Source organism: Spirosoma litoris (assembly GCF_054776755.1).
Map to the genome: position 1 here is coordinate 454979 of NZ_BAAHBI010000035.1, position 57671 is coordinate 512649.

Genomic DNA, 57671 nt, shown 5'->3' on the forward strand with positions numbered 1-57671 from the left:
CCGGGGATCATTATAAGCAATCATAGGTTAGTTTTTCACCAATTCACCAGAAGCCCGGATAGCAATTTCATCGCTAACTACGGCCGCTGGAGCAGAACCCAGGGTAAAATCACCCCGTTTTACTTCGCCAGTTACAGTAAAACCAGCTAAGGTTTTCTTGTTTTGTGGGTTCGTAACAGGTCCTTTGATAACAGCATCAAGCGTTACGGGTTTCGTTACACCGTGCATGGTCAGGTCGCCAGTCAATTTGTATTTGTTGCCAGATACTTTAGAAATCGACTTGCTTTTGAAAGACAGCGTTGGATATTTGGCAGCATCGAAAAAGTCAGCGCTTTTCAGGTGGCCATCACGTTTTTCCTGGTTAGTATTGATGCTGTTTACATCAGCCGTAAAGTCGATTTGAGCGTCAGTAAAGTCATCTTTCGCCGAAATCATTTTCACATCGAAATTCGTGAACTTACCATCAACTTCCGACAACATCATGTGTGTTACGGTGAAGTTGAGGTTCGAGTGCGCTTTGTCCAGCGTCCAGGTCTGAGCGAAAGCTCCTACTGATGAAAATAAAAGGGCAGCAATTAAAGTTGCTTTTTTCATTGGTATGTAACGATTTGTTTGGATTTTAAAAGTTAAGCACGAATACGGTCTAGCAATTGACTCAGGTAAATAGCTTCCTCTTCGGTCAATTTGCTTCGTTGTTTATCAGACCACTCCGTCTGATAAACATCTAATTGGTTGAGTAATGCCAGTCCTTTATCTGTAATGACCACATCGACCGCTCGTCGGTCGCTGGGGCATTCGGTGCGTAAGACAAGTTTCTTGGCCAATAGTTTATCCACCAACCTTGACGCATTCGACATTTTATCGAGCATGCGCTCGGTAATATCACTGACTTTAACCGGCTCGGGGTATTGGCCACGCAAAATTCGCAGCACGTTATACTGCTGCAATGTCAGCCCAAATGGCTTCAACATCTGCATCTGGCTAGCCGCCATCCAGTTGCTGGTAAAGATCAGATTCACCATCACCCGGTGGTAAGGTGTTTTGAATGGTGTGCTCTGTTTTATATCAGTTTCAATGGACATGGCACAAAGATAGTGTAATTGTATTTAATGTAGCAACACTAAATACAATTATTTTTTTTAGCGGTAAGGAATAATCTGAGGTGCAGATAAATCAAAATCGCGAAATTGTAGAGTTGGAACGCCTTCAAATGCCGTTCGGAACGGTATTGTATTGCCCGGAATGTTGGGATAATACGCCAGCCGAATCTGGAAACTGGTAAACGTCAGGTTTTCATTCCGCAGTCGGAACCCAATGCCATATCCCTGATAAAGAGGCCCTTTCAACAGCGTTCTGTCAGGAAAACTAATGAGTCCAAGATTAGCGAACGTTACAAACGCAACCCGGAATCCAATCAGGCTGAGCCGCGAAAAGAGGACGTTTTCGTAATTGATGAACCATCGGTTTGTGCCCCGCAAGGCGTCACTATTCAGGCCGATGCCGTCGGTATTGACACCGCTGCCTGTACTACTCAGCGAAATGTATTCATTATCAAATCGGTCAATACCAACCGTGTAGCGCGTATTGAAGAAGTGACGCATGTTGCCCCACCTGGTTTTCATGAGTGGACTAAAATAGTTTGACTCAAGCGAAAAAACGGCCTGTTCAATCTTATGATTCCGCACGTAGCCGCCAATATTCACCAATCCATAGAGATAGCCTAGATGGCGCATGTATTTCCCCTGCGAGAAATTCATGCCCGCATACATCCGCTGGCCTAATTCGGCATTATCGAAGCCGACGGTAGCGGCTATCGACTCGCCAATAGGAACGTCTTCTGTACGACCAAATCCGTAAATAAGTACATCGCGGGTGTATTTGCGACGGGAGAATCCAACACTGAACAAGGTAGTCCGACTGTCCTGATAAATCTGGTTCGTGTCAGCCGTAACATCCGGGCGTTTGAAATACTCATAGTTTGTGTTGCGTAAGGCCACAACCAGTCTCGAACGGCCTTTCTCCTCGGTATCTCGCTGTTTGTAAAACAACCGGAACGAGCGGCCTATCCAGATATCCGAATAGTTATAACTAACTGGCACCAGCAATACGCTGTCATTCCGTGTAATTAGCCGATTGTTAACCTGCGTATGGTTTAGTTCAATAGAGCCCGCATATTTGGTATCCGGTGTCAGGAAAGGCCGATAGAGCTTAACGGCCACTTGTTTCAGATCGCGCAGGTAGTATAGATCGGCCTCGGCAGTCAGAAAGGTTTTCCCGATGAACGGTACTTTATAACGGGTCTGGTATTCAGCTTTCTGACGCGGATCGGTTCCTGAATAGGCGAATTGTGCAAAAAGCTGATGGCCTAATCCGCGAAAATTAACCTGATCGAAGCCAACGCTGAAGTTCGTAAACCCACCAAATCCACCATTGGGTAATAACGACCAGACATCCTGCGTAATCACATACACATCAACAAACTGTCGACTGCCAGGTCGGGGAACTACTAAAATCCGGGCATCGTGAAAAATCGACGTCGTTCGCAACAGCCGTTCGTTATCCCGCAGGACAACCGGATTCAGTGCATCGCCCTGCCGAAACAGCAAATAAGAGTTCCGAATCACATGCTCGCGTGTGTTTGTATGCAACTTACTACCCACTCGCTCGACCCAGTTATTTGCTTTTCGAAGTGTATCGTAAACCGTTTGCCCAAATACACCCAGTCGGCGGATATAAATATCCCCGATAATCCGCCCTTCAAATATCTTAAACGGATTTACTTCGATCTGACTCACTTCGCCGGTTTGGATACGGCTATTATACACGTCGCGAAAAACAGCATCATAGAGTTGCCGGGTTAGCCGATGCTTATACATCGATGTTTTCAGACGACTGTAAAAAACACTATCTCGACGCATCAGAATACTATCTGTCTGGGCAGTTAAATGAGCAGCTGTCAGCGAATCGATTGGTCCAACGTCAATACCAATGTGCCGAAGTGTATCGACCTGAACATTTTCAAGCGGGTCTTTCCGAATTTGCCTGGTGGTATCGACCTGAGCAAACACCGACAGATTGCATCCGCACAGAACAATCAGCCACACCAGAAACTGATGAAACCTTGATTGACATTCGTTCGGATACAGTTGATACATTATGATCGTGAACAGATAGTAGTGATAAGCTGATGGACTGGTTTAAGTGAACAAAAGATAAACTGATTCTGACACAATTAGTAACGATTTTCGGATAAAGCTTTAATTATAAACTAATTAAAGTGTTAAAATAACAGGCAAAAATACCAACCTCCTAATTATCTAATTGTTTCTCAAGCCAGAAATCCCGCTGACGTTCGGTGCCAAACTGGAAATAATGAAACCCGAATTTTCTGAAACCGATTTTTTCATAAAAGCCCATTGCACGGGCATTCCGCTCCCAGACTCCTAACCATACGGATGTATATCCTTGATTTCGCGACCAGCCAAGACAATGTTGCATCAGCATACGGCCCTGCCCTTGGCCAATCTGATTTTGCAGAAGATAAATGCGCTGAATTTCGATAGCGTTTCGGTCGGCCATTTTCCGGGGAGGGGCGTGTTTGCGTAGTTTCGCGTAGCCAACAGGCTCTCCATCGCCTGATTCGAGCAGAAAAAAAGTAGACCGATGATCGGCTAATTCCGCTTCCATAATGGGAACGCTTATGGCCGATTGAACGTATTCTTCCACGAGTTCGGCGGGGTTGTGAGGTGGGCCAAAAGCCTCACGCATAGTGGTAATAGCCAGCTCCGTTATCGCGGCTGCATCAGAAAAAGTAGCGGGTCGAATGGTCATAGTTACAAATAAGCAATCAACCAAGATACGCAGAAACCTTCATTTTTAGGTTAATTTTGCCCTTCGTCTTTCTGCCTATATGCTCACATTACGCTATCCACTCGTGTTAGCTTCGGGATCGCCCCGGCGCAAACAACTGATGACCGACGCCGGTTTTTCGTTCACCATCGAAACTCGGCCTACCGATGAAATCTTCCCCGAAACGATGCCCGCGAATGAGGTTGCCGAATATCTGGCCCGTCAGAAAGCAGAGCAATTCATACCGGATTTGGGCAATCGGATTATTCTTTGCGCCGATACGGTTGTGATTCTGGGCGATCAAATTATGAACAAGCCCCAGGATGAAGCCGATGCCCAGCGAATGCTTCGGGCTTTGTCTGGGCAAACGCACCGCGTTCGAACGGGGGTCGCTATTCTTTCTCCCCGCGCTAACGGCGAACCTCAATTAGACTCGTTCACTGACGAAACAAGGGTACAATTTGCCTCGCTTACCAACAGCGAAATTGCCTATTACATTAAGGAATGTAAGCCATTCGATAAAGCTGGATCGTATGGTGCACAGGACTTTATCGGGCTGATGGGCATCGAACGACTGGAAGGTTCGTTTTATACCGTGATGGGCTTACCCACACACCGGGTTTATCAGGCCTTAAAACTATTTACTTGTTAAGCTAGTCTGTAAAGAATGACCGCTGCAAACTCTGCTCAAGCCAATACAACCTTAGCGCCTATCCAGTCCAGCTCAGTTCCCGTCGGACAAACAGGGGTTCACTACGAGATTTTCGTTCGTTCCTTTGCCGACTCCAATGGCGACGGTATTGGTGACCTCAACGGAATTACCAACAAGCTCGATTACTTAAGCGATCTTGGCATATCGGCCATTTGGCTCATGCCCATCAATCCATCGCCAAGTTATCATAAATACGATGTAACGGATTACTACGGCATCGATCCTGAATATGGCACGCTGGACGACTTCAAACGACTGATTGTTGAAGCGCATAACCGAGGTATTGCCGTCATCATCGACCTAGTCTTACACCATACCAGTCTTCAGCATAAGTGGTTTCAGGAAGCGTCGAAAGGGCCGGACAATCCCTACTGGAATTATTACAAATGGCTAACACCTGCTGAAATCAAAGCCCGAAAACTGGCCACTCGCGATATTACTGCCGATTCGGGCGAGCGGAATCCCTGGCATTCGGTTCGGGGAGCCAGCTATCCTGAGCAATATTATGGGATGTTCTGGAGCGGCATGCCCGATCTGAATTTTGATCACCAGCCCGTTCGAGACGAGTTTTTTACTATAGCTCGCTACTGGCTTAATGAGGTGGGAATAGATGGATTTCGACTGGATGCCGCCCGCCATCTCTATCGTGAAGCCGAAGAACCTAAAAATCACGAGTTTTGGCAGGAATTTGGAAAAGTCGTTGAAGCGGCCAAACCCGGAGCGTATACCGTTGGCGAGGTCTGGACGCGTCCTGAACGGATTGCGCCCTATTTCCGGGGATTGAAAGCCAACTTCAATTTCGACCTTCAGCTAGTGCTTGCCGAAATTGTGGCAAGAGAAAACGATACCGAGGATTTGATTGAGTTTCTACGCTACGTTCACAATACGTTCGGCAACGTAAATCCCAACTTTATTGATGCGTTGCTGCTATCCAATCATGACCAGAACCGCATCGGTAGTGTGCTAAAAGGCAACCTCGACCAGTTGAAAGTAGCGGCAAATCTCTTGCTCACACTTCCGGGCCTTCCTTATCTGTATTATGGCGAGGAAATTGGTATGCTCGGCATGAAGCCCGACGAATACATCCGGGAACCGTTTCTGTGGGATGTTCGCGCTCGAGATACACAGCGTACTCGTTGGCGTCGGGGAAAATACAGCACGAGTCAAACGGTTCGGCCATTGGCTCAGCAACTAGGTGATCCCGATTCGCTGGTCAATCATTACAAACGCCTGATTCAGTATCGAAACAGCCACCCAATTCTGAATAATAATGTCAGCAAGCTTTTACCCGCTGGCATTCGACAGAAGGGTATCGTTGCGTTTATTCGGCAGGATGCCAGTGGCGGCCCCTGCGTTTTGCTGGTTCACAACCTGACCAAAAAGCCTATTGAGGTGGTCTTTTCTCCGGGTGAGGAATGGTGCCGTTGCATCGTATTTGAGACAAAACCGGGTGGCTCGTTTCTGAATAGCCGAGTTACCGTGCCAGCTTATGGATGTGTTGTGGTTGAGTGAGATGACAAACTCATTGTCCAGTAAGCGTTTTGAATCGTATATTCGTCAAGTGATCACTTGACATGGAGATTAAAGAAATGGACACTCAATCCCAAAAATTAGAGTTAATTCAATGGATTGCCGGGCTTAACGATCTACGAGTGTTAAGTCAGGTTTCGGCCATTAGGCAACATGATGCAGGTAAGAGCAAGCTTACAAAACGGCATTTTGGGGGTGGAAAGCATATAATTATTCATGTAGATGACAATTTCAACGAGCCATTGGATGAGTTTAAAGACTACATGCCATGAGTAAGGCTTATCTTATTGATACACATGTGTTACTGTGGTATATTAAAGGGGAGAAACGGCTTTCCCAACCTGTAAAGAAACTTATTGATTCAGTCAATAACACCATTTATATCAGCAAAGCTAGTCTTTGGGAAATGGCGATAAAGTCCTCATTAGGCAAATTAACAATAGGATTAGCGTTAGACTCGCTTTAAGCTCTTTAAACCGCGATAAAGTCCTCATTAGGCAAATTAACAATAGGATTCCCTTAGATCATCTAGCCAACTATCTTGAGGAGGAAGGTTTTATTGTATTAGATTTTGACTTTGCAGACTTACTCCAACTACATCAGCTTCCCTTTCACCATGGCGATCCATTTGATCGCTTGATTATAGCTCAAGCCTTAGTTCACGGATTGACCGTTATTTCAGATGATCGTAATTTTGTCCACTATACGATCAATCTCTTGTCAGCATAGCTGACTTATGTTTGACCTTTTCCGCACCCAAAATCGCCTATTCATCCAGTCAATTTGGGGATTCAACTTGTTTTAATCCCCAACTAATAACCCACGGTGGCTTTTGTAATGTTATTGAGTATCCGATGAGGATACGAATAGATTATGAAAGCGTTTCGAAAGCATCCACAATACACTACGAATTGCCAATGGGTTATGTTTCTGTTGGCTGGAATCTGCCTAACAGCCTGTAGCAGTTCCGACAAGAAAAAAGGCGGTCAGACGGACTCGACCGCCTTAAAACAGCCTAAAACGTACTCAGTATTGACGCTCGCTCCTCGTAAAGAGGTTCTCTACGTCGATTTCCCCGCCATCATTCAGGGAGAACAGAATGTTGAAATTCGCCCCAAAGTGGATGGGTTTGTAGAGGCTATTTATGTGGATGAAGGCTCAACGGTCAAAAAAGGACAACGGCTGTTTCGCATCAATGCTCCTCAGTATGCCCAGGACGTACTGACTGCTCAGGCGGGTGTCCGAACAGCGCAGGCCGATGTTAGTTCCGCTTTGTTGGCCGTGAACAAAGTCCGGCCCCTGGTTGAGAAAGACATTATCAGTCCATACGAACTGGAAACGGCCCAGTATACGCTGGCTTCTAAAAAGGCTGCTCTAGCTCAGGCGCAGGCCGCTCTGGCCAATGCACAAACCAACCTGGGCTACACGAATCTGGTTAGCCCCGTTAGTGGCGTCGTTGGGTCGATACCGTACAAGATCGGGAGTCTGGTGACCAGCACGACCACCAATCCGCTGACAACGATTTCCGGTATCAGCGAAGTATACGCCTATTTTGCCCTGAACGAAAAACAGCTCCTTGATTTCACGCGCGATGTAAGCGGCAACACGCTTCAGGAAAAGCTGGCCAAGTTACCAGACGTTATACTGCTGCTAGCCGACGGATCGACGTACAATTACAAAGGCCGAATTAAAACTGCTATTGGTCAGATCGACACCCAAACAGGTTCCAGTAATTTCCGCGCTACATTCCCTAATCCGCAGGCTCTTCTGCGTAGTGGCAACAGCGGTACCGTCCGGGTACCCCGCACCATCGACTCGGCACTGGTAGTTCCACAAAGCGCCACGTCTGAGCTTCAGGATAAACGATTCCTGTTCGTCGTCGGTAAAAATAACATCGCCAAAACTACTGCCGTAACCGTAACCCCCACACCCGACGGACAATATTTCGTTGTCCAGAAGGGACTCAAAGCGGGAGACAAGGTCGTGCTTGACGGAGGTACCGGATTGAAAGACGGCGCATCGATTAAACCAAAGTCTGCTTCACCGAACAGCGTCTATAAAACGACTGCACCTAATACGACAACCGCTGCAACCGACGCCAATACGGACTTGTAAGTTATTCTCAAAAACCTGCCTTATGCTTCGCATATTCATAGAACGTCCGGTATTAAGTACTGTTATTTCAGCCCTGATTGTCTTGTTAGGCATTCTGGGTATGGTCAAGCTTCCCATTGCGCAATACCCCGATATTTCGCCACCAACCGTACAGGTTTCGGCCAGTTATAGCGGTGCCAACGCCGATGTCGTGCTAAAAAGCGTCATTGTACCGCTGGAAGAGCAAATTAACGGCGTAGAAGGCATGACCTATATGACCTCGTCGGCAACTAACGATGGAGCCGGGAGCATCAGCATTTACTTTGCCGTGGGTACCGACCCTAATCAGGCGGCAGTAGATGTGCAGAACCGGGTTTCGGCGGCTACGAGCCTGTTGCCGCAGGAAGTTACGCAGGCTGGTGTAACGGTTCGGAAACAGCAAAGCAGCAACTTGCTGATTATGTCGATCTATAGCGATAATGCGGCTTACGATCAGACATTTTTGCAAAATTACGCTGCCATCAACGTCATTCCGCAGCTTCAGCGGGTCAATGGCGTGGGGGCCGCCAACGTGTTCGGATCAGCCAAAACGTACTCCATGCGTATCTGGCTCAAGCCCGACGTCATGTCCATTTATGGAATTACCCCTGCCGATGTATCAACGGCTCTATCAGACCAAAATGTGGATGCGGCACCCGGTAAGTTCGGCGAAAATGACAACCAGACCTTCCAGTATGTTATCCGGTACAGTGGCCGATTGCAGTCTACCCAACAGTTTGGGGATATTATTATCAAAACAACCGGCAATGGGCAATTGCTGCGACTTCGGGATATTGCCCGGATTGAGCTTGGCTCGCAGACGTATACCAGCTTTACAAGTACCAACGGCAAGCAGTCGGTGGGTATTTCGGTAAGCCAGACGCCGGGTTCCAATGCTCGGGATGTGATCAACAACTCCAAGAAAGTCATCGAACTAGCTGCCAAATCTTTTCCGGCGGGCGTTCATTTTGTTTATCTGGTCGATATCAACCAGTTTCTGGATGCGTCGATCAGCAAAGTGTTACACACACTGCTGGAATGTTTCGCACTGGTTTTCCTGGTGATTTTCATCTTCCTACAGGATTTTCGCTCGACCATTATTCACGGTGTTTCGGTGCCAGTGGCCATTACGGGTACGTTTTTCTTTCTGTATCTGTTTGGCTTCAGCATTAACCTGCTTACGCTGTTTGCGTTGGTGCTGGCCATCGGTATTGTGGTAGATGATGCCATTGTGGTCGTCGAAGCCGTTCACTCGAAACTGGAGAGCGGCTATAAATCACCCCGTAAAGCGGCTATTGATGCCATGAGTGAAATCTCAGGCGCTATCATTTCGATTACGCTCGTGATGGCGTCGGTTTTTCTACCTGTAACGTTTATTACGGGTTCGGCGGGGGTGTTTTACAAGCAGTTCGGCATTACGCTGGCCGTTGCCATTATTATTTCGGCGGTCAATGCCTTAACGCTTTGCCCGGCGCTGGCGGCTCTCTTCCTGAAACCACCGCAACATACCGAAGGCGAAAAACCGAAAGGATTATTACAACGCTTTGGGGTTGCCTTTAATGCGGGTTATGATTCCCTAACGGCCAAATACACCAGGTCGGTCACATTTCTGTCGGCCCGGAAATGGTTGGCACTTATCGGTATCGGGTTGTTTGGCGGACTGTTTTACACGCTGTTCAAAACCACGCCTTCCAGCTTCGTGCCGAAAGAAGACATGGGCAGTATTTTCGTCAATATTACGCTTCCCCCCGCTTCGTCGGTCGAACGAACTACGGCGATGGCCGATCAGGTCGACTCCATCGTACATACAATTCCCGAAGTGCAAAACAGTATGCGTACGCTGGGGCAGAATTTTGTGGCGGGTAATGGGAGCGCCTATGGGTTGATTATTGTCCGATTAAAACCCTGGGATGAGCGTCCCGGAGTTAGCGATGACGACGTCATCAAGCTGATGAAACAGAAAACGGCCAACATTCGGGATGCGGAGCTGGTCTTTATTCAGCAGCCAACCATCACAGGATTTGGTACCAGTGGGGGCTTCACGTTTCAGTTACAGGACAAAGGCGGCCACACTACGGATGAGTTCTATAAGGTAACGCAGAACTTCCTGGCCACGCTAAACAAACGACCTGAAATCCAGTATGCTACTACCTCATTCAATCCCAACTTCCCACAATATCAGCTGGATGTAAATGTAGCTAAATGTAAAGAAGCAGGCATTACAGTGGGCGATGTGCTCAATGCGATGCAGGTCTTCTACGGCAGTTCGTACGTGTCGAACTTCAATGAGTTTGGCAAGCAATACCGCGTTATCATGCAGGCCGATACAAACTACCGGGCAAACCCCGCCGGACTAAATAAAATAGCGGTCCGAACGTCGGCGGGTACAATGGCTCCGATTACTGAGTTTATTACCCTGAAACGAATCTATGGGCCAGAAAGCGTTTCCCGTTTTAACCTGTTCTCGTCGATGTCAGTCAACGGTTCACCTAATCCAAACTACAGTACTGGGCAAGCCTTACTGGCGATTCAGGAAGTGGCTACCCAAACGCTTCCGGCAGGCTATGGTTTCGAGTATTCGGGCATTAGTCGGGAAGAACAGAACGTGGGTTCGCAAACACTGTATGTTTTTATTCTGTGTCTGGCCTTCGTCTATCTTCTATTAAGCGCACAATACGAAAGTTATTTACTGCCGTTTGCCGTATTATTTTCCTTACCGGTTGGCTTATCGGGCGTGTATGTTTTTGCCCGGCTTTTCGGGCTGGACAACAACATTTACATGCAAATCTCGCTCATCATGCTGATTGGTTTGCTGGCTAAGAACGCTATCCTGATTGTGCAGTTTGCCGTTGAGCGAAGACAGACCGGAATGGAACTATTGGAGTCGGCTATAGAAGGGGCCAAAGCCCGGTTACGACCAATTCTGATGACATCGTTTGCCTTCATTTTCGGTCTGCTACCCTTAATGTTTGCCAGCGGAGCCGGTGCTCAGGGGAACCGCTCAATTGGGACGGGTGCCATTGGTGGGATGCTCTTCGGGACGTTGCTTGGGGTGTTTTTTGTACCAACGTTGTTCGTCATTTTCCAGGGTTTGCAGGAAAAAATAAGTGGGCCGCCTAAAGAGCAGGCTATTGATGACGAGGACGATGAACCCGTGAAAATTGATGGTAAAAAAGCTCGTTCAGGAAAAGGGGCTAAAACACCCGTGAATACCTAGTGATTTTACCCCCTCCCCTTAATTCAAGGGGAGGGGGGATAAAAGCTCAATGAAGCCAAGCTAGAACCTCAAAGGGAATAACGTCAAAGGAGATGAAACACGCCGTCTCTCTCCCCTCTCCTGTTTTTCAGGGGAGGGGCCGGGGGTGGGGTAAACTAGTTACTCAATAACGAACACCATGAATACGACACATATAAAACTGGGAATAACACTGCTACTGGGGGCCATTCTGGCTTCCTGTAGCGTGACCAAACCCTATGAAAAACCGGGCCTGACAACCGATAAACTCTATCGGGGTCAACAGTCGACCGATTCGACCACGTTGGCGAGTTTACCCTGGCGACAGATGTTTCCGGACACCATTCTGCAAGGTTTAATTGAACGGGGGCTGGCCAATAATCTGGATCTCAAAATTGCGGTAGCCCGAATGCAGGCGGCCGAAGCCAATGTGCTGCAAAGTAAGCTGGCGTTTTTCCCAACGCTTAGTACCAATGCGGGTTTTACACTCTCCAAATCATCGTCGGCGCAGTTGCGGGCGTTGAACATCAGGAATGCCGAATCTGGGTCAAGTACAGTAAGCACCACGTCTATTCCGACGATCAAGCAGTATTCGCTGACTGCCAGCACAAGTTGGGAGGCCGATGTTTGGGGGAAACTGAGGAGTACAAAACGAGCTTATGTGGCGGCTTATCTGCAAAGTGAAGCTTATCGACGCGCTGTACAAACGCAATTGATCGCCAACATCGCCAACGGCTATTATGCATTGCAGGCCTATGACAGACAATTGCAAATCACGCTGGAAACGGTTGATAATCGAAAGACGGACGTCGAAACGATGAAAGAGCTGAAAAAAGGCGCAGTAGTCACAGGAGCCGATGTTGTGCAGAGCGAAGCCAACCGATATGCAGCCGAAGTGACACTACCTGATATCCGCCAGAATATTCGGCAAACCGAAAATACATTAAGTCTATTGTTAGCCATGCCATCCGACAGTATTCCACGAATGCAGTTGGATACGACATCAACAACACCATCCCTGCAAACGGGACTTCCGGCTCAATTGCTGAGTAACCGCCCTGATGTGCAGGAAGCGGAATATAGTTTCCGCAATACGTTCGAATTGACCAACGTAGCCCGAACCTACTTTTACCCAGCCCTCACGATTACGGGTACGGGCGGTTTTGCAACGGCGAATACATTAACTGGCTTCTTTGCTGGAACCTTCTACGGCAGTCTGATTAGCGGACTGACTCAACCTATTTTTAATCAGGGCATTAACCGACAGCGGCTTAACCGCGCTCAGGCTGCACAAGTTGAGGCTTATTATACCTACCAGTCAACGTTGCTAACGGCTGGTCAGGAGGTGTCGAATGCGTTGTATTCCTACCAGATGGCGGTCGATAAAGCCAATACACGTAAACAGCAACTTATCGCTTTACAAAAGGCGGTTTCCTACACAAAAGAACTGCTCAAATATACCGCCAATACAAACTACACCGATGTATTGACCGCTGAGCAAAACCTGCTGTCGACTCAATTAAATGGCGTTAACGACCGATTGCAACAGCTTCAGGCAACCGTAACGCTCTACCGGGCTTTGGGTGGCGGCTGGCGCTAATGCGACAAAAAAGCCGCATGCTTTAGCAACGTTTAGGACAAAACAGCGGTACATGAAGCTAGTCAATGGTGACGAATTGTCTTTAAATCAACGGAAATTATGAAAAACGCACTAATTGTGCTCGGCCTATTGGTCGGTATTGGGTTGTATCAACCCAGCCATGCACAGGTAAATGTCAGTGTAAATATTGGTAGTCAACCTCTCTGGGGACCAACTGGTTACGACTACGTAAACTATTATTACCTGCCCGATCTGGACATCTATTATTACGTCCCCTTGCAGCAATGGATTTATTTCGATGGTGGACGCTGGATTACGACTACCGTACTTCCACCTCGCTACAGTAACTACGATTTGTACCGGATGCATAAGGTAGTTATCAACGATAAGCAACCGTACCTGCGCAATGCTGTCTACCGCAAACAGTATGCGTCATTTAAAGGGCGGTATGATCAACAGCCCATTCGTGATAGCCGCGACTCGAAATACTATGTGATCAATAACCATCCCATGCACAACCAAATGGGTAATCAGGGTGGTGGACGTCCGGGAGGTAATCCAGGGCGTGTGAACGGTCAACAGCCAGGACGAGGTAATGGTCCGGGTAGAGATAATCAGCAACCAGATCGAAACAGAGGTCACCAGGGAGGGCATCCGAACCGACCACAGGGCGAAGGTCGTGGCCCGCGCTAGGGAATAAACTCACCGATTAACCCTAAACCTTCAAATGATACGAACTCATATTTGTATCATCTGAAGGTTTTGTTTTCAATAAAAGCTATTCATCGGAGGTGAAGCCAGTCAAAGCTATTTTCTGGATAGCTTTGTGCCCATACTGACTTATGTTGGTGTTATAATCTATTCATGAAAAAACAGTTTCTCTTTCTTCTCATTGTACTGACAAGTCCATTATTTGCTCAGGAACCTTCAGCAAAGCGTATTATAAAACACATTAATACACTCGCTTCCGACAAGATGCAGGGACGGGGAACGGGTAGTGCCGAAAATGCCAAAGCTGCTCGCTACATTGAAAAACACTTCAAAAAATATGGCCTAAAGCCACTGGGTACTGATGGTTATTATCAATCGTTCACGGCTAAAGTTCGGCGGGTAGTTGTGCCAGATAGCCTCCGAAAAGCAGCCAATGTGATCGGTTTTTTAGATAACGAAGCGCCTTATACGATTGTCGTAGGGGCCCATTACGACCACCTTGGATTAGGACGACAGGGGAGTTCGCTGGATTCGTTACCACAAGGCAAAATTCATAACGGGGCCGACGACAATGCATCAGGCGTAGCTGGCTTATTGGAGCTGGCTCAGTATTTTGCAAAAAACGGCGTTAAAGAACCTTATAACGTTCTGTTCATGGCCTTCGGAGCCGAAGAGTTGGGCTTACAAGGTTCCCGCTATTTCCTGAATAATCCGACACTGCCACTCGACAAGTTAAATTTCATGGTGTGTATGGACATGATTGGTCGCTACAATCCCGAACGAGGTGTTGGAATTGGGGGTTACGGCACCAGCGATACCTGGCCAATTGTATTTAAAGGCGCCGAAAGTTCCATCAAGTTCTTCACCGATCGGGCGGGCAACGGCGGGTCTGATAACGCGGCTTTTTATGCCAAACAAATTCCGGTCTTGTTTTTTCATACAGGGGGGCACCCCGACTATCACAGACCCTCCGATGACCCCGAAAAAATTGATGCAAACGCAGAAGAAGCGATTCTTAAATTGGAAATCAAGCTATTAGAAAAAGCTATGCAACAACCTAAAATGACTTTTACCGCAGTCAAGTAAGGCAAGCGGCAAATAGGCTTTTAGACAGTAGTAGGTGCCCTTTCTGCTTTACGGATACGTTATGAACAAACTTATTTTTCTTGTCATCAGCACACTTCTTGCCCTGTATAGCCAAGCACAAACACGTTCTGCCAATCGACCTAATATCGTCTTTATTCTGGCCGATGACCTCGGTTATGGGGACATAGGTATCAACGGGCAAAACCTGATTAAAACCCCAAATATCGACCGACTTGCTGCCGAGGGTATGCAATTCCCCCAGTTTTATGCAGGCACATCGGTATGTGCTCCATCGCGGGCTTCCTTGATGACGGGGTTACATACGGGTCATACGTACATTCGGGGCAATAAAGAGGTCAAACCCGAAGGCCAACAACCCATTGCCGATTCGGTTACGACGGTTGCTGAACTCCTGCAACGGGCCGGTTACACAACAGCGGCCTTCGGGAAGTGGGGGCTGGGACCCGTCGGCTCCGAAGGCGACCCGAATAAGCAGGGCTTTGATCAGTTCTATGGCTACAATTGTCAGGGATTGGCGCACCGATATTACCCTGATCACCTCTGGAACAATAGCCAGAAAGTTGTGCTGACAGCGAATGAGAATTTGCGCCAGATGAAGGAATACGCGCCAGACCTGATTCAGAAACAGGCCTTGGCCTTTCTGGATAATCGCAAGACCAGCCAGCCTTTTTTTCTATTCCTGCCCTATATTTTACCCCATGCAGAATTGGTTGTTCCCAATGACAGCATCTTTCAACATTACAAGGGGAAGTTTGCCGAAAAGCCCTATGTAGGAGCCGATTATGGTCCTGATGCGAAAACCGGTGGGTATGCCTCACAAGCGTATCCGCATGCTACGTTTGCCGCCATGGTTGCCCGTCTCGACCTCTACGTTGGTCAGGTGATGGCCAAACTGAAAGCGAAAGGATTGGATAAAAATACCCTCGTGATTTTTACCAGCGACAATGGCCCACACGTTGAAGGCGGAGCTGATCCAACATTCTTTAACAGTAGTGGCGGTTTTCGGGGTGTCAAGCGCGATTTGTACGAAGGAGGTATTCGGGAGCCTTTCATTGCTCGCTGGCCTGGTGTTGTCAAAGCTGGTAGTCGGAGCGATTTCGTCGGGGCTTTTTGGGATATACTCCCCACGTTTACTGAACTGGCTGGTGCGCAAACACCGGGCCGCGTGGATGGGCTTTCTTTTGTACCAGCGCTGACGAGTAAAGGGGCTCAGAAAAAACATGCCTATCTGTACTGGGAATTTCACGAAAACGGGGGCCGACAAGCCATCCGTCAGGGCGATTGGAAAGCCGTTCGATTACAGGTTTCCACCAACCCAACAGGCCCTGTTGAGTTATACGATCTCTCGAAAGACCCCGCCGAAAGTCACGACGTGGCAGCCAAGAATCCCGAAAAAGCAGAACAGCTCAGTAGGCTCATGAACGAATCACATGTTGAATCATCGCTGTTTCCGCTTATCCGATTGCGAGAATAATGTATTGCCCGACTGCTATCTTTAACTGACTAGGCCTATCTTTGCCCAATTTATAGTTATACTAGTCTTATGGCCCAATCCCTCAGTGTCCGCCATTTGGTGGGTATCAAAGACCTGACAGAGTCTGACATTCAGCTTATTCTGGAAACGGCCAGTCAGTTTAAAGAAGTCATTAACCGGCCCATCAAGAAAGTCCCTTCGTTACGAGATGTGACGATTGCCAACGTTTTTTTTGAAAATTCGACCCGAACACGGCTATCTTTTGAGTTAGCCGAGAAACGATTATCGGCCGATGTTGTCAATTTTTCGGCCTCGGGCAGTTCGGTTAAAAAGGGCGAAACACTGCTGGATACGGTCAACAACATCCTGGCTATGAAGGTCGATATGGTAGTGATGCGCCACAGCAGCCCCGGTGCTCCTCACTACCTGACCAAACACATCAAAGCCAACGTAGTCAATGCGGGCGATGGTACCCACGAACACCCAACTCAGGCCCTTCTCGACTCCTTTTCGATTCGCGAAAAATTAGGCGATGTAGCGGGTAAGCGTATAGCCATCATCGGCGACATTACGCACTCGCGGGTGGCCCTTTCCAATATTTTCTGCCTGCAAAAACAAGGTGCCGAAGTGATGGTGTGTGGTCCCAAAACGCTCATTCCAAAATATATAGAATCGCTCGGCGTAAAAGTTGGGCACGATGTGCGGGCAGCCCTGGCCTGGTGCGATGTCGCGAACGTACTGCGCATTCAACTGGAGCGGCAACAGATCAAGTATTTCCCCTCGTTGCGAGAATATTCACTCTATTTCGGTATCTCGAAACAGATGCTCGATGAGCTGGATCGCCCCATTGTACTGATGCACCCAGGCCCCATCAACCGAGGGGTTGAACTGACCTCTGATGCTGCTGATTCGTCGCACTCTATCATTCTGGATCAGGTTGAAAATGGCGTAGCCGTTCGGATGGCGGTACTGTATTTGCTCGCGCAGTTGTAGTTCTTTCAATGGTTTCCTCGTTGATTGACACACCTAGCTCGTAGCAAGATTAAATCTTTTTAATTGTCTCAAAAAAAGGCACTTAATCAAAAACGTTAGCGCTATTCTGTCAGTTTTATAGGTCGACAATTAATTTGTTGTACAACAAAACTTCAGATACAGCGATGAAAATGTTAGCCTTTTTGCTCATTGGGGCGAGCCTGCTTCCAGAGGTAGTGCAAGCCCGTTTAAATGCCGAGTCTGTTAACCCAATCAACAACCCTGGTTATTCAGCAAATAACTATAAACAGCCCCATCAAGTCACGGCTCCCAGTGACGGGACTGGAGCGGACGTTGTGTGGGTTAACAAAATGACAATAGGTACGCTAAGAGAGATAAACTACAAGAGCCAATTAGCCGCCGATCATCCGATGGGTAGTATAACCTATACTTCGCACGCTCATTTCAATAAGTTGAATTACAAAACACCATACGATCTACAATCGGCTAGCTCAGACGGTGAGAATCATATTAGAAAGCACCATAAGCATAGTCATTCTGTTGTCGGACCTTAAGCAATACTCTTTCATTATCAACTCAAAGCCGGGCCACTTTCTAAAAGGTGGTCCGGCTTTGTTTTATGCCCATAAATTCGCTATTTCACCGCTTTTCATCTCTACCAAACTAATTAATGCAAAACCTTTCCTCTCTCGCAGGCCGACTCCTTGCGATCGTCTTGTTTGTTACGCACTATGCCCATGGTCAGGCGCAGGAAGACGTCCTCAAAAAACTACAGGAAATTGCCATCATTGAGCAGAAAGTCATGATGCCCATGCGGGATGGTGTTCGGCTGGCAACGGATATTTATCGACCCAAAACCGACAAACCTGTTCCGATTATTTTCTCAAAAACGCCTTACAATTTCAACGCCTGGGGTGATGGCGAACTCCGGCAGAATTCATACGTAGCTGCCCTCGACGCTGTCAAACGGGGCTATGCGTATGTCGTGCAAAATGAGCGGGGCAAGTTCTTTTCTGAAGGTGACTGGGATATTCTCGGTCCACCAACAACTGATGGCTACGATGCTTTTTCCTGGATGTCGAAACAGCCGTGGTCGAATGGAAAAATCGGCACGTTGGGCTGCTCGTCTACTGCCGAATGGCAAATGGCGGTGGCCGCTTTAGATCATCCTGCCCACGTAGCTATGGTGCCCATGAGCTACGGTGCAGGCGTGGGCCGCGTCGGGAAGTTTATGGAGCAAGGCAACTGGTATCGGGGAGGTGCCCAACAAATGCTCTTTACAACCTGGTTGTATGGCACACAGGTGGACAATTTTGCCCGCCCACTTTTCCCCAAAACGGCCAGTAGCGAGGACCTTACTCGTGTATCCCGCTTTTATGACTTAGCGCCTGAAATGCCGAAAGTTGATTGGGCGCAGGGTCTGAAGTTCTTGCCGGTTCAGGACATTATCAAAAACGTAAATGGGGCAAAGGGCGTTTACGAGAAGATGATTGTCCGGCAACCCAACGATCCGGAATGGTACAAAGGTGGACTTTATCACGATAACATGCCTTTCGGCGTTCCCAGTTACTGGTTTGCATCGTGGTACGATGTCTCAACTGGCCCTAATATCGAGTTATTTAACCATGTTCGAAAAAACGCAACTGATCCCAGTGTTCGGGATAATCAGTTCCTGGTCATTGCGCCTACGTTACATTGTGCCTACAAACGAGCCACAGCCAATACGATTGTTGGCGAACGAAGTGTTGGCGATGCTCGCTTGGATTATGATGCGCTCACCTATGGCTGGTTTGATTACTGGCTCAAAGGCGAAGCCAATGATGTATTGAAAAATACACCCCGCGTTCGATACTACACGATGGGTTCGAATAAATGGCAGACGTCGGACACCTGGCCACCCGCTACGTCTGAAATGACGACTTATTACCTATCCAGCGCAGGTCATGCCAATAGTTTGTATGGCGATGGCAAACTCACGTCAAAGCCAGTGGGAAAAGACGAAAAACCGGATTTGTTTGCTTACGATCCAGCCTATCCGGTTCCTTCCTATGGTGGTAATGTTTGCTGTACAGGAAGCGCCGTTCAGGGAGGAGCTTTCGATCAGCACCAGATGGAAACCCGGCAGGATGTTCTGGTTTACACCACAGAGCCTTTCGCCAATGGGGTCGAGCTGACGGGGGCTATTGAAACGACGCTTTATGTGTCATCGGATGCCAAAGACACAGATTTTACTGTCAAGCTGATTGACGTTTACCCTGATGGAAAAGCGTATAATCTGGATGAAACCATTCTACGCGCCCGCTATCGGGATGGTTTTGATAAAACCGTCTGGATGGAGAAAGGAAAAGTATATAAACTGACCTTAAGCCCCATGTCGACCAGTAATTATTTTGCGCCAGGGCATAGCATTCGGGTTGAAGTATCGAGCAGTAATTTCCCTCGCTTTGACCGAAATATGAATACAGGCGGAGATAACTACAGTGAAACAAAAGGAGTAGTGGCTCACAATCAGGTATTTCACTCGACGCAATATCCTTCGCAACTTCGATTGCCAATTGTGAAGAAGTAAGGGTTTAGTATAGCTCGTTCTACTAGATTTCAGAGACAGATAAGCAGACGAACAAATCCGGGAAACGTGCTGTTCTTTCTATATAGACCTCTTTCTATTCGCTCATTCACTGGTACGCCAGCCCGATCAATAACTCATTAACCGATGAAAGGCTTTCAATTTTCTGATTACGTGCCACCTGAGCAGAAAGGAGGCAGCAACTTCGATAAACTGCTGAATATTTTTCAGCAACTCTTATTGCTAACGTCCGGCGATGTAGAGCAAGCCATGTCCTGGATGAGCCAGCTCGATCGGCAATACGGACTCACTGACGACAAATATGGCATCGGTAATTTTTTCGACGACCTGAAGGAGAAAGGTTATCTGACCGAAGACAATCAGGAAGGGAAAATCGTGATGACGCCCAAGAGCGAGCAAACGATTCGACGGAGTGCGCTCGAAGAAATTTTTGGTAAGCTCGAACGGTCAAAGTCAGGTGGCAATCACAAGACACCCTATACGGGTACTGGTGATGAACTCAGCAGCGATCTTCGATCCTACCAGTTTGGTGATACACTGGAGCAGATTTCGATGACCGAATCCATCAAAAACGCCCAGATCAATAGTGGCGTAGATGAGTTTCGACTCATGGAGCGCGATCTTGAAGTAACGGAGAAAGAGCAGAAAACGCAAACCTCAACCGTACTGATGATCGACATTAGCCACTCGATGATTCTGTACGGCGAAGATCGGATTACGCCTGCCAAGAAAGTAGCCCTGGCATTGGTTGAATTGGTGAAGCAGAAGTATCCGAAAGATACGCTCGATATTGTTGTATTCGGAAACGATGCGTGGCAAATTCAGGCTAAAGAACTGCCCTATCTGGAAGTTGGTCCGTACCATACCAATACGGTTGCCGGATTAGAGTTGGCGATGGATTTGCTTCGTCGGCGAAAAAATAAGAACAAGCAGATTTTCATGATTACGGATGGAAAACCAACCTGTTTGAAAGAAGGCATAAAATACTATAAGAACTCGTTTGGACTGGATCGGAAAGTGGTGAGTAAAACCCTAACATTGGCTGCTCAGGCTCGTCGGCTGGATATCCCGATCACCACGTTCATGATTGCCTCCGATCCTTATCTGAAGCAATTTGTACAGGAGTTCACGAAGGTCAATAATGGTCGCGCCTATTACAGTGGTTTGCAGGGGCTAGGCAATATGATGTTCGAAGACTTTCAGCGGAATCGTCGAAAAAACATTAAGTAATTAGCCTATCGCAAGAGTACAAAACAAAAAGTCGGGCTAAATGTCCGACTTTCTTTTTTAGCTATGCGTGTAGTTGCGAACGGGGTTATAACTTTTCGCCCCCTTTAAATATATCTTCCTGATCGAGCATAGTTGGATTAGCAAACACGTCGGCACCATTCATGCTTCGCCGAATAGGTTCAGCTGTGGGACTCTGACGGTGGTGTTTATACGCCTTGACAGAGGAGTAGTGATTAACGAACGATTTGCGTGTTAACGCTGGATTTCGAATCGCATCTCCACCGTGGGCGAGAGCCGCATGCCATATCAAAACATCGCCTTTTTTAATAAGTAATGTCTCCCGTTTCAGGCCAAGATCCTCGCATTTCTTATCCAGATAATTCGCGAAGTCATTGGGGTTATATTTCGACTGTCCATTGAAGAAAATACCTGTATTACCGAAATCAAACTTCTTATTATATTGAGAACCAGGATAATAATATAATGGTCCAGAATCAACATGAATATCTTCCATGGCAATCCAGGACGCGGCCAGATGGCTGGGTACTTCCGATACCACATAGGGGAAATCCTGGTGCGTTGCCTGCTGGCTTCCGTATTTAAAAAGTAAGCTCTGCATAGCAATCACTCGATCCGCAAATACAGCCTCCAGGAAGGTAATGATGTTTTCATGGAGCATGATTTTTTTACCCAGCATAGAGTTATCATGGAAGTCCATAAATTTAATGTAGGGACCATTAAGCACATCTTTAGGTACCTCATTAATAGGTAGTACTGGCCGTGCAGCATACTCAGGCAAATCGACTCGGACGAGAGTCTTATATTGCTCATGATTTTCAATAAGCTCTTCAACTTCGCTCCAGTACTGATCAATCCAGGCCGGATCAATTGCTTGTTCTAAAATGATATACCCATTTTTCTGCCAAAATTTTAATTTTTCGGCCAGATCATAAGGTACATTCCTGCCCCGTTCGTATCTGCTAACGAACTGTTCAATGTCAGCTCCCGGTTTATCTAACCAAGGTAGTGTAGCTGGTTCAAATTCTTTTAGTGGTTGTGGGGCTGTTACCTGCTGAATACCTTTTTTAATGGAGGACTTTAGAGCATTAATAACATTCATAGAATTAAGTGTGTTTAATAGTTTTGATACAAGGGAAGCATAAAAAGTTTATTCGTAAATGTGTGATTTTAGGAGTATAGTTACTTATAGCAGCCCCAAAACGTATACAAAAATATATTTTACCCATTTTCTTGCAAGAGTCGGGTAAAGAATTATTCACCTATTATTCTTAAAGAAATTACTGTTCAAAAATCAACATGCCTACCTTCGCCGAACAAGCTATTCCGTATTATAACACTCTGGTTGCTCCTGCTAATTTGCCAATGGATGTAAGTGTCATTAATCCCTATAAACAACCAGCGGTTCAGCGTATTGTCGAGGAGTTTTACGGCCGGTTTTTCAATGATACTAATCCACGTATTTTCGTGTTGGGCATCAATCCAGGGCGATTTGGTTCTGGTGTAACGGGCATTTCGTTTACCACTCCTCAAAACTTGCGACGATACTGTGATATCGAGAATGACTTCCGCGATACTCCCGAATTATCGAGTCGGTTTATTTATCAGGTTGTCGAGGCATTTGGTGGAGCAGCGGCATTTTACGGGCAATTTTTCCTGACTTCGCTATTTCCGCTGGCTTTAACAAAAGGAGGAAAGAATTACAATTTCTACGACGACCGCGCAACTACCGAAGCGCTCTGGCCTGCTATTTCCGAAACCGTTCGAACACAGATTCGCTTTGGGTATAACCGAAACATAGCGGTGTGCCTGGGCCGAAAAAACGAATCGTATTTACGCAAGCTCAATGACCAGCAGGGCTTTTTCGGCCGTATCGTTACCCTCGATCACCCGCGTTACATACTTCAATATAAAACAAAGGATATGCCGATGTATCTGGATCGGTACATTACAACATTGCACGATTGTATTGCTTAAACACCAGACCTGGATATTGAGCGATTTTAGCTGACTTTTATTGAGAATGACGGCCAAGTCTCGCCCGCAATGAGCAGGGTAAAAGTACCTGCCTACGAGCAAGTGCTTTCTCCGACTGCCGCTCAGTAGATAATGGTCTTTTTTTAAAACCCATACATACATTCATCCGTATATATAAGAAAGCTTCGCTAACTGCGGAGTAAGTACATTAAAGGCTCGTTGCTAATCGATTTGTCTGATTAGTAAATGGGCTTTAGATAATCCAAACCCTCTTTTAAGCTATGCATAATCCTACGCTGCCGTCTCAGTTTAGAACCTGGAATGCCTTCTATGAATGGCTTTTAGATCAAGGATTCCTTAAAGAGTCGACCGACGTTATTCGACTCGACAATTGTGGCTTAACTCCTCCCATACCACTCGACTTTGATCGGTGTTATCTGGAGAAACAGGTTAATCTGGAGTTACGACAAGATCTCCAGGAAGAAACCTTTACAGTTGATGAATTGTATAAACTGACCAATGCCCTACGTGTCTATCCTGGCAATGAGAGTTATAAAGAGCTAGCAAAAAAGATCGAATTGCTATTTCAAAAGAAATACCTTTCAAGTGTCCCAAGTCCGACAGAAGTTATTCAGCCACGCCAACCGGCAACAGTTCACCAATTTGAATTACTGTGGATTGAAGATTAGCCAAATTTGGATACCTAATATCCCGAATCGACCTGTAACTTAATTGGTTTAACAACTTGCAGATCGATTCGGAAACGGTTAACAGTTGGTCTTTATAGTCCATAAATCGCCACATAATGGGCATAGACACTCTTGGCTGGGTTTAAAGAAGGCATTAAGCTATTATATTTATAGTGGCATAAATTGCTCTATTTTAGAGAGTTACCATTAAAGCCTATTTGGGCAAAGCAATAAGAAGATACTTTTATTATCAAGCACTTAACGGAAATGTTAGGTGCTTTTTTAGTTTTTTACGCTTAAGTGCTGGATCGTAAATGATTCATCTTTCGCATTAGTATATCCGGCCCCGCTGACACTGCAATAGCCAGTCAAATCCCTCCTAAACGGCTATCGAAAATCTAGGGAATACAGCCCTCTCGCTGGTCAATGCCATTCGCACGCATCCTTCACGCGGAGCCACCGCCTTAACCACGGTGGACCTGAATGCGTTGTTGGACGAGCGAGGTCGGGAATTGTATATCGAGAACTGGCGACGGCAGGATCTGATTCGCTTCGGTAAGTTTCTGCAACCGTTTTACGAAAAGAATTATACGAGCGATCCGAAGTATCTGTTATTCCCAATCCCAATTCAACAAATGGCGGTTAATTCGAACATAACCCAGAATCCGGGTTACTAGTGCTTGTCCAATTTAGATTCTATCGATTCTCGGGTTCGCCCGCGCGGTTGATTCTACTTGATGGTTTAGGTATTGATTATCAGTAGGAATATCGTCAATAGAATCCGATAGAATCAACAAAATCTACTTTGGTAAAGCACTAGTAATCAGAATTGAAGACTATAAACAGGCTTGTAGAAGATATTATTGTCTTCTACAAGCCTGCTTGTTTATTTTTAAGAAATAAACTGTAGGAATAAAAGTCTACGATATGCATTGCATGATTCGCTAAAGCCGACGAAAACCGTACGAATAACGCACATATGGTTCTGTCTGGCCAAACTCTGTCAAGCGTAACGTATCTTGTTTAGCTGTCAACGTGTAATAGAACGATTTCCCAGCCGCACTAGCTGGGGTTTTCTTTACCAGGAGAAACACGCCAACAATGCCAGTCGGACTGCCAGCCTGTTCAAAATAGGTTAAGTTCGTTAATGTAGTGTCATTTAGAATAGTGCTAGATAGTTGGTTAGGGTTTGTAAAAGTGATCGTTTGTACCGTTGATGAAGTTATTGACTGAGCAACCCATTTATCGCCAATAAAAGCATCTCGTTTAAACATAACCCATGTGCCTGGCAAGCCTAAATGCTCAGGTTGGGCATCATTTCCTTTACAGGAAAAAAGCCCGATAAGGAGAGCGAATAAAGTGGTATAACAACTAAACTTCATAGTAAATAAGTTAACGTTCTATTGGACAAAGAGATATGCGCCAACAATCTAATTTTTACTAGTACTCGTCCAATTTAGTTTCTATCGATTCTTTGGGTTCTATCGTCTTTGTCAACGCAGGCAGTTGGCTGACCAGAATCACCTACACCCCTAAGGCAACTCAGCTCCTAACTTCTACTAGTCGTGTATTTTTGACAAGTCAACTTGTTAAGATAACGCCTAAAAAGCCCTTCTCTATTACTCCGATTTTCAAAAAACTACATCTAGCTGCTTTATGAAAACCATTCTTCTTGCCACCGATTTTTCAGCTAATGCCAAACAGGCGGCTTATTTCGCAGCCAATTTGGCCAAAGAGCAGAATGCTCAACTTATTCTATTTCATGCGTTTCATCTCTGGCCTGATAATCCGGCTAAAACGGGAGACTTTCCCCTCTCAATCAAGGCAATGCAGGAGAGTAATGAAAAGGCCTTGAATCATCTGGCTAATGAGATTCAGAACAAAGTTCATCCTGATAAGCCCATACAGTGTATCGTGCGAGAGGGACATACGATGAATGCCATTCGTGAGGCAACAAAAACTGTACATGCCGATTTATTAGTTATGTCGACTGTGGGAACGGCACCTGCCAGTGCCCAGTTAATGGGGAGCATTGCCACAGGTATGGTGTCTGAAACGAACGTGCCGCTTTTGCTGATACCGCCAAGAGTTGGTTACGCCCAACTTAAAAACATTGTCCTTTGTATTGACCTGAACCAGCCACCTGATTCGGTGGCTATGGAAACTGCACTTACGTTAACCCGAACGTTTGGTTGTGTTATTAATGTGCTCTGTGTTAGTGAGTTTCCTGATGATGAGGAGCTAAAAGAGCGAGCGGAGCATATCCGGCGGCTGCTGATTCCTCAACCGCATACGTTGAGTATTGTGACCGGCGATGAGCTGTACGATACATTCCTTCAGTTTGCTCATACGAACAAAGCTGATCTGATTATGATGCTACCTCAGAATAGAAACTGGTTCCAGAAATTAGTTTCGGAAGGCGAAACCCAGCGCATGGCTCGACTGACTGACATCCCGTTGCTGGCCGTTGTTTAACTACGATAAAGTCGTTCTTTTTAGTTGTTTTACCCCAATTCTTGAGCGTTACCATTAACCAGCCCAGGACGCTTGGGCTGGTTCTTAATGTGCGTTGCTGGCTACTGAAACTATGACCCCTGTTGATACTATACCGCCAGAAACCGAAGGTTTGTCGGTATACTGGGCTATGCCATCGGATATGCTGTTGACGAAGTTGCAGACAACAGAGTCAGGGTTGCGAACGGAGCAAGTTGGGCCGATTCGTCAGAAAACGGGCTTAAACCAACTCCAAACGAAAAGTCAGGTATCGGCCATTGGTTTGCTGTTGAGTCAGTTTAAAAGCCCGATTTCACTGATTCTGCTGGCGGCTGCGGTGCTTTCGTGGAGTCTGGGGGATTCAACGGACGCTGGTATCATTTTCGTTATCATTTTTCTGAGTGGACTATTGAGTTTCTGGCAGGAAAAAAGTGCATCGAACGCGATGCGGGAATTACTAGCCATCGTAACAGTAAAAACGACGGTATTCCGGGACGGAACTCAAATCGACATTCCCGTTGAAGAGCTTGTTCCGGGCGATGTGGTAAGCCTGCGGGCGGGTGACCTTATTCCTGCTGATTGTTATTTGCTGAATGCCAACGAATTGTTCGTTAATGAAGCAGCGCTGACGGGGGAAACCTATCCTGTCGATAAACATCCTGACGTACTCATTGCCGATATACCCATTGCCAAACGGCATAACGCGCTGTTCATGGGTTCTCATGTGGTGAGTGGTAGTGGTCGGGCGGTTATTGTTCAAACTGGGCAGCAAACCGAACTTGGTCATATTGCCCAGCGAATCAGCAGTATGCCGCCTGAAACGGATTTTGAGCGGGGTATCCGGCAATTCGGCTACTTACTTATGGAAATTACGCTTCTGTTGGTCATTCTCATATTTGCCATTAATGTGGGCCTGCATAAGCCCGTATTGAACGCCTTTCTGTTTTCATTAGCGATTGCCGTTGGCCTGACGCCACAACTATTACCGGCCATTATCAGCATCAACTTGGCTAAAGGCGCCAGCCGGATGGCCAGGCAACAGGTAATTGTCAAGCGACTCTCGTCCATCGAAAACATTGGGAGCATGAACGTTCTCTGTTCAGATAAAACGGGAACCTTAACGGAAGGCCATGTTCGGGTAGACCGGATTATAGACAGCAAAGGGCACCCTTCAACGCGCGCACAATTAATGGCCAGCATCAATGCGCAGCTTCAACAGGGGTTTCGCAATCCAATTGATGAGGCCATTCTGGCATTCAACCAAATGGATGTATCGATCTATCCGCGTGTCGATGAAATTCCCTATGATTTTATCCGAAAACGGCTCACCATTCTGACGGAAATTGAGGGCCAGACGGTGATGACAACCAAGGGCGCTTTGCAAAACATTCTGGATGTATGCCAATTTGTTGATGCGGGAGCAGGCTCTATTGTACCACTAGCCGACTGCCTGGCCGAGATTGAAGCACTGTACGAGGAACTTAGTGGTCAGGGGTTTCGAACGTTGGGCCTCGCCACCAAACTAACCAATGGGAAACGCGACATCGTAAAACAGGATGAAGTCGGCATGACCTTCCTTGGATTCATTACCTTATTTGATCCGCCCAAAGTCGGGATTGCCCAAACGCTGACTGACCTGAAAAGGCTTGGCATTCAATTAAAAATGATTACCGGCGATAATGCACTGGTAGCCCAATGCGTCGCGCGTCAAATGGGCATCGACTGTCCCGAGGTACTAACCGGATCGTCCTTGCAGCAACTGAGTACAGAAGCCTTACGAAAAAAAGTAACTGACGTTCATGTGTTTGCCGAAGTTGAACCAAATCAAAAAGAAAGCATAATCCTGGCACTACAAAAATCGGGTTATGTAGTTGGGTACATGGGCGATGGCATTAACGACGCCAGTGCACTGCACGCAGCCGATGTCGGCATTTCGGTCGATTCTGCCGTAGACGTGGCCAAGGAATCGGCAGACATTGTGCTGCTTCAACAAAACTTAAACGTATTGATCGACGGAATTCGGGAAGGTCGCCGGACATTTGCCAACACCATGAAATACATTTTCATGGCCACCAGCGCCAACTTCGGTAATATGTTCAGCATGGCGGGAGCGTCGTTATTTTTGCCGTTTCTGCCGTTGCTACCCACGCAGATTCTGTTAACGAACCTGCTCACCGACCTTCCTGAAATGACCATTAGTTCCGACCATGTTGATACTGAAGGTGTCAAAAAGCCTACGCAGTGGAATCTGGGGTTTATTCGGCGGTTTATGGTGAGCTTTGGCCTTCTCAGCTCTCTATTCGACTATGTCAGCTTTGGCGTATTGATCTGGCTGTTCAAAACCAACGAGAGTTTGTTCCAGACGGGTTGGTTTGTCGAGTCGGTGCTGTCGGCGTCAACCATCGTGCTGGTCGTTCGCACACGCCGGGCGTTTTATCGTGCTAAACCGGGTAAATGGCTAGCCATCGCCACCGGTTTTGTCGCCATTGTCGTCGTGCTATTGCCACTGACGTCTCTCGGTCGCCTGTTTGGTTTCAGTCCGCTCCCTATTCCCTTATATGGAGCGGTACTGGGTATCGTTGGCGTTTATGTTGTGTCGGCAGAATTAATGAAGCGCTGGTTTTACCGAAATTTTTCGGCCAGACAGAATCGGCAACATCAATCCTAATTAAATCGCGACGGCTTCTTCCCGCGAATAAATAGTTTGCGGAAGTGAGTACAGTTTTTCGTAATAGTCGCTGGCCATCCGATTCGAATCGAAGTAAGGTACAACGTCCTGAATACTGTTTGCCATAATTCGTGCCCATTCCTGAGGCTGCTCATAATACATCGGCAAGATGACTGTCTCCAATAACGTATATAGGTTATCGGCATCAAAGGCATCCTGCTCATGCACCGGCCAGCTCAGATCAGCCTCGGGTAACACAAAACTATTCTGCCTGTTACGGGCAAATTCTGGAATCCAACCGTCATTCGTCGAGCAGTTAATGGCTCCATTCATGGCGGCTGTCATACCACTGGTGCCCGATGCTTCGCGCGTCAGGCGCGGGGTGTTTAGCCATAGATCCGCTCCTTGTTTGAGACGTTTAGACAGATAAAGTTCATAGCCGATCAGCACGGCACAATTGGCGTATTGTTTGGAAACATGAACCAACCGATCGAACGTACCGATACTGGAATAATCGAACGGATAGGGCTTTCCTGCCCAGATAATTTGCAGAGGATAACGTGAGTTGGTGAGTAGCCGATCAAATCGGGCCAAATCGGTTAGTAGGATATCTGCCCGTTTATAGCCTGCAAACCGACGTGCCCAGACCAGCGTAAATACCTCGGGCTTGAACAGGTCGCCTGTCTGATTCGCAACCAATTCGAACAAGGCTTTTTTATTGATTTGCTTTCTGGCCTGGAGGGTAGCATCGTCGTTTATGGCTGCTGCCCGATTTAATGCAGGATCACCCCAAAAGGTTTGATTCTGGGCGTTTGTGATCGCTAGTATTGGACAAATAGCCGAAGTTCCTTGCCACATTTGCTCACTGACCTGCCGATGTTTCTGAGAGACGGCATTCGCTCTTCCCGACATTCGAAGTGCGCCCAACGCCCAGTTAAACAAATCATCGTTGATGCCCGTAAGTTGACGAACGGTTTCTAACGGCAGTTCATCAAAAAAGCCCATCCGATCTAATAAGCGAATATCCGTTCGTGGATTACCAGCCTCTTCGGGGGTGTGCGTTGTAAACACCAGCCGTTCCCGAACGGCTTCCAGGCTTCCTAATTGATTGTATAAGTAAAACCCGACGGGCAAAGGGTGGCTCTCGTTCATGTGGTACACATCGGGGGGAATGTGTAGCTGTTCCAGCAATTTAGCTCCGCCAATGCCCAACAGAATACTCGACGCAATGCGGGTTTCCGGATTCGGGTCGTAGAGTTTATGACAGATCGTTTGCGCCAGATAGTCGTTCTCGGGCAAATCCGTTGATAAAAAATAGGTAGGTACAGTCTCAAAAACCGTTGGCGGCAGGTAATAAGCCGTGACCCAGACGGGCGCGTGGTTGACCAGAATCTGAAATTTTAGATTGGTTGGTTCCAAAAAGCTATAGTGCTTTTCCATGAATAGCACATCCATCGTTTGATCTGCCTTACGCACCTGATCATAATAGCCATACTTCCACAGAATGCCCACGGCTACGATTGGCTGCTGGAGTTCATAGGCGCTTCGCATGTGGGAACCGGCCAGAAAACCCAGGCCACCTGAATAGGTTTTTAGAGCCTGCACATAGGCAAACTCCATCGAAAAATAAGCGATTTGTCGAGAGAAGGGGGCAACCGTAGAATCCATATGAGGAGAGAATAGGTGTGTATGCGTTTCGGAGTCGAAGATCGGTATTCGGTACCGTTATCGATCTGAGAGGAAGCAGGCAGCCCGTTGATTTTTATCAGAACGAGTGATCCCAAACAGTTGTTTGAGTGAGTCGTATCATAGCTGGCGATACATACATTTCCCAGCTTTACAAACGAAACGTAGCCCGCCTGACTAATGGCTGTATTTCCTGATTATGAATGAAGGTTTTCAAAAGGTAACCGGTTTAGCACTTATTTTGAATAGTGGGTCGTCAAGTTTAAAATTTGCCGTTTATACCCCTGATGAACAATTGTGTCTGGCTGGCAAATTAACCCGTATCGGTTTGCCGAATGGACAGTTTCAGGTAACCGACCAATCGAATCAGACGCATGCTAGTCAACACGATTTGTCAGACCATGCCACTGCCCTCACAACGCTCTTCAACTGGCTTGCTACACAAACTAACGTCAAACTTAGTGCCGTAGGACACCGGCTGGTACATGGAGGATCGCATCGGGCACCGCAACGGGTCACTCCAGACCTGTTGACCGATTTAAGGCTATTGATTCCTCTGGCACCTGATCATTTGCCAGCAGAAATCAGTTTGATTGAAACGGTTAGTCAACTATACCCTGATCTGCCCCAGGTGGTTTGCTTTGATACCGCCTTTCATAGGACTATGCCTGATACGGCTACCCGATTACCGCTACCCCGACAATTGGCCAAGGAAGGTCTTATCCGCTACGGATTCCACGGATTGTCTTACGAATACGTAGTAAATCAATTGGCAAAAGAGGCTGGCCCAGTAGCGGCTCAGGAACGTGTTTTAATTGCACACCTGGGCAACGGTGCCAGTATGGCCGCTGTTTGTCAGAGAAAAAGTCTGGACACAACGATGGGCTTTACACCAACTGGCGGTTTAATGATGGGTACCCGAACAGGCGACCTCGACCCTGGCGTTTTGCTGTATCTAATCAGGAACAGGCAGATGGATGCATCCACACTAAGCCATTTGCTGAATGATGAATCGGGCCTACAGGGTGTTTCGGGCATTAGCTCCGACATGCAGGAACTGCTTCAACAGGAAAGTCATAATCAGGCGGCTGCTCAGGCCATTGACCTGTATTGTTATCTGGCCCGAAAACAACTGGGAGCGATGGCTACTGTACTGAATGGTATTGATACACTAATCTTTACGGGCGGCATTGGCGAAAATGCGCCTGCCATTCGGGCCCGCATTTGTGATCACCTTGATTTCCTTGGAATCAAAATTAATCCAGAACGGAACAGATCGAATGCAGCTATTATCTCGCCAGAAGGGCATACGCCTGTAGTACGTGTTATCCCCACGAATGAAGAAGTTATCATTGCCCGCTATACCTGGCAACTCTTTTCGTTTACTAACCCAACTTCACTTAATTCCTCTTTGCCATGAACCAGACACGAATACCGCTGGTCGTGGCCATTGAAACTTGTTTTCTAAAAGTTGCTTCGGAGTAAGTGAGCTACTTATGGATAAATACTAAGCGGGTCGAGATACGACGATTTCGACCCGCTTAGTATTTATCCCTGATGGCATCTTTTAGGCGATTACGTCAGCCAGTGTGTAGTTAAGCTGTGTTTGGTGCTCTACTTTAGTTTCAGAAATACGGAGTACGACCCGTCCATCTATTTTCCCTGCCGTCATATCGGCTAGTACCTGATTGATATTCTCCAGTCGGTCGGAATGATAATGAACCTTTACTTTTCCATCGGCAGCCAGCGCCAAACTCTCGACCAGATCCTGCCGAGTCCCCACAATCGATCCCCGTATTGTTTTTCGGGTCAATACCAGATCGAAGATATTCATGTCGAAATCACCCGGTGGTAAACCAACCAGTGCCATCGTTCCATGCCGACGAAGCATGCCAACTCCCTGTGCAAAAGCAGATCGTGAGACGGCTGTAACCAGTACGCCGTGTGCCCCTTTGATGCGTTGCTGGATTGCGACAACGGGGTCTTCCGTGGCGGCATTAATCAGCAGGTCAGCTCCCACACTTTTCGCCAAGGCTAATTTATCGTCCTGAATATCAACGGCAGCTACTTTCATACCCATCGCTTTGGCATACTGAACCGCCATATGCCCTAACCCGCCAATGCCGGAAATAACGACCCACTGGCCGGGCTTGACTTCGGTTTCTTTCAGCCCTTTGTAAACCGTAACGCCTGCACACAAAATGGGAGCGGCTTCCTCAAAGGATAAGGCATCTGGTAAATGACCGACATAGTTTGGATCGGCCAGTACGTATTCGGCGTAACTTCCTTGTACTGAGTAGCCGGTATTTTGCTGGCTCTCGCAGAGGGTTTCCCAGCCCGTATGACAATGTTCGCAATGGCCACAGGCCGTATACAGCCAGGGAACACCTACCCGGTCCCCAACCTGTACCTGGGTTACGCCTTCGCCAATAGCGACTACGGTGCCCACACCCTCATGGCCCGGAATCAGGGGGAGAGTTGCCTTAACCGGCCAGTCGCCATTAATCGCGTGCAGGTCGGTGTGGCAAACTCCGCAGGCGGCCACTTTTACTAAAATGCGCCCCGGTGTAACGGTTGGCACGGGAACTTCTTCAATCTGGAGAGGCTGACCGTAACTCCGGGCAACGGCCGCTTTCATTGTCGATGGTATCATAGTTTGATTGATTAAGGATATCGAAAAACGAAGTATCCAATACGCGTTAACGGTTATTGAGTAAGTAAGGCAAAAGTAGATGCCGGGATTTTTGGTGATGATTGTAAATCAGAATGTCGGTTGAGCCGTTATGTATTGCCGGATTTCCGTTTTAAAGGCTCGAAAATCGGCGTGAAAATTATCCATCTCTGTCTGGACATACTGGTGGGTGAGCCGTGAATCGGTATCCAATACGTGGTCGACGCGGACACCGGCGGCTATTTGCTCATCAAGCTGCTGCATTTCTTCCTGTAACCGCTTGATGAGTCGTCGAAAATGATGAAGTTGAGCCAGTTCGGTCTTCCAGGTTTCGTCGCGTGCTGATGGGTCAGGCTCTGTATCCGCATGTAACGAGTTGAGAAGCGCTTCCCAAAAATTTACTTCCTGAAGCGCAATGTCCAGCTCACTCTGCCACACCCGGTGTACTAAGTGAACATCGATTAGCTGACGGTATTTTTCGGTTCTCATGGTCTGATTTACAAAAAAGTAGCAAACGGAATTTTATCCAGCGCGGATGAATCATTCGAGCTAATTGACTGATGATTAACATCGTACAGGCTCAGCAATGGCACTGAAGGATGAAAGGCTACTGACCGGCTGACACTTTTGTGAAGCAGCACGTCAAAAAAGCTTTTGTGGTGCGGAAGCATAACCAGCAAATCGACGGTATGCGTTTTTATATAGGCATCGATGCCGTGTAATACGTTGTCATCGTGAATGGTATAGGTATCGGTCAAAACACTTTCCAAAGCTCTGAGAACATATTGGCGGCTAAGCTCTGACGCTGGCGCCTTGGTACCTAGCGGATTTTCGATAGTCAGTAGGGTTAACGAAGCGGCTTTCCGGTTGGCTAATTCGCTCAGGAAGCGCAGTGACTGTACGTCAATGATTGATTGGTAATCGGTTGCCAGAACAAGTCGATCAACTGGCCGAATCGGGGCATCGTCTGGCACAACCAGAACATTGGTCTTGGCTTCCCGAACCATTGCGGTGGCCACGCTTCCCGCTAGCTCACTCCACCCTGATCCAGTGGCTCCCAGCACGACCAGATCAAATTTAGTTGTCTCTTTGACCAGCAACTGGTTCACGACTCCAGTTGGTTCGCCCATTCTGAGTAGCGTACGATAGGTATGATAAATTGGCTCTGGGGCCTGAGCTAGTTCCTGCTGGAGACGATTCAATGATGCTTCCGCCGTTTGCCAGCGTTCCGCCAGCAACGTTGCCCCTGCAAATTCCATTTCTGGTTCCAGGGGGCATACGTGAAGTAAACAGAAATCGACGGCTGTATCCCCAAATAAGGCCTGAGTGTAAGCAATAGCATGGCGCGAAGCAGCCGAAAAATCAGTTAATAACAGAATTGTATACATGCGAGAAAGAGGTTTATTAATCAATGGGCAAAAGGGCGTGATCATGCCTGCGAACTTTCCTGAAAGTGGGGCGGATGTCTCGTCGATAAAGCTGGAAAAAGGCTAGTGCCAGGAAAAGCGATGCCGGGAAAGCAGAACCTATTCCGAGGGGTGCAATGGCCAGGCAGAAAACCATACCACCTAAGCAACCCATGCGGAACCAGTCGCCCTTCAGGAACATGGAAACGGCAATCAACACCTGCGCAACCCCGATGCTAAGCACAATAGGCGTGGTGAACGTATCAAACAAGCCCAGAATAAAACGTCTATATAACGGGATGGCATAGTCTGCAAAACTCTGATAAACCCAGGGCGTTTCGAGGGCATTTCGACTATTGACAAACGCAGCCAGACCAAAGAGCACAAAGAACAGTACCCGAGTGGTTGCTGGCCAACGATAACTGCCAATCAGTTGCACGACTGAGAAGATATTCGTGACGACATAGGCAATGGTTAGAAATTGGTCAAGTGTTTCCATGACTGATAGGAATTTTAACGATGCTCAAGTCTATTGGGCCGTTAGTCTGCATCAAAGCTAGGCGTTCTATTTCCTTGAAACCCAGAGGTAACTCAGGTCGAACCATGATATAAATCAGGGAGTTATCGGTCAATTATCAGTGTGCAGGCCTGTTTACGGGACTTACTTTGTTCCGTTCATTTTAACCGGCATAGTCATGAAAACGATTGTTGTTCCCACCGACCTGAGTCCCGAATCCGATGCGGCTTTATCCGTTGCTGTTGATTTAGCCAGAACATACCCAGCCAGAATCCTCCTGCTACATTCAGTAGTCTATCCTTTACCAATGCCTGCTTATGCAGAAGCAGCAACGATTACGGTGAACCGTACGGTAGAAGAAATTCAGGAGATCGAGCAAACGGCAAAAACAGCACTGGAGCGGATGGCATCGAACAGTGCGTATAAAGGGGTGTCCATACGCCCAACTTTATTGACGAATGGGCAGGGGCTTGTCGACAACGTTACCGACCAGCCAGCGGATCTAATTGTAATGAGTTCGGAAGGGGCGTCAGGTCTGGAAGAGTGGCTGATTGGTTCCAATGCGGAAAGTATTGTTCGCTATGCACATTGTCCGGTACTGATTATCAAGAAACCCATTGCCCATTTTCGGCCCGAGAATATTATTTGTGCCATTGACGTGGATGACCGTCTTAAAGCCATGCAGCATTACCCATTTCAGCTGGGCGAGCGGGGTTTACATCAGTTTTTGTATGTACTGACGCCCACCGACAGTCGGGTTCCGGAAGGAATACGCGACTGGGTAAATGAGTTTGCCAGGGCTAAAGGAATTACGGAGTTCGACTGTGCAATACATCAGGCCAGCACCGTGGCAGAGGGGATAATTGAGTACGCGGACGAGGTAAATGCGGATTTGATTTTAGTATTCACGCATGGCTACAAAGGACTGCGGCACCTTTTAGCAGGTAGCGTTGCCGAAGATGTACTCAATCATTCAACGAAGCCAGTTTTAGTAATGCGCGTGTAAGGCTATCCTAAAGCCTTGCTTTATGCAAGAGCGTAGATGGCAAGAAAATCCCCCGGATAAGTCTGGTTATACAGCACTTATCCGGGGGTTCTGGTTTAATGAAATAACCAAGGGCGCATCGAATCGCGTTTCTCGAGGTTTCGGAAAAATCTGTCGGGAGCAGTATCTTTTTCATGGAGGCTAACGGGATAGTATTAAAACGGACTAACCTGATGTGTACCTTATGTCCCATGACCGTGATTAGCCGTTTCCCTGATTCCGTACATAGCTGAATAATGTGAATACGGGATTAGATAGGCCCGTTAGGGCCTCAACAGCGCAGCGTCGGTAGAAAAGTCTCCCTGTAGATGGTTAAGTGTGCCGTTAGGTACACAATTGTTATGTACCTGACGGCACATGGATCGCCCTAATGTCTTTTCTACCGACGCTACGCTGTGAAGGCCCTATGGGCCATTCCTAATTCCGTATTCACGTTAAATACAATGTAAATTTGACATTCCTGCCGAAGGCGGAATCACGGTTTTCCCACTCATCTGAGTTTCAAGTGTAATAACCCACTGATTTACAAAGACAAGTATATGGATCAAGCCGTGAATAAGTAACAGCAAAATAAACAGGGTGCGTAGCATACCGTAATCAGGTTTAGTTGGAATTGCAAGAAGAACTGATGACTTTGCCAACCAGAACGGGGTATTAGCACATAGACGCTTTGGTAGCAAGAATGGTCTGCTGACTTTCGTAGAAAGTAAATTGGTTGAGTAAGTTTCGAGCCGTCTGACGGAGAGCTTCTTCAGTAAGGAATCCTTGGTGTGCAGTTAGCAGAACGTTCGGATGATTTCGTAATCGGTTTGTTCGTATAGTCGTAATGAAAATAGGAGCGTTCCCACTCATACACATCAGCGGCATAACCGGCAAGTTGGCCAATGGCTAATTCTGCCGTTTCCAGCGTTAATGGCTGCGAGATGTACGTAATACAGTGGTTGGAAGCTAACTCTTACCAGGGCTCTTCAACAGGGAGCGCACTGAAAAAAGCGATTTTCATAACTAGACGAATCTAAATTTTACTGTACAAAACTGGATTTCCAGCGAGTAAAACCCTATGATATCGGTCAGGGCTATCTATGATTCGTCAATATAATCCATTCACCGTCAGACGGTCAATTTTGATCGGGAGTGTACTCGTAACAACGTCCGGTTTTGCGGACAATTCGAATTCGATAGACAACGGGATAAACAACTTTATTGCCAGTTGGAGAATCTACGCCGGGGTAGCCAAAACGTTCATCCGCAAAGACAGGAATCTTTCGTTGCTGGAGCAGAAAAAGGGCATCGTCCTGTTCTTCATCCTTTAGCTCTTCAAAAATTCCTTCTATAACCACACTTCGCCAAAGGGTGGGGGTAACAACTTCGTCAATCTCAAAGGCAACATGTGGATTCTCGTGCAGAAGTTGCGTTTTGGTGCCCTGTCGGGTGAGCCCATAAATAAAATGCCCATCGTAATAGTACGCCACTGGTTCAATGAGAACACGGTCATTGGCAGCACAGCCAATGCGACCAAAGTACTGATTGGTCAGCATTGATTCGACTACATCGGGGGAAAGTTCGCTTAGCATACCTTAAGGAGCGGGCTGGCTTTTCAAAACCGCTACGCTAAAAATAGGGTGATAGTTAGCCGAAAGGAATGCTGATTATCAGTCAGAACGATGATCCTCGGCAGGTGCTCTTCACAAATTTGGAGAGGCTATCATTTGCCGCTCATTACCAGTTAGCCCGGCGTAGTTTTTCTGGTTTTACTAGTCGAATCGCACCCATTGGCGGAAATATTTCAATCAAACCATCCTGCTTAAACTCACTCAGCGTGCGTATGAGCGATTCGGTAGCCGTTCCCGTCAGGGCGGCCAGATCATCGCGCGAAAGCTGGATTATGGTGTCGGGCTGTTGCTCGTTCAAACGAAGCAGCGTATCGGCGACTCGACGTCGGAGCGAATTATAGGCCATACTGAGGAGTTGATGTTCACGTTCGCCTACCCGGCCTGCCAACAATTTAATAAATTGCTGACTGACCTCCGGATTGACCGACACGAGTTGGAGAAAATCCTCTTTGGGAATGTATACCAACTCCGAATCCTCCAGGGTAATGGCAGAGTCTGTATAATCTCCTTTTTCGAAGAGCGCAAAATAGCCAAAGAACTCCCCTGTGTTATAAATACCCGTAATGAGTTCTTTCCCATCAGTTGTATTACGGACCGTCTTGACCTTGCCGGACTTAAGAAAATACAGCCGGGTCGGCTCATCTCCCTCTGAATACACATATTGTTTTTTGCGTACGGAATGAGTTTTACGGTCTGCCGACAAACTGTTTAAACCGCCAATGGCCTGTGCGTCGTCAAGAAACTGATTTAACCCGTTTTGTTGCAGATCGTAAGAAGGGCGCAACGTGGAGAATCGATTTAATCGGCTTTCAATGGCGCTGAGTAATTCCGATTCTTCAAACGGTTTTGTCAGATAATCGTCGGCACCGAGTTCCATTCCTTTGCGGAAATCGACCCGTTCCGTTTTGGCAGTTAAGAATATAAAAGGTACTCCTGCCAACTGTGGGTTTTTAGTGAAGATCTGCAATACCCCATAGCCATCTAAAACCGGCATCATAATGTCACAAATGACCAGATCAGGTTTTGTTTCCAGTGCCTTTTTAACGCCCTCCTTTCCGTTTTCGGCCGTAAGTATTTTATAACTGGCTAGCTCCAGAATTTCGGCGGTTGTTTCGCGAATCGCTTCATTGTCTTCAATCAAGAGGATGGTTTTCATAGGGAAAGGTGATCGTTACAGTTGTGCCTTTATTGAGTTCACTTTGCAGGGTAATCGTTCCTCGCATGAGTTCAACGTATTTAGCCACTATGTGAAGCCCCAAGCCCGTACCCGCTATGTTAGCTGCGTTTTTGGCCCGGAAAAATTGCTCAAACAGATGCTGTTGATCATCCATGGAAATCCCAATGCCCTGATCTTTTATAATCAGCATGATCCGTTGCTCATCAGTAGTAGCCAAAATCCGGATAATCGATCCTTCGCCCGAGTATTTTATCGCGTTTGAGAGAAGATTGACGATTATCTTACGAAGTAATGATGGGTCGAGCCAAATGAGATACGAGCAGTGAATATCCGTTGCAATCATCTGTCCGGCTTTCAGAAGACTTTGCATATCGCTAATGACTTCATCCACAAGCGGAGAAAGATCGACTAAGGTTGGTTTTGCGATAACTTTCCCTTCTTCAAGCTTACCAACAGATAAAAATTCTTCTAAAATTTCATTCAGATGCTTGACCGACATACGAATCCGACGCAAATGATTCTGTCGTTTCGGCTGCTGATCCGTGTCTGGATATTTTTCAATCAGAGTAGTTGAGTTCAGAATGGCTGTCAATGGAGTCCGAAACTCGTGAGATGCCATTGACACAAATCGGGATTTTAATTCACCCAATTCACGCTCGGCTTTGAGCGACTGTGCTAACTCCTCTTTTGATGTTTCTAGTTGCCTCAGTGTATTCATTAAGGCATGTGTACGATTAATTACTTTTTGTTCGAGTTCGGCATTCAGTCGTTCCAACTGATCTTTTTGGTCTAATACCTGTTTCTCTACCCCTTTTTTGAGGGTAATGTCGATAATGTAAGCCACTGCGTACATTGTATTATCCAGCCGAAAATAACTTAAGCTTACTTCAACCGGAAACAGCGACCCATCCTTATGTTGCGCATACAGATCTCGGTTATGGCCCATTGGCCGGGCCTGTGGATGATCAATGAAGGACTGGCGGAGCTTCTGGTGGTATTGACTGATACTTTGAGGAACCAGCTGATCAATAGGCAGATCTATTAACTGATTTACGCCATACCCGAATAACTGTTCTGCCATCTGATTAGCAGACACGATTTTTCCCTGCTGATCGCATACAATAATGCCAATTGTTGCGTTCGTAAAAACGGCTTCATAGCGCCGAACGCTATGATCTAACTCTTGTTCGGCACGGTGTAAACGATCCAGGTTGGTAATTCGAATAAGGGCCAGCTGACCATCGGCAAATAACTCCAGCATGAGCCGCCCCCAGAATGTTTCGCCAGTATACCTCACTATTTCGGTCTCCTCTTCATAATACCCTTGCTGCATGAGTTGGGTAATAGCTTGGGTCCGCTGTTCGGGTGTAAGCTGTTGTTTCCGGAAGGAGAATTGGGGTTGATCGATCAATAATTGTTCCGACGGATAGCCAAGCATCTTTACGCCAATCTGATTAATCCGAACGTAGCGATCCTTCTGAAAATCATACACTCCCAAAAAGTCGACGCCCTGTTCAAATAGAACACTTAGCAAGCCGCTGGCATACGGTTCCCTGTGCATAGAATTGGTACTGAAATGCGCTAAAATGATCGATTTTTCAGGAGGGTTCTAAAAATAATGTTGATTGGAAAATTGGCAAAATCTACGGAAAACTGTTGACAGTCAAAAGTTTACCTAGGTTTTAGTGCAAAAAACGCTAGGCAGGGTTTAATCGAACAGGATTAAGATTAGCCAAACCTATGACTGGAATCATACTCAATGCTACAAAGTATGCCCACCTTCATTTTCAAATCTAATGTCCACTTTTTCGGAATAAATAAATCCAAATGGTAATGAAGTCCAATTACTCAAAAGAGAGTAAACAAGAGGTCCTGCTTCCTGTATTACTCTGTTTTATGCCAGCGGATGCTCACCAGCGCCTTATGGTAAATGACTTGATGGAGCAGCTACAACCAAAAATTACCGACCGAATTCAGGTGCTTAAGATTGAAGAAATCGTGCATCCAGGTGTAGCGCAAAGTTTTTCCGTCAATCAACTGCCCTGTTTTGTATTGGTTTGGCAGGGTATTGAGCTTTGGCGGCAGATAGGGTTTCCAACGGATAACTTACTGGAACTACTGGAGGAATGCTTAACTAAAACGAATTAATTGCCTTACGCTTCCGCCATTTGTAGCCTTCAACCCAAATTACGCTGGCGAAACCAGTCAGCATACACTGGCCTAATTGAATTACATTTAGTGCCGAGAACTGCATAAACGAACGAATTGCTGGAATAAACAAAATGGCAGTCAAGAGGAATAGGGTTAAGCCAAGGATATTCCATAGGAACGGATTTGGCTTTTTTAGCGTGCTCAAGAGGGATTCTTGATTTGATCGACTTACCAGGGTTAACCAGAGATTACTCATCATTAAACTTGCAAACGTCTTGGTTCGAACAACGTCAATCGATAGCCCCTGCCGCATGCCCTGATAATAAACCCCAAGTGTGAATAGAGCAATTACTAATCCCTGAATCAGACTCAAGCTTAATTCCTTACCAGTAAAAAAAGTGCTGTTGATGGGACGTGGTGGCTGATGCATCAATCCTTTCTCTGCGGGTTCTTGTTCAAAGCCAATGGAGCAGGTTGGCCCCATAATCAGCTCCAGTAAAATAACATGAATAGGGCTAAACAGATTGGTAAACGGCCAGTTGGCCAGCAATGGAACCGTGACGGTTAGAATGATTGGGATGTGAATGGATAGAATATAGGCAATTGCTTTTTTAAGATTCTGGTAAATTCTACGTCCGAGCGAAATAGCATTAACCATGCTAGCCAGATTATCATTGGTCAGGATAAGTGAAGCCGCTTGTCGGGCTAGCTCCGTGCCGCGCTGACCCATAGCCACACCGATATGAGCGGCTTTTAAGGCTGGCCCATCGTTGACGCCGTCGCCCGTCATGGCAACGACTTGCCCGGTAGCCTTAAGAGCCTGAATCACTCGGAGTTTGGCGTCGGGCGACATGCGGGCAAATACACTGGTCAGACCAACTTGTTCCTGGAGCATGGCGTCGGATAAGGCCATTACCTCCGCCCCGGTCAATACGTGTTTATCAACGAGTAAGCCAACTTGTCTGGCAATAGAGATAGCCGTTTCCGGGAAGTCGCCCGTAATTAGTTTAACGGCAATGCCTGCTTGCTTAAACTGACTGATAACTCGTTTGGCATTGGATTTAGGTGGATTTTCAAAGGCTATCAAGCCTTTAAACTGCCAGTTGAAATCATCCTGATTTTTGGGAAAAGAAGAGCCAGTCCATTCACTGCCAGCGACACCAACAACCCGGTATCCCTGAGCAGATAATTGACGGGCTTGCTGAAGGATAATTTCGGCTTCCTGGTCATCCAGTGAACAGCTAGTAACGATTCGTTCGACTGCGCCTTTGCCTGCAATTTGTCTTAGACCCGATTGCGATTCATAAACATGGGTCATCATGGGGGGCGATCCTGCTAAAGGATATTCATGAACAATCGGGCGCTTCATTGGCTCGCCAGGTAGTTTGTATTTTTGATAAGCCACCAGAATTGCTTTTTCCATTGAGTCAAATGGCTCTGGTTCACTTGCCCATCGGGCATAGGATACTACATCAAGTGCTGACGACGATAAACCAGAGGAGATAGATACAATGCGATGCTCGGAGCCTACATAGAGTTGGGTCAGAATCATACCTTCCTGGGTAATCGTTCCGGTTTTGTCAACGCAGATCACCGAGGCAGACCCTAAACTTTCTACGGTTTGGGGTTGCTTGGTCAAAACACCCAAATGAGCCAGACGGAAAGCCCCCAGTGCCATAAAGCTGCTGAATGCCACCGGAATCTCTTCTGGCAGGATAGTCATTGCCATAGTTAGGCCAACCAGTAAAGAGCTCATCCAGTCGCCAGACCGGGCAAAATTGATAGTCCAGACCAGTAAAAATGCACCTAGTCCAACAAACGCCATCCGATTTACAAACTGATGAATTTGTTGTTGAAGTGGTGTTTGTTCGGGCGTAATTGTCTGAAGGGCATGACCTAACTTGCCAATTTCGGTGCTGCCCCCAACGGCATTAACCAACAGAAAAGCCCTGCCTGATGTTAAGGTTGTTCCTTTAAAAAATTGATCTCCTATGTCGGCCTTAAACACTGGAACCGATTCACCTGTCAGCGTGCTTTCGTCAACCGAGCAGTCATTTGCCTGTAGTAAACGGCTATCAGCAGGAACGGTTTGCCCTTCTGTCAATAGGATAACATCACCTACTACTAACTGCTCAGTTGGTAACGCTTCGAGCTTACCATCACGCATTACTTGCACTGTAGGGGCTGTTAGTTGTTGAAGTGCTTCTAGGGCGCGATCACTTCGTATGGATTCGAGAAGCGAAAGTCCCGATACTAATACCATTGCCAGCCCCAGCGCAATACCCTCGTACCACTCGCCTAAAAAAAAGTACAGACTACAGGCCAGTGCCAATAAAATGAACATGGGTTCAGTACCAATACGGATGAGCAATTGCCAGTCGTACTCCTTATCAGCCAAGGCATTAGAGCCAAAACGTTCGCGGGCTTGATCAACTTCGGGAGCTGTCAGTCCAATCAGGTTTGCAGGTAGGGGGGGGAGTTCAGAGGAGATCATGGGTAGTGTAGTAGCTTTGGTATAACAAAACTGCATTTCCTGACCTGCCAATGGACTGATTTTCATCAGCGTATTCAGTGATTCTCGTCGGAGATCGTCCTTGATACGTTAACGAGGTACTGACAATAGTCATGTAATTATATGCTGATTGTCAGGTAATAAGGATGCGTAGACCCGCAAATTTGTAATGGGCGTACGTCCAGACTTTTGTCTTTAACTAACACCTTACGAATGAACCAGGTCGTCGATTTTTCTATCCCTGAGCCGACTTATCAGCGGCTTGCCAATGTGCACCGTTACTGGCTGGCCACCAACTATCTGGGGGCTGCCCAGCTTTATCTTCGTGATAATTTTTTACTGGAACGCCCGCTTAAATCAACAGATATTAAACCACGGCTGCTTGGACACTGGGGCACCCAACCTGGGCTGAATCTGCTATATGCCCACTTAAATCGACTTATTCAGGATACCGATGCCAACCTATTACTCGTAACCGGCCCCGGACATGGCGCCCCGGCCATTCTGGCAAATTTGTATCTGGAAGGAACCCTGGGCGAATACGATCCTACCTATAAGGTCGGGCTTAACGGCATGAGCCAGTTGATCCGTCAGTTTTCATGGCCTTACGGCCTCCCAAGCCATCTGGTTCCGGGAACGCCCGGTCAGATTCAGGAGGGAGGGGAGCTTGGCTACTGTCTTTCGCATGCATTTGGAGCCGCTCTCGATAATCCGGGCCTAATCGTTGCCTGCGTGGTGGGCGATGGAGAAGCCGAAACAGGTCCGCTGGCTGCTTCCTGGCATTCGAATAAATACCTGAATCCAGCTACATCGGGAGCGGTTCTGCCCATTCTACACGCCAATGGGTATAAATTGTCGGGCCCCACGATTTACGGACGAATGAGCGACGAGGAGCTGACCAATCTGTTTACAGGCTATGGCTATCAAGTTCGCATCATTGGCGGTAGCGATCCGATGCAGGTGCATGCAGCGACGTGGCAGGCGATGAACTGGGCCTATGGTGAAATTCGGACGATTCAGCAAAACGCCAGGGCGGGTTTGTTGATGGGCGTGCCAGCCTGGCCAATGCTGATTCTGCAAACTCCCAAAGGGTGGACTTGCCCGCTGACCGTTGATGAGCAGCCGATTGAGAATACATCCCATGCACACCAATTGCCCGTAGCCGATCCCGCCGGAAAACCGACTCAACTCGCTACCCTGGAATCCTGGCTGCGGAGTTATCGCCCCCAGGATTTATTTGACGGCCTGGGGCAACCGTTTCCAGGTGTCATAAGCAACTGCCCAACGGGTTCCCGGCGAATTGGGATGAATGTCCACGCAAATGGCGGGCAGTTACTGGTTCCCCTCGAACTACCCAACTATGTCAACTATGCTGTGAAGGTCCCATCACCAGGTACTGTATCTGTTGAAGGAACGCACCAGTTGGCCATTTACCTACGGGATGTATTTTGCCTGAATGAAGCAGCTCAAAACTTTCGGATCGTCTGCCCCGACGAGACGACATCGAACCGCATGACTCCGTTGTTTCAAGCGACGCAACGAGCCTGGATGGGGCCAATGGTCGAAACGGACGAGTTCCTCTCTCCCGATGGTCGGGTGATGGAAATTCTGAGTGAACACACCTGCGAGGGCTGGCTGGAGGGGTATTTGCTTACGGGGCGTCATGGGTTGTTTGGCTGTTATGAAGCGTTTATCCCACTCGTCGATTCAATGCTTAACCAATATGCCAAGTGGTTAAAGGTAAGTAAAGAAACCCCCTGGCGTAAACCGCTGGCTTCGTTGAACTACCTGCTCACCTCCCACGTCTGGCGGCAAGACCACAATGGCTATACCCACCAAGTCCCCAGCTTTATTAATTCTGTCGTGGCCAAGAAAAGCTCCGTTGCGCGGGTATATCTGCCGCCCGATGCCAACTGTCTGCTCGCTGTAACTGACCATTGCCTTCGTAGTCGCGATTACATTAATTTAATTGTCGCTTCCAAAGCGTGTCAGGCCCAATGGTTATCCATTGACGCTGCCCGTGATCACTGTAGTCGAGGATTATCCGTTTGGGATTGGGCGGGCAATGCCGGTGATCAGGAACCGGATGTGGTACTGGCTTGCGCCGGTGATGTTCCGACGAATGAGACTATTGCCGCTGCCGCAATTTTGAAAGAACGCTTACCTGACCTTCGGGTACGGGTACTAAACATCGTTGATTTGCTGACGATCATGTCGCCAGAAGATCACCCGCATGGTTTTCCTGAAGCCGCCTTTAATCAACTCTTTACAACTGATCGGCCTGTGATTTTTGCGTTTCACGGCTATCCGATGCTTATTCACGAACTGATCCACCATCGAACAAATCCCAATCGGTTTCACGTGCGAGGCTATATGGAAGAAGGTCGCACGACTACACCTTTTGATATGCTTGTACTCAACAACATGAGTCGTTACCAATTGGTGATGGCCGCGCTTCAGCATACTAGTAACCTGCCTGGTACGCAAGCCCTGGTGCAATGGTGTCAGGATAAACTTACTCAACATGCGGCCTATATTCGCCGGGAGGGACTGGATATGCCAGAGGTGAGAAGTTGATTCGGTTGAGGTGTGTTAAGCTAAGGGCATCAACTTTAGAGGTAACTCACGACAGATGGTGCCCTTATTGCTTGCGTATACAGTTAACCAACCAAGAATGAATGGTTGACTTATGAAACACCGTCCACCACCAACCCAGCCGAGTGCTAGGAGGTGCCGGTCCGTTTTACTTGCCAGCAAGCTATCCCAAAACTTGGAATCTTACCGCTCGCAAACCTAAAGGCCGGTGCGTACTTTATTTCCTAAAGAAAGACTTTGCCTGGGATAGAACTGTCTCCATCTCAAGAATAGGGCGTTTTAAGAAAGAGCTATGAATACATTTGATGGTTCAAATTACTCACTCATACCTCAAGGACCTAACTGGGTTTGTACGCGCAGCTTTGATCGTATGAACGCTCACGGTAAGCATGGCAATAATAAATACGGCAAAGCTAGGAATGGCGAAGATCCACCATGTTAAGGGGATTCTATTAGCAAAATTGGAAAGCCATCCTGTCATGATCCACCACGCCAACGGAACTGACGGAACAGTAGCCAAAACCAGTAGTAGGATGTAATCTCTGCTTATCATGACAAGAATAGTGGGGACGGATGCTCCAAGGATTTTTCGAACCCCAATTTCCTTCGTGCGTTGAATCACGGTAAGTGAGGACAAGCCAAATAGGCCCAGGCAGGCAATAAAAATAGCGAGCGATGAAAATAGACCGAAAACTTTCCCAAACTGTTCATCGGCCTTATACTGCTGATTGTAATGATCATCGAGGAAGAAATACATAAAGGGATTTTCGGGAAATATCGCCTTCCATTCCTTTTCAAAGCTACTTAGTGATGCCTTGACAGAGGATGGATTTAACTTAATGGAATAAAAACCAAAAGCGCCAGGGTGGTATCTGAAAATCAGCGGATCAAACGCTTTTTTCAGTGACTCATGATGGTAATTTTTCAATACACCAACAATACGTAACGTATCGCTCTGAAAAATTATCCTGTCACCAATTGCGTCTTCAGCTTTCTTAAAGTCCATCAGATTAACCGCAGTTTCGTTAAGTATGACATTGTGCCGGTCATTGGTCAAGTCGCTTAAGAAGCCTCTTCCTGCTACTAGCGTCAACCCATAAGCGCTTATGAAATCATGGTTGATATGAATGACACTGTATTGATTTGATTCTGCATCCTGCTGGCTAAGCCTTCGTACGCCCCCTATATTCGTACCAATCTTTTGACCGGGTACCTCTGAAGATGCACTCACAGAGGCTACTTCCGGATATTGTTCAATTCGTTGTTTAAAGACTTGAAATTTTCCTTCGATTGTTCCGTCAATCAGATCCGGAGAATGTAGCACTAAGGTTTGATCCAGGTTCACGCCTAACTCCTGGTCTTGCATAAAACGAAGTTGTCTGTAAACAGTAAACGTTCCTATAATTAACGTGATAGACGCTATAAACTGCACAACCACCATGCCTTTTCGAAAGCGTACCCCAGTACTCGTGTTTTTAAATTTGCCTTTGAGAACTTCTACTGGTTTGTAAGCCGATAACACAAAAGCGGGGTAGATGCCAGAAAGCATAGTGCCACTCCCAATTAATAGCCCAACCCCTATCCAGAATGAGTTTTGTTCAAACAACACATAGCCCAACTCTCGATTTGTTAACTCACTGAAAAATGGTGTAAGCAATACCACAACGATTATTGAGATAACAAATGCCGTTGTATTCAGTAGTAAGGATTCAAAAAGAAATTGTTGTATGAGCTGAGACCGAAATCCTCCTAAAACTTTACGAACCCCCACCTCCCTGGCTCGCTCAATTGATTTTGCCGTGGATAGGTTACTATAGTTGATCCATGCAATCACCAGAATTAAGATGGCTACAATGGATAAGAAATAGGTTGATTGTCGGTTGCCATTGGGCTTAAATTCTCCCGTGAAATTTGAATCGAGATGAATACTGGTAAGAGGTTGCAGGTGGAATTCCATACTCGCACTGGTTTTCTTTAGTTGCTGTCCCACTTGTTTCTCAACGAAACCAGGAAGTTTGGCTTCGAGCATGTTTGCATCTGCTTTTTGATTGAGTAAAATGTAGGTCAGAAACCCATCCCATTCCCATGTCATCAGCGGGTCATTCAACGATTTCTGCAGGGTGGCAAACGATAGTAACGCATCAATTTTCATATGCGTGTTATCTGGGAGGTCTTCAAAAACTCCTGTTACCTGGCAATCTACACCATGAGCACTACAGTGGATTATTTTTCCGATAGGATCTTCTTTGCCAAAATACTTTTTAGCTAATGACTGCGATAGGACGATCTTAGCTGGATCTTTTAAAGCCGAAGATCCTTCGCCTGCCATAAGTTTAACGGAAAAAACCTGAAAGAAATCGTCAGAGGCATAATACAAAGCATTCTCTCTAAAGTATACGTTCGCTGTAGACAGTATGGCGTCCGTACGGAGTAACCGTACATAACGTTCTACTTCAGGAAAGTTGGTTTTCAAATCGGGGCCGATACCAACGCAACCAGCAGCCCATCGCGTGGATAGTCCTCCTCTATTGTAACGGTCCTGCTGTACTCTAAAAATCCTGTCTTTCTTTACATGGAAATCATCATAGCTGAATTCGTAGACGACATACTGCATAATTAGCATACAAGCCGTCAAACCGATAGCCAATCCCAACAGGTTGATTAACGTAAATGCTTTATTACGTGAACTATACCGCAGGATGGAAGTGAAGTGATATAGTATCATTAGGCTAAACTATTTTTCGATTCACTTACCTTTTGTTTTAATAATCCTTTCTTAGCTCGTTTTTTTCGGAGAGTAAAAAAATATCAAGAATAAATGTAATTATTTAACCATTTTATTTTCTCTATCAAAGAACTTCAACAAATCTACTGGTTTTGTGCTGGGACCTATTTGAGGACCTGTAAAAGAATGTTAACGAAATGTAAATGTTACTTTTACGGACTGCCGTGGATTTTTGCTCGTAAACAGGTGGGCATGTTGCCTATACTGTGGTCTTATAAAAACCTCCCAGCTGAGACAAACAGTCAGTCATGAATCTGCTCCATAATTCGGACCTATTTCAAAATGACTCGTCTATAAAAATTAATCGGCTCCTACCCTGACTACCTGTTTAGCTAAGCGCAAGCCGTGTTCGTAGATCTGGTCTTGAGCCCCCAGATAGCCTGCCAGCGTTAGTGGAACCAACTGGTTAATCTTAACGCCTAGTTTTTGATTGGGCGTGTTGTCAGGGTAATACTCGCCAAAGCCGGAAAAGAAACTGAAATAGCCACCCGGAAATTTCAGGGTAATAGCCATACCATTAGCGCCTGCCGTTGGTGTCCCCACGGTAATCGACTGACTGACCCCTTGTAGACTAATGACGTTACCTTCACCTTGGCTTTGTACGCCCTCATCAACCAGCAGGATATAACGCTTATGTTTTAGCAAGGCATTGCGCGATGGTTGGATAATTTCGTACTCCGTGCTGGTTAGCTGCTGGCTGGGATTGGGACTGAATAGAAACGGGAATCGATTCAGGGCCACTGTATCCGGCTGATGAGCAATGTACGAAGCGAGATGACCACCAAACTGGCTATCGCGGGGATAGCCCCGGCAATCCAGTAAAATGACTGGACAATCTTTCAGGTAGTTGGCAATACTGTCCAGTTGGGAGGAGTAAAGCCGATTGATGCGTAGGTAGCCAATATTGCTCGGCAACCGACTGATGAATGGGGGGAGTTTAGGGCTAGGCGCGGTTTTGCCCCATAGGCTGTAATAGTGGTCTCTAGCAATTCGGGTGAGCCACACGGTTCGATAGTGACCCTTTCGTTTGAGGGTCACTTGGGCTTGACTGCCTGCGCGACCGACCGTCAACCAGCTCATGTAAAATTCCCGATCGAAACCGGCCTGATTCGAAGCCGGTAGATAGTCCCGCCATTGAGCCGCTAGCTGAGCGGGAGTTTGTTGATCGATACGCACCAGCTCATCGCCCGGCTGAATCTGCGCCAACGTACTCGTCTGGGAAGTGTCGGCCAACATATTGATGATATACGTTTTCTGACCAAACACTTTAACGCCAATGGGCAGATTACCGTCCAGAATGCCTTTTGGCGATCGTCCCCCACGTTTACTGATCAGGATACTGTGTCCATCCCGCAGTGATCCCGTCAGGTTCATCAACGCCATGAAGTAGAGCGAGTCGGTGGAAGCGGCTAAAAACTGAGGAATAAATCGGGGTAGAGCCTTCTCCCAGGAAAGAGCGAGCAAGTCTTTATTGGGGGAAAAGTAGTGGATGGTGTTCCAGCCATTGAACAAGCCCAGCAGCCGTAAAACGGCACTCGGGGTTTTGTCTGCCAGATAATCAGACTGGGGATGGCGAATATAGACGGTGTTTTGCACCGACTTCGGCGGCAACGGCGGCACTGGCTGATGCAGGAGTTGAGCCGCTTGCCGAATCAGGGGGGCCTGCCAGGCCGTATCGGCTTGTTCACTCAGCTGCTGGTCGACATCACTGCCCAACGTTCCATCTTCATAGATCACTTCGCTCGTTCGAATCTTGACTGATACCTGATCGACCAAGGTCATTCGGTAGAATTCACCATACATATAGTCCGGCATGTCTCCTTCCAGGATTACCCGACAACCCTGTCGGTGATGCAGCGCCATGATGGCTTTCAGCGAATTGACGTTCACAAAGCGATTAATCAGAAAGCAGATTTTTGCCTTGATTCGTTTTTTGAGCGGGCTGGGGGGCAGGTAGACACCCTCCGACATATTGCGCAGGCCAAAATAAACTTGATAATGCTGATCCATTCGCCCATCTTTTTCGGTGGGCAGTAGATTCAGCTCATCGGGAAAGTCTTGCCGCAACAGACCGTGGTAATAAACACTACGGGCAGTCGGTAGCACCAGTGGCTGTTCAATGAGTTGACTGATGAGTGGTTGCACGAACTGCGTGTACTGGGCTAGCCCCAACGCATTGTTGATCTGTTGGTTACGCAAGTCAACGACGACCATCGACTGACGATCGAGTTGTTCAATTAACGAATCAGTTCGGATTGGCTTTTGACAAGCCTGTTGGGACAGCGCCAGGTACCCCTCACCCGTAGGTAACTGTTTATGAACGAGGTGTGGGCGCTCTTTAAACCAAGTCGTATGGGTTGATCGGCTGTTTGGCGTTACGATGCCAGAGTGGGGATCGCCTAATCGAGCAAATACGTGACCCAACGCCCGTTGGAAGTTCATCGGCGTCGGACTGACCAGTAGGGGTTCTAGATAATCAATAACCAGACTATCCATATCCAGTGTGCCCTTGCCAGCCCGGGGATGAAAATAGCGCATCACGCCCCAAACCCGGCCAAAATCAGCAAGCCGGTTAATGGCCGCCGAATCATAGCGACTTGTCGTATCGACACCCTGAGTAGCGGGCTGGGCTGTTAAGTCGTGATCAGCGAGCAGACAGCTCATCCAACCAAACAGCATGAACAGACGTAGTGAAGGGGATGAAAAATAAATCATATCGATTGACCCGTAACGACTTGGTGAGCCTGGTCAGGTGGCTTGCCAAGGGTTAATGAAGTGGCAAAGCTAACCCTATGTGCTGGCGTAGTCTTGTACAAATCATGCATGATCCAATCAAAGGCTCAGTCCGTATCCTTTACCGGTGATTGGTCTAGGGAAGCGCTGATTGAGGAATCCAGATCAGTTGCTCCTGTTCAATTTGAGCGTTACGCTGGAGCTGGCCCGGGGTAAATCCGGTTAGGCGTTTGATGTGTTTGGTCCAGTGTGCTTGATCACAGTACAGCCCTTGATAGGCCACCTGACTAAACGGCTCCCTGGGTGTTGTGGTTAGTGTGGTTAGGGATTGACGAAACCGCACGGTTTGCGCGTAAGCCTTTGGACTTTGGCCGATATGGTCCATGAAGAGTCGGTAGATTGTCGATGTATTCAAGCCGTAGGTTGACGCCAGTTGACGAACAAAAGGTATGGCTTCTTCCGTTTGAGCCGCTTGAAGCGACGCTTGGATAAGTGGATGAATGGGGGTTGGTAAAAGTCGTTTCAGCAAAAAAGATTCTAACCTATCCGCTCGTTGGGAAAGATCATCTGTGCTGAAAATGCGTTCCAGAAGCTGCTGGCTATGCTCAGGGAACAGGTGCTCTATGACGGACGAAGTTTGCCACAACTGAGCGATTGATTCGTGGGTAAATGCCCGTAACGCCCCTGGGTGAAACAAGATACAGACTTGGTCAAGGCTACCCTGTAAGGAAACATGAAAAGGTCGCTGATGAAAGCCATAGAGCCGACTAGTGGGTTGAGTAGCTGGGCTGAGCTGACAAATATTAGCAGCGTCATTAGTGGAATAACTGACCGTATTCTGTTTATAAATAGCCAAACAAAGGTTGGTATTGGGGAAGGTTGTATAGGAGAAGGGTGTATGATTCTCTTTCTGAAAAAACAAAAAGGACTGTACAAATGCCCGTAGTTGAGCGTGACGAACGGGGATAAGGGTGGTCTTCAAGCGAGCAAAGGTTAGCGTACCTCCACTAAAGACGACTAGGCACGGAAAGTATTACAGTGGCTTATCGGAACGACCCTGTTGCTTATAGTCTAATGAGTTGCAAATCTCCTGAAACGTTCATTTTGAGCTGCCTTACTTTTTCGACAACGATTGGTCTGATCAATAATTATGTGCCACTCATATGCCGTAGAAAGGCAGTCGTCAAACTTATTTTGAAAAATCTTTGGAGTCCCTAGCTTTGCGGAAAACGTTAACTGCGTCCTGTTAGGCACATTCACTACGTTTTTAAACGTGTTTCTAAATAGTTCAAATGAAAAATTTCATATCGCTACTTACGCTATTGATTTGTATTCATTTCTCACATGCACAGGATTTCAGTGCCTATAAAAAAGCGCTTTTTATCCAAGGTAAAGACACGTTGCGTTACAGAATATTATATCCTGAAAGTTATGACCCCAGGAAGCCATACCCTTTGGTAGTTTTCCTGCATGGTGCGGGCGCGAGAGGAAATGATAATGAACGTCAATTCATTGATGGCGGTAGTTTGTTTTTACATGATTCGGTCCGGAAAAAATTCCCTGCTTTGGTCGTTTTGCCACAATGTCCTGCAGACAGTATGTGGTTTAAAATTCCTCCGGGGCCGCCCTACGACACAACAGCAGCATTTAACCATAAGATGAACACCCTGGCACTTTCAACACCAGAACGGATGGTGAAACTTTTAATGGACAGTTTAGCTGAACATAAAATTGCAGACAGAAAAAGAATTTATTTGGGCGGCACTTCACTTGGCGCCTTTGGTACTTACGATTTGATCATCCATTATCCCGGTTATTTTGCGGCTGCTTTCCCTATATGCGGGCAGGCTAATGTAGAGCTGTACCCTAAAAGAGCAGCCCATGTTCCGGTGTGGATTTTTCACGGTGCGATTGATGACGTTATTAATTCATGGCCAGATAGGAGCCTGATAAAAGTGTTACAACAAAGCGGTGCAAAACATGCGAAATACACGGAATACCCGGGCTTAAAACATGATATTACGGGCAAAGTATTTGCTGAACCAGATTTGCTCCCGTGGTTATTTTCATTTAAAAAATAAAGTTCGGTAATAGGCTCACACCTGAGCCGACTATTAGTTGCTTTAAACTATTCTTGCAAAACCCTCCTACCTGAGACTAGATGGGCTTACACAGTGCCCCAATTTTCGGGCGTTTAATGCGAAACAGCCTACCTTTCGTACTTCCTAGAATAGTACGAAAATAAATCCTTGACAAAATGCCCAAAGAGTGTGTTTGAAGGAGGTTTGAAAGCCTAAACGCGTACCGATTTTCGTACTTTATGAAGTAAAGTACGAAAAGGATGCCCGTGAGGGGTTGGGCCTTTAATCTCAAATGATGCTCTAACAAGAGACCATTAAAAGGATTTGTGCTATTTAGCACCGAGTGTTAGGCTAACTCGAAAATTGGCTACTCCTATACCGCTTGTCGAAGCTGGGCTAATGACTTTTCGAAGCGACCATGACGCATTTGACCCAGGGCTGTGTTTAGTAGGGCCTTGCCGTAAAGCAGTTGACCTTCGTACTCCCCAAGTGAAACTCTACCGCTAGCCATTAAAGAAGCAAAGGTTGGCATATCATAGCCGACCATGTCCTGATCATGCACGAAATCGGCTGGTTTCTGTTGCCCAGCAAGCTGAAACATAAGCATCGAATAAATAAGCCTGCAAAGCTGCCGCATCAGGTAAAATCGTCCCAGCTGATCTTCAGTCGGTTCGGCCTCGAAGTAGGCCCGAAGGTAGGCATGTTCATGTTCTTGCGTGTGTACGAAAAAATTCGCTGCATTTGCCAGGTCAATAAAACGGTCATTTAATGAGGCCGTATCCCAATCAATAATCCATATAGTTCTTCCATCGCAAAGGATATTATTCGGATTCAGATCATTATGGCTACAAACTCGGTCTCCGACACGAAGCGTATAGTTTTCTTTGAGTCGTTGGTACCCGCTAAAACATTCATCAAATACTGACCCCGAAAGCATGCCGCTCTTTTTAAACTGGCTGATCAGAGCATCAACCGTCTTGAATAAAGGCTGGCCTTGGATGGTGGATGGTAGGCCGTGAATAGTTCTGATGGTCGTCGCTAGCTTAATAACCAACTCATCAGGACTAAAAGCGCTCCGAATAGGTTGACTGTCGATGAAATCGCTGATGGATACCCCTTGGTGCTGATCGTTAAAGTACACCTTGGGTGCCACCCCTGCGGTGGCTGCTAAATCCACCACGCCTAGTGCATCACCTTCTTGTGGCGTAGTTAATTTGAGTGTGTAAGCCCTGTCTCCGATTCGCACTTTGTAGATTGACGAGCCCGACAGGCCACCGGCCATCAAGGATACATCGCTGACTTGAGTCGTCCCAAAGCTCTGATACAATGCATCATCGATACACTCAATTCTATCAAAGGGCAAGATGGAAAAATCTTTTACTGACATTACAAAAAATCTTTAACAGAAAAGGGCCATGTCAGTCGCGAAAAATGCGCTGGAAGCGCCAAAGATACTCGAAGTTAGAGGATACAGAAAAGCTGCCAATTTTTTTAAGCCATTGTAGTTGAAGCGGACGCTCCTACCTGAGACAAGGAGAGATTACTGTGTCTTTAAATAGGGCGTTTAAAGAAACGAGTTTATGAGGGTTATTCTACGTTTTTAAGCTGAGGTAACTTGAAGAGGAAGCTAGCCCCTTCCTCTTGATGGTTTCCAACTCTCATTTCCCCGCCATGCCCCTTGGTGATGATGTCATAACTTAGGCTAAGGCCCAGGCCAGTGCCCTCACCAGTGGGTTTGGTGGTAAAGAAGGGCTGGAAGATTTTGTCTCGAATGGTGGACGCTATGCCTGTGCCGTTGTCTTTCACACAGATCGATACGTAGCCCGGTTCCCGACGGGTACTCACCCATACGGTTGGTTGATAGTCGGAATCAGCTTGTTTCGCCCGTTGCTGGACGGCGTAGAAAGCATTGTTATACAGGTTCAAGAGTACACGCCCGATGTCCTGAGGAACACCTGAAACGATAGGTAGGTCGCTATCAAAATCGGTACTAAGCTGGCAGGTAAAACGTTTATTCTTGGCCTGCTGGCCCTGGTAAGCAAGTCGCAGGTATTCATCGGCCAGTTGATTGAGGTTAGTAAGCTGCTTCTCACCTGATCCCCTGCGGGAGTGTTCGAGCATGCCCTGGACGATAGCGCTGGCCCGTTGTCCATGATGGTTTATCTTTTCCAGATTCTGCCGCAGGTCACCAGCAATGGCTTTCACCTCGTCAATGCGTCCAGCATCTGCTTCCTCTTCCAGCTCCTCGACTAACTCGGCGGAGACTTCGGAGAAATTATTGACGAAATTCAAGGGGTTCTGGATCTCGTGGGCAATACCCGCCGTCAATTCACCCAGGCTGGCGAGTTTCTCTTTCTGAATGAGTTGGGCTTGAGAGGCTTTCAGTTCGGCAGTGCGTTGCTCGACTCTTTCTTCCAGTACCCGGTTCTGGGTTTCGATGAGTTGCTGGTTCTCCTGGGTCAAGCGGAGTTGCTCCTGAATGGCCTCTTCTTGGTGCTTTTTGAGCAGGTTGATTTTATAAGTAAGCCCCAGCGTAAACAGCAGAATTTCACTGAAGGAACCGAAATAATTGCCGTTATATGTCCAGAATGTTAGGGGATAGAGCCCATACAAAGTACTTATATAGACGTATTGGCCTATATTGTAGACTATATTTCCAATTAAAAAATAAAGGGCGGGTTTAACTCCACGGCGATACATGATTGCACCAGCCAGTATGCTGTAAAGTGCATCAATCAAAATCGTTAAGAACATCAGACTTTGAAACGCCTGATTGATCAGCAGTAGAAAAATGCCAACTATATAGAAGGCCATTACGAACCAGCTTATCCGGTATAGGCCTCGGGCTTGCTGACGTATCGGCAAAAAAGACAGGGTAAACAGCACATGTACCAGTACAATACAGAAAAGAAAATGAGCTTTATAAATAGCAAAAATAGTATGCAGCGTGGGCGATAAGCTGGCGAGTTGATTATTGGTTCCAACAATAACCAAGGCAATTAGCAGTAGCCATACCGCATAGATCAGATTAACCCAGTCGCCCAGTCGGGCAAATAGCATCAGGCTGTAGATGAAAATGATCAGGATGAAGCCTATAAACAAGCCTGCAATCATCGTTTCACGATAAAGCATTTCCTGTGAGGCCCATGTGGATTGTGCTGTAATATGTAGGATTGGTAAGGCTAAATGAGTTACTTGCAGATAAATCGTGTGGCTTTGCCCGTTAGGAATCTGTAGAGGGAAAATAAGGTTTTTGTGCTGAAAGTTTTCGTTGGTCCTTATCGTTGAGCTGCTTCCATGGAACACTTCCTGATGTAGTAATTGCTGATTGGCTACCTCATAAACAACCACCTGCCTTTCATTAAGCATCAGCAATTGCAGCGTCATGGTCTCGTTGGTTTGGTTCGCCAATTTTACCCGGAACCAGACATCGTTCTTTCCGCCTACATTGACATTATCCTGATTAACCTTAATAGGCTTTTGCTTTACCGACACAAACGGATAATGCACGGGGTGTTGCAACAACGAATCGATGGTAATTTGCCCCGGCTCGGTTTCAAGGGCCTCAAAGTGCTCAAAAAGAGAGTAGGTCTTCTCAGGGTTGTTTAGGACGATGGATTGGGGATAAGCAGTTGCAAATGCTCCAAAGAGGCAGAGGGAAATAAATAAGGGTTTCATGTACGGTAGGTTGGT

The 57671-nt window shown here is 46.9% G+C and carries 46 protein-coding genes; 25 read left to right on the forward strand and 21 right to left on the reverse strand.

Features of this window, described 5'->3' with window-relative positions; genetic code table 11:
• Positions 1–27: 27 nt before the first annotated feature.
• The 4 genes from ACYVGR_RS21210 to ACYVGR_RS21225 all read right to left on the reverse strand — a co-directional run bounded on the left by ACYVGR_RS21210 (position 28) and on the right by ACYVGR_RS21225 (position 3831).
• Positions 28–594, reverse strand: coding sequence for a YceI family protein (locus tag ACYVGR_RS21210; RefSeq protein ID WP_460960376.1), 567 nt, complete (start codon positions 592–594; stop codon positions 28–30).
• Between the two features lie 32 nt (positions 595–626).
• Complete coding sequence (locus ACYVGR_RS21215) at positions 627–1082, reverse strand: MarR family winged helix-turn-helix transcriptional regulator (RefSeq protein ID WP_460960378.1); 456 nt, start codon at positions 1080–1082, stop codon at positions 627–629.
• Positions 1083–1139: 57 nt separating this feature from the next.
• A complete protein-coding gene (locus ACYVGR_RS21220) occupies positions 1140–3155 on the reverse strand; it encodes a hypothetical protein (protein ID WP_460960380.1) in 2016 nt (671 codons plus the stop codon).
• 154 nt (positions 3156–3309) lie between these two features.
• Positions 3310–3831: a GNAT family N-acetyltransferase gene (locus ACYVGR_RS21225; RefSeq protein ID WP_460960382.1), complete on the reverse strand. Its 522-nt coding sequence runs from the start codon at positions 3829–3831 to the stop codon at positions 3310–3312.
• 79 nt (positions 3832–3910) lie between these two features.
• Here ACYVGR_RS21225 and ACYVGR_RS21230 point away from each other — a divergent pair, with 79 nt between their 5' ends.
• The 15 genes from ACYVGR_RS21230 (at position 3911) to ACYVGR_RS21300 (ending at position 21161) form a co-directional block, all read left to right on the forward strand.
• Positions 3911–4501 (forward strand): Maf family protein, encoded by a 591-nt coding sequence (locus tag ACYVGR_RS21230; protein WP_460960384.1) that lies wholly within the window; start codon positions 3911–3913, stop codon positions 4499–4501.
• A 15-nt stretch (positions 4502–4516) separates the two neighbouring features.
• Positions 4517–6073: an alpha-amylase family glycosyl hydrolase gene (locus ACYVGR_RS21235; RefSeq protein ID WP_460960386.1), complete on the forward strand. Its 1557-nt coding sequence runs from the start codon at positions 4517–4519 to the stop codon at positions 6071–6073.
• 77 nt (positions 6074–6150) lie between these two features.
• A complete protein-coding gene (locus ACYVGR_RS21240) occupies positions 6151–6363 on the forward strand; it encodes a hypothetical protein (protein ID WP_460960388.1) in 213 nt (70 codons plus the stop codon).
• Complete coding sequence (locus tag ACYVGR_RS21245) at positions 6360–6557, forward strand: type II toxin-antitoxin system VapC family toxin (RefSeq protein WP_460960390.1); 198 nt, start codon at positions 6360–6362, stop codon at positions 6555–6557. The genes ACYVGR_RS21240 and ACYVGR_RS21245 overlap by 4 nt, the downstream gene beginning before the upstream one ends.
• Positions 6491–6820, forward strand: a complete 330-nt coding sequence (locus ACYVGR_RS21250) for a type II toxin-antitoxin system VapC family toxin (protein ID WP_460960393.1) — start codon at positions 6491–6493, stop codon at positions 6818–6820. Before ACYVGR_RS21245 ends, ACYVGR_RS21250 begins: the two co-directional genes overlap by 67 nt.
• A 144-nt stretch (positions 6821–6964) precedes the next feature.
• Entirely contained in the window at positions 6965–8206 is a 1242-nt protein-coding gene (locus ACYVGR_RS21255; RefSeq protein ID WP_460960395.1) for an efflux RND transporter periplasmic adaptor subunit, read from the forward strand.
• 22 nt (positions 8207–8228) lie between these two features.
• Positions 8229–11441, forward strand: a complete 3213-nt coding sequence (locus tag ACYVGR_RS21260; protein WP_460960397.1) for an efflux RND transporter permease subunit — start codon at positions 8229–8231, stop codon at positions 11439–11441.
• A gap of 178 nt (positions 11442–11619) precedes the next feature.
• Positions 11620–13059: an efflux transporter outer membrane subunit gene (locus ACYVGR_RS21265; protein ID WP_460960399.1), complete on the forward strand. Its 1440-nt coding sequence runs from the start codon at positions 11620–11622 to the stop codon at positions 13057–13059.
• 99 nt (positions 13060–13158) lie between these two features.
• A complete protein-coding gene (locus ACYVGR_RS21270; protein WP_460960401.1) occupies positions 13159–13752 on the forward strand; it encodes a hypothetical protein in 594 nt (197 codons plus the stop codon).
• A 171-nt stretch (positions 13753–13923) separates the two neighbouring features.
• Positions 13924–14856 (forward strand): M20/M25/M40 family metallo-hydrolase, encoded by a 933-nt coding sequence (locus ACYVGR_RS21275; protein ID WP_460960403.1) that lies wholly within the window; start codon positions 13924–13926, stop codon positions 14854–14856.
• Positions 14857–14917: 61 nt separating this feature from the next.
• Positions 14918–16351: an arylsulfatase gene (locus tag ACYVGR_RS21280; protein ID WP_460960405.1), complete on the forward strand. Its 1434-nt coding sequence runs from the start codon at positions 14918–14920 to the stop codon at positions 16349–16351.
• Between the two features lie 69 nt (positions 16352–16420).
• Positions 16421–17344: an aspartate carbamoyltransferase catalytic subunit gene (locus ACYVGR_RS21285; RefSeq protein ID WP_460960407.1), complete on the forward strand. Its 924-nt coding sequence runs from the start codon at positions 16421–16423 to the stop codon at positions 17342–17344.
• 164 nt (positions 17345–17508) lie between these two features.
• Positions 17509–17898, forward strand: a complete 390-nt coding sequence (locus tag ACYVGR_RS21290; protein WP_460960409.1) for a hypothetical protein — start codon at positions 17509–17511, stop codon at positions 17896–17898.
• Positions 17899–18014: 116 nt separating this feature from the next.
• Positions 18015–19913 (forward strand): CocE/NonD family hydrolase, encoded by a 1899-nt coding sequence (locus ACYVGR_RS21295; RefSeq protein WP_460960411.1) that lies wholly within the window; start codon positions 18015–18017, stop codon positions 19911–19913.
• Between the two features lie 144 nt (positions 19914–20057).
• Complete coding sequence (locus ACYVGR_RS21300; protein ID WP_460960413.1) at positions 20058–21161, forward strand: vWA domain-containing protein; 1104 nt, start codon at positions 20058–20060, stop codon at positions 21159–21161.
• Positions 21162–21246: 85 nt separating this feature from the next.
• On the opposite strand, the gene ACYVGR_RS21305 is transcribed toward ACYVGR_RS21300, so the two are convergent.
• Positions 21247–22281: a phytanoyl-CoA dioxygenase family protein gene (locus ACYVGR_RS21305; protein WP_460960415.1), complete on the reverse strand. Its 1035-nt coding sequence runs from the start codon at positions 22279–22281 to the stop codon at positions 21247–21249.
• A gap of 197 nt (positions 22282–22478) precedes the next feature.
• On the opposite strand from ACYVGR_RS21305, the gene ACYVGR_RS21310 reads away from it, so the two are divergent.
• From ACYVGR_RS21310 to ACYVGR_RS21320, 3 genes are all read left to right on the forward strand, one after another.
• The gene (locus ACYVGR_RS21310; protein WP_460960416.1) at positions 22479–23156 is read left to right on the forward strand and encodes a uracil-DNA glycosylase family protein; all 678 of its coding nucleotides are present in this window, start codon (positions 22479–22481) and stop codon (positions 23154–23156) included.
• 281 nt (positions 23157–23437) lie between these two features.
• Entirely contained in the window at positions 23438–23845 is a 408-nt protein-coding gene (locus tag ACYVGR_RS21315; protein ID WP_460960418.1) for a hypothetical protein, read from the forward strand.
• A gap of 419 nt (positions 23846–24264) precedes the next feature.
• Positions 24265–24522 (forward strand): RagB/SusD family nutrient uptake outer membrane protein, encoded by a 258-nt coding sequence (locus tag ACYVGR_RS21320; protein WP_460960813.1) that lies wholly within the window; start codon positions 24265–24267, stop codon positions 24520–24522.
• A gap of 267 nt (positions 24523–24789) precedes the next feature.
• On the opposite strand, the gene ACYVGR_RS21325 is transcribed toward ACYVGR_RS21320, so the two are convergent.
• Entirely contained in the window at positions 24790–25227 is a 438-nt protein-coding gene (locus ACYVGR_RS21325) for a hypothetical protein (RefSeq protein WP_460960420.1), read from the reverse strand.
• A gap of 274 nt (positions 25228–25501) precedes the next feature.
• On the opposite strand from ACYVGR_RS21325, the gene ACYVGR_RS21330 reads away from it, so the two are divergent.
• Positions 25502–26320 (forward strand): universal stress protein, encoded by an 819-nt coding sequence (locus ACYVGR_RS21330; protein ID WP_460960422.1) that lies wholly within the window; start codon positions 25502–25504, stop codon positions 26318–26320.
• A 112-nt stretch (positions 26321–26432) separates the two neighbouring features.
• Positions 26433–29006 (forward strand): magnesium-translocating P-type ATPase, encoded by a 2574-nt coding sequence (mgtA, locus tag ACYVGR_RS21335; protein ID WP_460960425.1) that lies wholly within the window; start codon positions 26433–26435, stop codon positions 29004–29006.
• Here mgtA and glgP read toward each other — a convergent pair whose 3' ends face one another.
• A complete protein-coding gene (gene glgP / locus ACYVGR_RS21340; RefSeq protein ID WP_460960427.1) occupies positions 29007–30674 on the reverse strand; it encodes an alpha-glucan family phosphorylase in 1668 nt (555 codons plus the stop codon).
• A gap of 217 nt (positions 30675–30891) precedes the next feature.
• On the opposite strand from glgP, the gene ACYVGR_RS21345 reads away from it, so the two are divergent.
• Positions 30892–32112, forward strand: coding sequence for an acetate/propionate family kinase (locus ACYVGR_RS21345; protein WP_460960429.1), 1221 nt, complete (start codon positions 30892–30894; stop codon positions 32110–32112).
• A gap of 147 nt (positions 32113–32259) precedes the next feature.
• Here ACYVGR_RS21345 and adhP read toward each other — a convergent pair whose 3' ends face one another.
• The 4 genes from adhP to ACYVGR_RS21365 all read right to left on the reverse strand — a co-directional run bounded on the left by adhP (position 32260) and on the right by ACYVGR_RS21365 (position 35268).
• Positions 32260–33345 carry an alcohol dehydrogenase AdhP gene (adhP, locus tag ACYVGR_RS21350; RefSeq protein ID WP_460960431.1) on the reverse strand — a complete coding sequence of 362 codons (1086 nt, stop codon included), beginning with the start codon at positions 33343–33345 and terminating at the stop codon, positions 32260–32262.
• Positions 33346–33453: 108 nt separating this feature from the next.
• Positions 33454–33852, reverse strand: a complete 399-nt coding sequence (locus tag ACYVGR_RS21355) for a hypothetical protein (RefSeq protein ID WP_460960433.1) — start codon at positions 33850–33852, stop codon at positions 33454–33456.
• Between the two features lie 8 nt (positions 33853–33860).
• The gene (locus ACYVGR_RS21360; RefSeq protein ID WP_460960435.1) at positions 33861–34751 is read right to left on the reverse strand and encodes a universal stress protein; all 891 of its coding nucleotides are present in this window, start codon (positions 34749–34751) and stop codon (positions 33861–33863) included.
• Between the two features lie 16 nt (positions 34752–34767).
• Positions 34768–35268, reverse strand: a complete 501-nt coding sequence (locus ACYVGR_RS21365) for a hypothetical protein (protein ID WP_460960437.1) — start codon at positions 35266–35268, stop codon at positions 34768–34770.
• A 196-nt stretch (positions 35269–35464) separates the two neighbouring features.
• On the opposite strand from ACYVGR_RS21365, the gene ACYVGR_RS21370 reads away from it, so the two are divergent.
• On the forward strand, positions 35465–36292 hold the full coding sequence (locus ACYVGR_RS21370) for a universal stress protein (RefSeq protein WP_460960439.1): 828 nt from the start codon (positions 35465–35467) through the stop codon (positions 36290–36292).
• A gap of 693 nt (positions 36293–36985) precedes the next feature.
• Here ACYVGR_RS21370 and ACYVGR_RS21375 read toward each other — a convergent pair.
• The 4 genes from ACYVGR_RS21375 to ACYVGR_RS21390 all read right to left on the reverse strand — a co-directional run bounded on the left by ACYVGR_RS21375 (position 36986) and on the right by ACYVGR_RS21390 (position 40682).
• Positions 36986–37183 (reverse strand): hypothetical protein, encoded by a 198-nt coding sequence (locus tag ACYVGR_RS21375; protein WP_460960441.1) that lies wholly within the window; start codon positions 37181–37183, stop codon positions 36986–36988.
• Between the two features lie 266 nt (positions 37184–37449).
• The gene (locus ACYVGR_RS21380) at positions 37450–37905 is read right to left on the reverse strand and encodes a pyridoxamine 5'-phosphate oxidase family protein (RefSeq protein WP_460960443.1); all 456 of its coding nucleotides are present in this window, start codon (positions 37903–37905) and stop codon (positions 37450–37452) included.
• A gap of 145 nt (positions 37906–38050) precedes the next feature.
• Entirely contained in the window at positions 38051–39100 is a 1050-nt protein-coding gene (locus ACYVGR_RS21385) for a response regulator (RefSeq protein WP_460960445.1), read from the reverse strand.
• Positions 39078–40682: a sensor histidine kinase gene (locus tag ACYVGR_RS21390; RefSeq protein WP_460960447.1), complete on the reverse strand. Its 1605-nt coding sequence runs from the start codon at positions 40680–40682 to the stop codon at positions 39078–39080. The genes ACYVGR_RS21385 and ACYVGR_RS21390 overlap by 23 nt, the downstream gene beginning before the upstream one ends.
• Positions 40683–40954: 272 nt before the next feature.
• Here ACYVGR_RS21390 and ACYVGR_RS21395 point away from each other — a divergent pair, with 272 nt between their 5' ends.
• Complete coding sequence (locus ACYVGR_RS21395; RefSeq protein WP_460960449.1) at positions 40955–41269, forward strand: thioredoxin domain-containing protein; 315 nt, start codon at positions 40955–40957, stop codon at positions 41267–41269.
• Here the strand turns inward: ACYVGR_RS21395 and ACYVGR_RS21400 are convergent.
• Positions 41256–43832, reverse strand: a complete 2577-nt coding sequence (locus ACYVGR_RS21400; protein WP_460960451.1) for a cation-translocating P-type ATPase — start codon at positions 43830–43832, stop codon at positions 41256–41258. The genes ACYVGR_RS21395 and ACYVGR_RS21400 overlap by 14 nt on opposite strands.
• Before the next feature lie 165 nt (positions 43833–43997).
• On the opposite strand from ACYVGR_RS21400, the gene ACYVGR_RS21405 reads away from it, so the two are divergent.
• Positions 43998–46361, forward strand: a complete 2364-nt coding sequence (locus tag ACYVGR_RS21405) for a phosphoketolase family protein (RefSeq protein WP_460960453.1) — start codon at positions 43998–44000, stop codon at positions 46359–46361.
• 337 nt (positions 46362–46698) lie between these two features.
• Here ACYVGR_RS21405 and ACYVGR_RS21410 read toward each other — a convergent pair whose 3' ends face one another.
• The 3 genes from ACYVGR_RS21410 to ACYVGR_RS21420 form a co-directional block, all read right to left on the reverse strand.
• A complete protein-coding gene (locus tag ACYVGR_RS21410; protein ID WP_460960455.1) occupies positions 46699–49104 on the reverse strand; it encodes an ABC transporter permease in 2406 nt (801 codons plus the stop codon).
• A 360-nt stretch (positions 49105–49464) separates the two neighbouring features.
• Positions 49465–51879, reverse strand: a complete 2415-nt coding sequence (locus tag ACYVGR_RS21415; protein ID WP_460960457.1) for a S41 family peptidase — start codon at positions 51877–51879, stop codon at positions 49465–49467.
• A gap of 154 nt (positions 51880–52033) precedes the next feature.
• A complete protein-coding gene (locus tag ACYVGR_RS21420; protein WP_460960459.1) occupies positions 52034–52879 on the reverse strand; it encodes a helix-turn-helix domain-containing protein in 846 nt (281 codons plus the stop codon).
• Positions 52880–53189: 310 nt separating this feature from the next.
• On the opposite strand from ACYVGR_RS21420, the gene ACYVGR_RS21425 reads away from it, so the two are divergent.
• The gene (locus tag ACYVGR_RS21425) at positions 53190–53978 is read left to right on the forward strand and encodes a carboxylesterase family protein (RefSeq protein WP_460960461.1); all 789 of its coding nucleotides are present in this window, start codon (positions 53190–53192) and stop codon (positions 53976–53978) included.
• Positions 53979–54351: 373 nt separating this feature from the next.
• Here the strand turns inward: ACYVGR_RS21425 and ACYVGR_RS21430 are convergent, their stop codons facing one another.
• The gene (locus ACYVGR_RS21430) at positions 54352–55341 is read right to left on the reverse strand and encodes a phosphotransferase (RefSeq protein WP_460960463.1); all 990 of its coding nucleotides are present in this window, start codon (positions 55339–55341) and stop codon (positions 54352–54354) included.
• Positions 55342–55565: 224 nt separating this feature from the next.
• Positions 55566–57656, reverse strand: a complete 2091-nt coding sequence (locus ACYVGR_RS21435) for a sensor histidine kinase (RefSeq protein WP_460960465.1) — start codon at positions 57654–57656, stop codon at positions 55566–55568.
• Between the last annotated feature and the right edge of the window lie 15 nt (positions 57657–57671).

What these genes read in the sequence shown, in the direction of transcription:
- ACYVGR_RS21210 (WP_460960376.1), bottom strand. Translation starts at nt 594, where the DNA reads ATGAAAAAAGCAACTTTAATTGCTGCCCTTTTATTTTCATCAGTAGGA.
- ACYVGR_RS21215 (WP_460960378.1), bottom strand. Translation starts at nt 1,082, where the DNA reads ATGTCCATTGAAACTGATATAAAACAGAGCACACCATTCAAAACACCT.
- ACYVGR_RS21220 (WP_460960380.1), bottom strand. Translation starts at nt 3,155, where the DNA reads ATGTATCAACTGTATCCGAACGAATGTCAATCAAGGTTTCATCAGTTT.
- ACYVGR_RS21225 (WP_460960382.1), bottom strand. Translation starts at nt 3,831, where the DNA reads ATGACCATTCGACCCGCTACTTTTTCTGATGCAGCCGCGATAACGGAG.
- ACYVGR_RS21230 (WP_460960384.1), top strand. Translation starts at nt 3,911, where the DNA reads ATGCTCACATTACGCTATCCACTCGTGTTAGCTTCGGGATCGCCCCGG.
- ACYVGR_RS21235 (WP_460960386.1), top strand. Translation starts at nt 4,517, where the DNA reads ATGACCGCTGCAAACTCTGCTCAAGCCAATACAACCTTAGCGCCTATC.
- ACYVGR_RS21240 (WP_460960388.1), top strand. Translation starts at nt 6,151, where the DNA reads ATGGACACTCAATCCCAAAAATTAGAGTTAATTCAATGGATTGCCGGG.
- ACYVGR_RS21245 (WP_460960390.1), top strand. Translation starts at nt 6,360, where the DNA reads ATGAGTAAGGCTTATCTTATTGATACACATGTGTTACTGTGGTATATT.
- ACYVGR_RS21255 (WP_460960395.1), top strand. Translation starts at nt 6,965, where the DNA reads ATGAAAGCGTTTCGAAAGCATCCACAATACACTACGAATTGCCAATGG.
- ACYVGR_RS21260 (WP_460960397.1), top strand. Translation starts at nt 8,229, where the DNA reads ATGCTTCGCATATTCATAGAACGTCCGGTATTAAGTACTGTTATTTCA.
- ACYVGR_RS21265 (WP_460960399.1), top strand. Translation starts at nt 11,620, where the DNA reads ATGAATACGACACATATAAAACTGGGAATAACACTGCTACTGGGGGCC.
- ACYVGR_RS21270 (WP_460960401.1), top strand. Translation starts at nt 13,159, where the DNA reads ATGAAAAACGCACTAATTGTGCTCGGCCTATTGGTCGGTATTGGGTTG.
- ACYVGR_RS21275 (WP_460960403.1), top strand. Translation starts at nt 13,924, where the DNA reads ATGAAAAAACAGTTTCTCTTTCTTCTCATTGTACTGACAAGTCCATTA.
- ACYVGR_RS21280 (WP_460960405.1), top strand. Translation starts at nt 14,918, where the DNA reads ATGAACAAACTTATTTTTCTTGTCATCAGCACACTTCTTGCCCTGTAT.
- ACYVGR_RS21285 (WP_460960407.1), top strand. Translation starts at nt 16,421, where the DNA reads ATGGCCCAATCCCTCAGTGTCCGCCATTTGGTGGGTATCAAAGACCTG.
- ACYVGR_RS21290 (WP_460960409.1), top strand. Translation starts at nt 17,509, where the DNA reads ATGAAAATGTTAGCCTTTTTGCTCATTGGGGCGAGCCTGCTTCCAGAG.
- ACYVGR_RS21295 (WP_460960411.1), top strand. Translation starts at nt 18,015, where the DNA reads ATGCAAAACCTTTCCTCTCTCGCAGGCCGACTCCTTGCGATCGTCTTG.
- ACYVGR_RS21300 (WP_460960413.1), top strand. Translation starts at nt 20,058, where the DNA reads ATGAAAGGCTTTCAATTTTCTGATTACGTGCCACCTGAGCAGAAAGGA.
- ACYVGR_RS21305 (WP_460960415.1), bottom strand. Translation starts at nt 22,281, where the DNA reads ATGAATGTTATTAATGCTCTAAAGTCCTCCATTAAAAAAGGTATTCAG.
- ACYVGR_RS21310 (WP_460960416.1), top strand. Translation starts at nt 22,479, where the DNA reads ATGCCTACCTTCGCCGAACAAGCTATTCCGTATTATAACACTCTGGTT.
- ACYVGR_RS21315 (WP_460960418.1), top strand. Translation starts at nt 23,438, where the DNA reads ATGCATAATCCTACGCTGCCGTCTCAGTTTAGAACCTGGAATGCCTTC.
- ACYVGR_RS21325 (WP_460960420.1), bottom strand. Translation starts at nt 25,227, where the DNA reads ATGAAGTTTAGTTGTTATACCACTTTATTCGCTCTCCTTATCGGGCTT.
- ACYVGR_RS21330 (WP_460960422.1), top strand. Translation starts at nt 25,502, where the DNA reads ATGAAAACCATTCTTCTTGCCACCGATTTTTCAGCTAATGCCAAACAG.
- mgtA (WP_460960425.1), top strand. Translation starts at nt 26,433, where the DNA reads ATGACCCCTGTTGATACTATACCGCCAGAAACCGAAGGTTTGTCGGTA.
- glgP (WP_460960427.1), bottom strand. Translation starts at nt 30,674, where the DNA reads ATGGATTCTACGGTTGCCCCCTTCTCTCGACAAATCGCTTATTTTTCG.
- ACYVGR_RS21345 (WP_460960429.1), top strand. Translation starts at nt 30,892, where the DNA reads ATGAATGAAGGTTTTCAAAAGGTAACCGGTTTAGCACTTATTTTGAAT.
- adhP (WP_460960431.1), bottom strand. Translation starts at nt 33,345, where the DNA reads ATGATACCATCGACAATGAAAGCGGCCGTTGCCCGGAGTTACGGTCAG.
- ACYVGR_RS21355 (WP_460960433.1), bottom strand. Translation starts at nt 33,852, where the DNA reads ATGAGAACCGAAAAATACCGTCAGCTAATCGATGTTCACTTAGTACAC.
- ACYVGR_RS21360 (WP_460960435.1), bottom strand. Translation starts at nt 34,751, where the DNA reads ATGTATACAATTCTGTTATTAACTGATTTTTCGGCTGCTTCGCGCCAT.
- ACYVGR_RS21365 (WP_460960437.1), bottom strand. Translation starts at nt 35,268, where the DNA reads ATGGAAACACTTGACCAATTTCTAACCATTGCCTATGTCGTCACGAAT.
- ACYVGR_RS21370 (WP_460960439.1), top strand. Translation starts at nt 35,465, where the DNA reads ATGAAAACGATTGTTGTTCCCACCGACCTGAGTCCCGAATCCGATGCG.
- ACYVGR_RS21375 (WP_460960441.1), bottom strand. Translation starts at nt 37,183, where the DNA reads ATGAGTGGGAACGCTCCTATTTTCATTACGACTATACGAACAAACCGA.
- ACYVGR_RS21380 (WP_460960443.1), bottom strand. Translation starts at nt 37,905, where the DNA reads ATGCTAAGCGAACTTTCCCCCGATGTAGTCGAATCAATGCTGACCAAT.
- ACYVGR_RS21385 (WP_460960445.1), bottom strand. Translation starts at nt 39,100, where the DNA reads ATGAAAACCATCCTCTTGATTGAAGACAATGAAGCGATTCGCGAAACA.
- ACYVGR_RS21390 (WP_460960447.1), bottom strand. Translation starts at nt 40,682, where the DNA reads ATGCACAGGGAACCGTATGCCAGCGGCTTGCTAAGTGTTCTATTTGAA.
- ACYVGR_RS21395 (WP_460960449.1), top strand. Translation starts at nt 40,955, where the DNA reads ATGAAGTCCAATTACTCAAAAGAGAGTAAACAAGAGGTCCTGCTTCCT.
- ACYVGR_RS21400 (WP_460960451.1), bottom strand. Translation starts at nt 43,832, where the DNA reads ATGAAAATCAGTCCATTGGCAGGTCAGGAAATGCAGTTTTGTTATACC.
- ACYVGR_RS21405 (WP_460960453.1), top strand. Translation starts at nt 43,998, where the DNA reads ATGAACCAGGTCGTCGATTTTTCTATCCCTGAGCCGACTTATCAGCGG.
- ACYVGR_RS21410 (WP_460960455.1), bottom strand. Translation starts at nt 49,104, where the DNA reads ATGATACTATATCACTTCACTTCCATCCTGCGGTATAGTTCACGTAAT.
- ACYVGR_RS21415 (WP_460960457.1), bottom strand. Translation starts at nt 51,879, where the DNA reads ATGATTTATTTTTCATCCCCTTCACTACGTCTGTTCATGCTGTTTGGT.
- ACYVGR_RS21425 (WP_460960461.1), top strand. Translation starts at nt 53,190, where the DNA reads ATGAAAAATTTCATATCGCTACTTACGCTATTGATTTGTATTCATTTC.
- ACYVGR_RS21435 (WP_460960465.1), bottom strand. Translation starts at nt 57,656, where the DNA reads ATGAAACCCTTATTTATTTCCCTCTGCCTCTTTGGAGCATTTGCAACT.